Origin of the sequence: Luteimonas aestuarii (assembly GCF_004357985.1) — a bacterium.
GTDB classification, from domain to species: Bacteria; Pseudomonadota; Gammaproteobacteria; order Xanthomonadales; family Xanthomonadaceae; genus Luteimonas; species Luteimonas aestuarii.
Genome location: NZ_SMTF01000012.1, coordinates 54646 through 111488 on the forward strand (window position 1 = coordinate 54646; position 56843 = coordinate 111488).

Below are 56843 nucleotides of genomic sequence, written 5' to 3' on the forward strand. Positions count from 1 at the left end.
GTTCGCGGGCATAGCGGTCCAGTTCCGGCATTTCCTCAATGCAGGGCCCGCACCAGCTGGCCCACAGGTTGATCAGCACCGGTTGGCCGGCATAGGCCTCGGGCAGGCGCAGGGTGTCGCCGTCCAGCGTGGCGACTTCGACGGCGGGGATGGCCTCGCCACGACGGGCGACCGGCACGCCTTCGGGCGTGTCGGCGGTGGCGCGCATCGCGTCGTTGAGCATGCGTTGCCCGAACTCGGTGCCCAGCAGCGGGCCGGGGCCGTTGATCCACAGCCCGGCGACCAGGCCGAGCAGTCCGGCGACCACCGCGAAGGCCACCACGCGCAGCGGCGTGACCTTCATCGCGCTGCCCGCTGCAGTGCCGACACCACGATGTCGTCGGTGAGGATGGCCGGCAGTACCTCGCCATCGCTGCCACTGGCGGGATACACCACGTACAGCGGCACGCCGACTGCATTGTGCCGGGCGAGATAGGCGCCGATGTGGTCGTCGACATCGGTCCAGTCGCCGACCATGTAGGTCGCATCGGCCGCCTGCAGGGCCTCGCGGAACGGCGCGCGCGCCAGCACCCGGCGCTCGTTGGCCTTGCAGGTCACGCACCAGTCGGCGGTCATGTTGACGAACACCACGCGGCCCTCGTCGCGCAGGGCCTGCAGGCGCTCGGCGGAGTAGGCGACCGTGCCTTCTTCAGCGACGGCACGCGCCGGCGGCGGCAGCGTGCCGACGCGCGCGATCGGCCAGAGCGAAGCGACCAGCAGCACCAGCGCCAGCACGCGACCGGCCCCGCTGGCGCTGCCGAAGCGCTGCCTTTCGCGCCACCACAGTGCCAGCGCGAACAGCGCCAGCCCTACGGCAACCAGCGCCATCGCATCCACGCCGCGCTGCTTGCCCAGCACCCACGCCAGCCACACCGCGGTCAGGTACATCGGGAAGGCGAGCGCGCGCTTGAAGGTGTCCATCCACGGGCCGGGTTTCGGCAGGCGGTTGGCGAGTGCAGGGACGAATCCGATCAGCAGGAACGGCAGCGCCAGCCCGAGGCCGAGCATCAGGAACACCGCCAGCGCCAGCCATGCCGACGACGCGAACGCGAACGCAAGTGCGCCGCCCATGAACGGTGCGATGCAGGGGCTGGCGACCACGCAGGCCAGCACGCCGGTGAAGAAGTCGCCGACCGGTCCGCTGCGCGTCGCCAGCGCGCTGCCAAGGGTGCCGACGCCGCCCCCCAGCGAGAACACGCCCGACAGGCTCAGGCCCACGGCGAACATCAGGTACACCAGCGCCGCCACGAACCACGGCTGCTGCAACTGGAAACCCCAGCCCAGCGCCTGCCCGGTGGCACGCAGCGCCAGCGCCAGCAGCCCGATCGCCGCGAAGGCGACCAGCACGCCGGCCGTGTACCAGAGCGCATGGCCGCGCGCGCGCTTGCGGCTCTCGCCCGACTGCGCGAGGCCCAGCGCCTTGAGCGAGAGGATCGGCAGCACGCACGGCATCAGGTTCAGCAGCAGGCCGCCAAGCAGGGCGAGCAGCAGCGCGCCGAACAGGCCGCCGGCGGGGAAGGTTGCGGCGAGCGATGGCGCGGCGGTGCGGACGGCGTTGTCTGCGGAGGCGTCGGGATCGGACTCGACGCCGGGACTCGCGGCGATCGTTGTCCCGTCCGGCCTTGCGGCAGCGGTGTCGCCGGCCGCGGACGCGTCAGCGGATGCCGTTGTCGGCACCTCAGCCAGCGGCAACATCGGTTCCACCGCCGTCGAGGCGGCTTCGGCCGCGCGCGCCGCGGCGACATCGTCGGGCGTCTCCACGCGGCCCGGCGGCAGCGACAGCCGCACGCTGCGCGTCATCGGCGGGTAGCAGATGCCTTCGGCCTGGCAGCCCTGGAAGGTCGCGGTGAGCGTGACGTCGGCAGCCTCGGCCACGCTGCGGCGGACGGGCAGCGGCACGTCGACCGCATCGAAGTACACGGTGACATCGCCGAAGTGGTCGTCATGGTGGGCGACGCCCCGCGGCCAGCGCGGCGTGCCGGCGCTGATGCCTGCCATGCCTTCGAGGCGGAAGCTGTTGCGGTCGCGATAGAGGTAATAGCCCTTGGCCGGCGTGAACCGCATCAGCACGGTGTTGCCGTCGCCGGGGATCGCCTCGAACACGAAAGCGCGTTCCGGTGGCAGCGGCAGCGCGTCGGCCGTGCCGTCGGCGCGCACGCCCAGCAGGGACGAGGCCGCGCTGCCACCCGACAGCGTGCGTCCCAGCGCCGCGAACCCGGTATCGCCGGACGCGGCAGCCGCGGCGGGCAGGCGCACCTGCAGCGTGCGCGTCTGCGGCGGATAGCACACGCCAAGATCGGCGCAGCCCTGGTAACGCACCTGCAGGCGCACGGTGCTGGCCGCTGCTTCGGCCGTGCCCGGCAGCGTGGCCGTCAGCCGCGCACGATACGTCTCGACATCGCCGAAGAACTCATCGGTGTAGGGCGTGCCCGGCGGCAACTGCAGCGGCTGTGCATCGAAGCCACCGCCCTGCACCTGCACGGCGGTGCGATGGCGATAGAGGTAGTAGCCCTCGGCGATCCGCCAGTCGACCTCGATGCGATCGCGCGCCAATGCGCGCGCCGACAGCACGAACGCCTCGTCCACCGGCAGCAGGTCGCCCTCGTCGATGGCCAGTGCCGGGGCTGCCGGTAATACCAGCGCCAGCAGGCATGCCAGCCACCAGCGATGCGCGCGCAGGGAGCGACTCATCCGGCGCGCTCCGGCGTGGTTTCGGCCGTGACCCAGTCGAGGTAGGCGGGCAAGCCGTCGGCAATGTCCAGCGCGACCACCTCGGGCACGTCATGCGGATGCAGGGCGACGATCTGCGCGCGCAAGTCATCGAACCGCGCCTGCGTGGTCTTCGCCAGCAGCAGCACCTCGCGCGCCCGCTCCACCCGCCCCTGCCAGCGATAGACCGAGGTCATCCCCGGCAGCACCTGCACGCAGGCGGCCAGGCGCCCGGCCACCAGCGCATCGGCGATGCGGTCGGCGGTGTCGTCGTCGGGGCAGCTGCAGAGGCAGAGCAGGGCGGTCACGGGGTGTCAGGCGTGATTGAAGGGCCGGATAGGGTAGCTCACGTCATGCGAACCGACCCCGGCACCGCGCACCGGAACGCTGCGTGCTGTCCATGCCACTGCGGGTGTGAATCCGTCTTCCCCGGCAGGGCTTATTCTTTGCGCCCCCCCACACATCCCCGCCTCCATGGAAGAGTGCAAGCGTCTCGTGCCCGGGATGCGACACCTGCTGCGCACCGCGTGCCTGCTGTCCGTCGGCCTCGCCGCCCCCGCCTTCGCCCAGGTGGAGGCGGCTGCAGGCGTTTCGCTGACCCGCAGCAATGAAACCACGCCCATCGCCACCCTGGCCTGGCTGCCGGAATGGCGCCCGTTCGGCGAACGTGGCGAGTTGCGCTGGGAAGTCGGCGCCACCCATGTGCGACCGCGCGACAACACCTCCTACGACCTCAACCACCTGGTCACGGTGGTCCACGGTGGCTACCGCTACGAGCGCACCGACAACGGCTTCACCACCGGCTTCGGCATTGGCCTGCAGGTGGGCGAGACCGACGCGCTGTCCGGCAACCCCCAGTTCATCACCACGGTGGGTTGGCGTTGGGGCCGGTTCTCGCTGCTGGCACGGCACATCTCCAATGCCAGCATCCGCCAGCCGAACGATGGCGAGACCATGCTGCAGGGGGCGTGGCGGTTCTAGAGGCCCGACGCGCGGATCGGCCCCGCGAAAAATAATCCTGCCGCCCCCTTGAAAGCCGGGCGGGCAGTCCCACATCCCGGACACGCCCGGCTGGCCGGGATTGTCGCGCCCGCGGTGCTGGCAGTCGTCATGTGCGAGTGCTAACATCGCCACCCGTTTTCATTAACAATCAATCACTTGCGAGGGTTGAACATGAGCAATATCAAGCCGCTGTACGACCGCGTGGTCATCAAGCGCATGGAAGAAGAGAAGCTGTCCGCCGGCGGCATCGTGATTCCGGACTCCGCGACCGAGAAGCCGATCAAGGGCGAAGTCGTGGCCGTGGGCGCCGGCAAGGTGCTTGACAACGGCAACGTGCGCGCGCCGGTGGTCAAGGTCGGCGACAAGGTGCTGTTCGGCAAGTACAGCGGCACCGAGGTGAAGCTCGACGGCACCGACCTGCTGGTGGTGAAGGAAGACGACATCTTCGCGATCCTCGGCTGATCGCGGCGTCTTCTGATTTGCCCGTAGGGCGGGCCCTGGCCCGCCATCACCACACTTCAATTCCTTGTGGCGGGCTCGAGCCCGCCCTACACATTCGAGGATACTTCCATGGCCGCTAAAGAAATCCGTTTCGGCGAAGACGCGCGCTCCAAGATGGTGCGCGGCGTCAACACGCTCGCCAATGCCGTCAAGGCAACCCTGGGCCCGAAGGGCCGCAACGTCGTGCTCGAGAAGAGCTTCGGTGCCCCCACCATCACCAAGGACGGCGTGTCCGTCGCCAAGGAAATCGAGCTTGCCGACAAGTTCGAGAACATGGGCGCGCAGATGGTGAAGGAAGTCGCGTCCAAGACCTCCGACAACGCCGGTGACGGCACCACCACCGCCACCGTGCTGGCGCAGGCGTTCATCCGCGAGGGTTCGAAGGCGGTTGCCGCCGGCATGAACCCGATGGACCTCAAGCGCGGCATCGACCAGGCCGTGAAGGCCGCCGTCGCCGAGCTCAAGAACCTGTCCAAGCCCACCGCCGACGACAAGGCGATCGCCCAGGTCGGCACCATCTCGGCCAACAGCGACGAGTCGATCGGCACCATCATCGCCGACGCGATGAAGAAGGTCGGCAAGGAAGGCGTGATCACGGTCGAGGAAGGCTCGGGCCTTGAGAACGAGCTGGACGTGGTCGAGGGCATGCAGTTCGACCGCGGCTACCTCTCGCCGTACTTCATCAACAACCAGCAGTCGATGTCGGCGGACCTGGACGATCCCTTCATCCTGCTGCACGACAAGAAGATCTCGAACGTCCGCGACCTGTTGCCCGTGCTGGAAGGCGTGGCCAAGGCGGGCAAGCCGCTGCTGATCGTCGCCGAGGAAGTCGAAGGCGAAGCGCTGGCGACCCTGGTGGTCAACACCATCCGCGGCATCGTCAAGGTCTGCGCCGTCAAGGCCCCGGGCTTCGGCGACCGTCGCAAGGCGATGCTGGAAGACATGGCCGTGCTGACCGGCGGCACCGTGATCTCCGAGGAAGTCGGCCTGTCGCTCGAGAAGGCGACCATCGCCGACCTCGGCCGCGCCAAGAAGATCCAGGTCTCCAAGGAGAACACCACGATCATCGACGGCGCCGGCGAGACCACTGGCATCGAAGCCCGCATCAAGCAGATCAAGGCGCAGATCGAAGAGACTTCCTCGGACTACGACCGCGAGAAGCTGCAGGAGCGCGTGGCCAAGCTGGCCGGCGGCGTGGCGGTGATCAAGGTCGGTGCCTCGACCGAGATCGAGATGAAGGAAAAGAAGGCGCGCGTCGAAGACGCCCTGCACGCCACGCGTGCGGCGGTGGAAGAGGGCGTGGTGCCCGGCGGTGGCGTGGCCCTGGTGCGCGCACTGCAGGCCATCAACGGCCTGAAGGGCGCCAACGAGGACCAGAACCACGGCATCCAGATCGCCCTGCGCGCGATGGAAGCCCCGCTGCGCGAGATCGTGACCAACTGCGGCGAAGAGCCGAGCGTGGTGCTCAACGCCGTCAAGGACGGTTCGGGCAACTACGGCTACAACGCCGCGACCGGCGAGTACGGCGACATGATCGCGTTCGGCATCCTGGACCCGACCAAGGTCACCCGTTCTGCGCTGCAGAACGCGGCCTCGATCGCCGGCCTGATGATCACCACCGAAGCGATGGTGGCCGAGCTGCCGAAGAAGGAAGAACCGGCGATGCCGGGCGGCGGTGGCATGGGCGGCATGGGCGGCATGGATTTCTGATCCGCCCCCCGACCGTCCGCACCGCTCCCTCCCCCGCGTGCGGGGGGAGGGTTGGGGTGGGACAACCGACGCTTCGCAACACCGAAACCCCGCCGCAAGGCGGGGTTTTCGTTTGCATGGAGTGCGCGTGGCGCCAACGTGGGTAGCCGGATCGCAACCCTCGACGTTGCACTGTGTCGCAATACAACATGTACCCTGCTCGATGACGTCGCCGGACAACGAAGGTTTCCATGCCGCTTCCCCGCATGCCAAGGCGTATGCCGACAATGTTCCTGACGGCACCCACACTGTTGCGCGCAGGGTTGCTGGCACTGCTGCTCGCCGGCCTGCCTGTGGCGACGTTCGCGCAAACCGCTACGCCGCCGGAACTGGAGGGCATCGAAGCCTCCGTCGAACGCGGCATGCGCGACTGGCAGATCCCGGGGCTGACGGTCAGCGTGGTCAAGGACGATGCGGTGGTCTGGGCGCGCGGATTCGGCGTGCGGCGGTTGGGCCAGCCGGCGCCGGTGGACGAGCACACGCTGTTCAACGTGGCCTCGGTGTCGAAGGCGATCAACGCGGCGGCGCTGGGGATACTGGTGGACGAGGGCAAGCTGGATTGGGACGATCCGGTGATCGACCACATCCCGGGTTTCCGCCTGCACGACCCGGTGGCGACCACGCAGGCCACCGTGCGCGACCTGTTGGCGCATCGCGTCGGCCTGGGTCGGCTCAGCGGCAACCGCATCCGCTGGATTTCCGCGCGCCCCCGCGCCGAACAGATCGAACGCCTGCAGTATCTGCCGCTGGAACAGCCGTTCCGGTCCGGCTGGGTGTACTCGAACGAACTGTACATGGTGGCCGGTGAGCTGGTGCCCGCCACCACCGGCATGCAGTGGGAGGACTTCGTGCGCCAGCGGCTGTTCGCGCCGCTCGGCATGTCGCGCAGCCTGGCCGCATTCGCCCAGCTGCAACCCGGCGAGAACGTCGCCATGCCGCACCAGGAGATCGACGGCGAGGTGGTCGCCATCGCGCAGCGCGACTTCGATGGCGTGGCGGCTGCGGCCTCGGTGCATGGCAGCGCGGTGGAGATGGCGCGCTGGATGCGGCTCAACCTCGGCGACACGCCGGGTACGGTGGATGGCGTGCGCATCCTCGCGCCGGAGACCGTCCGCGAACTCCACCGCGCGCAGAGCCTGGTCGCGCATCGCGCGCACGAACCGCTGGCGGCCTACGGACTGGGCTGGCGGCTGGAGAACCATCGCGGGCGCACGGTGTCGCAGCATTCCGGTTCGGTCGACGGCATCAACAGCCTGGTGTACCTGCTGCCGGGCGAGAACCTGGGCGTGTTCGTCAGCGCCAACGTGCATACCGGGTTCACCACGGCATTGGCGCGCACCATCGTCGATGCCTACCTCGGCGTGGACGGCGAGGACTGGCACGCCGCGTCGTTCGCCGCGTACACCGACCGCAAGGCGAAGGTGCGGGCCGAACGCGACGCGATCCACGCCGCACGCATCCCCGGCACGCGACCCGGCGGCCCGCTGTCGACCTTCGCCGGCCGCTACGCCGATCCGCTGTACGCCGATGCGGAGGTGCGCGTCGAGCGTGGCCGGCTGGTGCTGCAGCTGTGGGGCGATGACCTGCAGGTCGCGGACCTGGAACATTGGCACCACGACACCTTCCGTGCGGTCTGGCGTAACCGCGCCATGCGCGAGGAGTTCGTCTGGTTCACCCGTGGCCGCGACGGTGGCTTCGAGCAACTGCACATCGAATGGAACCTGCGCCCCGATCTGCTGCAGGTGGGTGCATATCCGTCGTCGTATCGCCGCGTTGCGACCTTCCTGCGCGAACCATCGGTCGACTGACCGCTACCGGCGCAGGCGGCCTTCGGGCATCCTGCGCGCATGGACACGACCCGCCGGAAAAGGACCCACCAGCCCTCGCCGCGATGGCAACGACGGTTGCGCCGGGGTGCCATCGCCGCGCTGCTGGCATACGCCGCCTACCTGCTGCTTGGCAACCTGTTCCTGCATGCGTCGCTGGCGCAGTCGCTGGTCAACGGCAAGCCGGAGAAATTCCAGATGGCGTGGGCTGGGGGACACACGCTTTGGCCGGGGCGCGTGGTGCTGCGCGAGGTGCGCATGCAGGGCCATGTGCGGCGCACGCAGTGGTCGGTTGAATCCGACCGCGTCCGTGGCCGCATCGCGCTCTGGCCGCTGCTGCGCAAGCAGGTCCACGTGCCGTGGGTGCAGGCCGATGCGGTACACGGCAGCGTCGGGCGTGCCGAGGCCGACATCCCGCCACCGCCGCATCAGCCCGGCGGCTGGACGTTGCGCATCGACCGCATCCACAGCGACTCCATCCGTGGTGGCGATGTGTTCGACTGGATGCTCAGCGGCAATGGTCGTGCCGAGGTCGGTTTCAGCAAGGAGTTCCGCGGCGGTGCGGCTGAGCTGTTTCCCTCCACCGCGTCCTTCGAGTCCCTCAGCGCCACGCGCGACGGCGAGACCTGGTTGCACGATGCGCGCATCGATGCCGCGTTCTCGATGGCCTCGCACCTGTCGTCCGATTACCCGGGCATGGCGAAGCTGGACCTGTTCGCCGCCACGCTGGCACTGGATGCGACCGCCGTTGGATGGCGCTCGGAGCTGGACGAAGCAGGCAATTATCACTTCGATGCCGTTCCGGGCGAAGGCCGCGTCGAAGCACGACTGGCGCTGGACAAGGGCCGCCTGTCGCCGGGCGACCGGCTGCGCGTGCACGCGCCGCTGCACGCGCGGGAACCGGGCGGCGTGTCGCTGGAGAACACGCTCGACATCGCGCTCGATGTCGACGATGCCTTGCACCTGCAAGCAACGGTGCCGGAACGCGAAGGCCATCCGGTCGCGCTGCAGGCCAGCCTGCGCCTGCCCGACACCACGCTGCCCACCGGCGACTGGCGCACGCGACTGGCCACGGCCGCCGGCGAAGTGCGCGGGCGCTGGCACGTGCCGTCGATCGGCGGGATGCTGGCCTTGTTCGCGCATGCCGACTGGCTGGGGCTGGAAGGCAGCGGTCGCGTCGATGCCGACCTGCGTTTGGCGCAGGGACGCCTGGCCGAAGGCAGCCGGCTGCGCGTGGAAGACGTGGTGGCGAAAGCGGAGGTGCTGGGCAACGTGTTCCATGGCAACGCGCGCGCCGATGCGGTGATCGAGGCCGCCTCCGACGGCTCCTCGCGCTCGCGCGTCGAGGTGGCGATGACGCGGTTCGATGCCGCGCCGCTGGCGACGCCGGGGCGCAAGTTCGTCAGCGGCAACGACCTGCGCGTGGAACTGGTGTCCGATGCCCGGCTCGACCACATGCGCGAGACGCTGCAGGCGCGCATGCGCTTCCGCCAGGCGCGCATTCCCGACCTCACCGTGTTCAACCCGTACCTGCCCAACGACCGCCTGCGCTTCCGCGGCGGCAGCGGGCTGCTGACCGGCGACCTGCAGGTGGACGCCGATGGCGACGTGGGCGCCGGCACCCTGCGCGTGGACGGCCGTGGCGCGCGACTGGCGGTCGCCGACCTCGACTTGCGTGGCGACCTGGTGCTGGATGCGCGCCTGCGCCGCGGCAACCTGCAGCGCGGCGAGTTCGCGCTGGGCGGCAGCCGCGTGGAGCTGCGCAACGTGGCGTTCACCGAACGCAGCGGCACCATGCGCAGCGGCTGGTGGGCGGTGGTGGACCTCGACGACGGCCGCGTGGCGTGGAAACAGCCGTCGTCGGCCGGCGGCCGCGTGCGCATGCGCATGCAGGACGTGGGCTTCCTGCTGTCGCTGTTCGCTGACCGCGGTGACTATCCTGCATGGATCGGCCGCGTGGTCGATGCTGGTGAGGCGCGCGCCGAAGGCCGCTGGCAGTGGCGCGGCGATGCACTGGTACTGGATCGCGCGCGCGCCGCGAACGACCGTTTTACCGTGGATGCCCGCCTGCACCTGCAGGGCGCGCGGCCGCGTGGCGATCTGCTCGTCGGCTGGGGGCGCTTGGGCGTGGGCGTGGAACTCGATGGCGGGCGCCGCCAGTTCCATGTACGCAATGCCCGCCAGTGGTATGACGGCCGGCCGAACCTGCTGCGATGATGGCATCGGCACCCGCGGACGCGCCGGTCGATGGCGCAGGCACATGGTGCGTGTACCTGCTCGAATGCGGCGATGGCACCTGGTATGCCGGCATCACCAACGATCTCGATGCCAGGCTGCAGGCGCATCGCGAAGGCCGCGGTGCGCGCTACACCCGCGGCCGCGGTCCGCTGCGGTTGCTGGCCATGCGCGGCTATCCGGACCGTGCCGCCGCCTCGCGGGCGGAATGGCAACTCAAGCGCCTGCCGAAGCCGCGCAAGCTGGGGTTCTTTGCGGTGGATGCCTGACCACCGCGGATGCCAGCCTGCGCGGGCATGGCCGAAGCGTATCGTCGCCACGCGCTGCACCCGCACGCCATCGTCCATAATCGCCGCTACTTCTCGCACAGGCGCTCGGTTTGAAGCACGTCATCGCCCTCGCCGCCGGCGGCACCGGCGGCCACCTGTTCCCTGCCGAAGCCCTTGCGCGCGAGCTGATGGCGCGCGGCCATGACGTGGTGATCCATACCGAACGCCGTGGCGCGCAGTACACGCAGGCGCTTGCCGGCATCGCCCACGTGGTGTTGCCTGCCAGCTCGCTGGAAGGCGGCGTGGCGGCGAAGGTGCGGGCCGTGTTGACCATCCTGCGCGGCCTGCTGGCCTCGCGTTCGGACATGAAGCGGCGCAAGGTCACGGCGGTAGTGGGCTTCGGCGGCTATCCCAGCTTCGCGCCGGCGCTGGCGGCGAAATCGCTGGGCCTGCCGCTGCTGCTGCACGAGCAGGCGACGCACCTGAGCAAGGCGAACCGGCAGTTGCTGCGCTTCGCCGATGGCCTGGCGACGTCGTTCCCGCAGGTGGCCGGCGCGGATGGCTTCGATACGGGCCGGATCGTCGAGACCGGCAATCCCGTGCGCCAGTCCATCCTGGCCGCACGCGGCGACTACCCCGCCTTCGGCGACGACCTGCCGCTGCGACTGCTGGTGGTGGGCGGCAGCCAGAGTGCGGCGGTGTTCGGCCGCGTCGTGCCGCCTGCGCTGCTCGCCCTGCCGGCCGGAATCCGCCAGCGCCTGCAGGTGTCGTTGCAGTACAAGGGAGACGATGCCGACGCCATCGCGCGGCAGCTGCACGACGCGGGTGTGGATGCGCGGGTGCAACCGTTCTTCGACGACATGGGCCAGCGCCTGCGCGATGCGCACCTGGTGGTGACCCGTGCGGGCGCCACCACCGCCGCCGACCTGCTGACCATCGGTCGGCCCGCGATCTTCGTGCCGCTGCCGCACGGCGGCGCACGCGAGGAACAGAAGCGCAATGCCGAGACCCTGGCGCAGGCGGGCGTGGGCTGGCATGTCCCCGAAGCGGACCTCACGCCGGACGCGCTGGCCGCGCTGCTGCGGCAGGCCTTCACCTCGCCGACGCGGTTGCCGGACGCAGCGCGGGCTGCGGCGGCACTGGGACGACCGGATGCGGCATCGCGGCTGGCCGATGCGGTCGAACGCCTGCTGTAACCAGGCGCGGCACCGACGCGTTCATTGGCATCGCGCACTCCTACAATGACCCCATGCCGCGCCGACGCCAGGGAACGATGCACCGATGATGCGCAACGACGCTGACGTCCTCGTCATCGGCGGCGGCCACAACGGCCTGGTCTGCGCGGCTTACCTCGCCGGCGCTGGCCTGAAGGTGACGGTGCTGGAACGTCGCGCGCTGGTGGGCGGCGCCGCGGTGACGGAGGAATTCCACCCGGGCTTCCGCAACTCGGTCGCCAGCTACACCGTCAGCCTGCTCAATCCGCGCGTGATCCGGGAATTGCGGCTGGCCGAACATGGCCTGCGCGTGGTCGAGCGGCCGTACTCGAATTTCCTGCCGCTGCCCGATGGCGATGCGTTCCGGCTCGGTGGCACGCACGGCCAGGCCGAAGTCGCGCGCTGGTCGACGCGCGATGCCGAACGCCTGCCGCAGTACTACGGGATGCTCGACCGCGTGGTGCAGGTGCTGCGCGTGCTGATGGACCGTACGCCGCCGAACATCAGCGACCGCTTCGTATTCGCCGATTGGCTCGCCTCGTACGCCGTCGCGAAACAGCTCAGGCACCTCGACATGCGTGGCCGCCGCGACCTGCTGGACCTGTTCACCAGGTCCGCGGGCGAACTGCTCGACCACTGGTTCGAAGGCGAGCCGTTGAAGGCGGCGCTGGGATGGGATTCGGTGGTCGGCAATTTCGCAAGCCCGTACACGGCGGGCAGTGCCTACGTGCTGCTGCACCACGTGTTCGGCGAGACCAACGGCAAGCCCGGCGTCTGGGGCCATGCCATCGGCGGCATGGGCGCGATCACGCAGGCGATGCGTGCCGAGTGCGAGTCGCGCGGCGTGCGCATCGAAACCGATGCCGCGGTGGCGCAGGTGCTGGTGGCCGACGGCAAGGCGGTGGGCGTGGCGCTGGAAGACGGCCGCGAATTCCGCGCGCCCGTGGTGACGTCCAACCTCAATCCGAAACTGCTGTACACGAAGCTGGTCGCACCCACGCACCTCGATGACGACACCCGCGAACGCATCGCACGCCATCGCAACGGCTCGGGTACGTTCCGCATGAACGTGGCGCTGTCGGAACTGCCGGATTTCAGTGCCGCGCCGGGCACGCAGCTGCAGCCGCACCACCAGAGCGGCATCCTGGTCGGGCACTCGCTGCACTATTTCGAGAACGCCTACTTCGACGCCAAGTCGAAGGCGCACAACGCCGGCTGGTCACGCAGGCCCATCGTCGAGCTCGTGATCTCGTCGACGCTCGACGACACCCTCGCGCCACCCGGCCAGCACGTCGCGAGCCTGTTCTGCCAGCACGTGCATCCCGAGGTCGATGGCGGCTGGGATGCGCATCGCGACACGGTCGCGAAGCTGATGATCGACACCGTCGATGCGGTCGCACCGAATTTCGCGCGCAGCGTGCTGGGCCATGAGGCCCTGTCGCCGCTGGACCTGGAGCGCCGGTTCGGGCTGGTGGGTGGCGACATCTTCCATGGGGCGCTCGGCCTCGACCAGATGTTCTCGGCACGCCCGCTGCTGGGGCAGGGCAGCTATCGCGGCGCACTGCGCGGGCTGTACCTCTGTGGGTCGGGCAGCCACCCCGGCGGCGGCGTGACCGGGTTGCCCGGGCGCAATGCCGCACGTGAAATCCTGAAGGACCTGGGCCGACGACTGCCGGGTTGAGCATCGCCCCGGCTGCCCGCCGGGGTGGAAACGGTTTCCCAAATTTCCCGCTTATTGAACCCGCGGGTATCGTTTTGCAGTGCAGCGTGCAAGGGGAGTAACGGTTCCTTCACGATGCGCCTGCACCCGACGTGGGGGAGGGAGCAAAGCCCGCTGGCAGGCAACTGCAAGCGGGCTTTTTTACGCCCGCGGATTTTTCTTCCGGTCGGGAAGGGCGCCGATCAGGAGCGGCGCGGGTCCGACGCCAGCGCAAGTCGCGGCCCGCATCGTGTCCAGAAGCGGGCTTGGTTGCGGTGGCATCGGACCTGCGCGGACACCATCGCGAGTTCGGCAAGAAGGCGAACGGCGCTGTTTGTGCCTTGTTTTCCGTCCAGCCCGCAGGAAAGGTGTGGGTGCCTGCCGGGGCCATGCCGACCAAGCGGATATCGGGCCGCGACTTGGCATGGCCCCGGCAGGCACCCTGGCGCCACCGGGATTGACGCGCTGTTTCTACGCCTGCGTTCCGGTATGGCGAGCGGTCGTTGCCGGCAGCGATGCCACAATCCCCGCATGGAACACGCCGACATCGCCCGCGAACTCGACGCCCTGGCCGCCCGCGCGCTGGCGCGATTCCCGGATGCGATCCGCAACGACGACGTGCTGCGCGGAAAGCTGCGCCGCATCGCCATCGCCAGCGACTTCGCCACCGATGTGCTGGTCGCGCGGCCTGATCTGCTGGAGGCGTTGGCCCGGGACGATGGCGCCGTACCCTTCGCTCCCCCGGACCTGGCCGCCGATGCGCGCGACGACTGGCCCGCGTTGCTGCGTCGCCATCGTCGCGCGGAATCGGCGCGCCTGGTCTGGCGTGACGTGCTGGGGCTCGACGACGTGGACGACACGTTGGCCGGTACGACGCGCCTGGCCGAGGACTGCCTGCGCATCGCGCTCGAGGCGCTGGAGGATGTGTTCGCCCGCAATCACGGCGTGGTCCGCGACAACGCCGGCCAACCGGTGCGGCTGGTGGTGTTCGGCATGGGCAAGCTGGGCGGCGGCGAACTGAACTTCAGCTCCGACATCGACCTGGTCTATGCCTTCGAGCACGCGGGCGACAGCGATGGCCCGCGGTCGCCGGCGGCCGAGGACTACTTCTCCCGGCTGGGACAGCAGCTGGCGAAGCTGCTGGACGAAACCACCGCCGACGGCTTTTGCCACCGCGTCGACCTGCGCCTGCGCCCGTTCGGCAACGCCGGGCGGGTGGCGCTCGGCTTCGCGGCGATGGAACAGTACTTCCAGCACGAGGGCCGCGACTGGGAGCGCTATGCCTGGCAAAAGGCGCGCCCGGTGGCGGGCGACCTCGATGCGGGCGAGCGGCTGCTGGCGATGCTGCGTCCGTTCGTCTATCGCCGTTACCTCGACTACGGCGCGCTCGACGGCCTGCGTGCGATGAAGGCGATGATCGCCGCCGAAGTCGCGCGCAAGGAGCTGGCCGACGACATCAAGCGCGGGCCGGGCGGCATTCGCGAAGTGGAGTTCCTCGCGCAATCGCTGCAGCTGATCCGCGGCGGGCGCGAACCGGCGCTGCGCGAACGCCGACTGTTGCCGGCGTTGCGCGCGCTGCGCGATGCCGGCCACGTGCCGGACGAGACCGAAGCCGCGTTGGCGGAGGCCTACCGTTGCCTGCGTCGCGTCGAGAACCGGCTGCAGATGCTGCGCGATGCGCAGACCCATGCGCTGCCGACGGCGCCACTGGACCGCGCACGCCTGGCGCAAGGCCTGGGCCAGGCAACCTGGGCAGATCTGGAGGCGGCGCTGCAGCCGCAGCGCGGGCGGGTCTCGCGCGAGTTCAATGCCCTGCTGTCGCAGCGCGGGCACGCGGCCGAAGCCGGTGGCGGCAACGACCTGTCGGCCTACTGGCGCGCCTTGCCGAAGGGCGGCGAAGCGGCGACGCTGGCGAGCGCAGGCTTCGGCGAGGCGGAGGCCGTCGATGCCGCGCTGCGTGACTTCGCGCGTTCTCCCAGCGTGCGCGAGCTGTCCGATGCCTCGCGTGCACGGCTCGATCGCGTGATGCCGGTGCTGCTGCTGGCCAGCGCCCCGGCCCTGCAACCCTTGCTCGCGATCCGCCGTTTGCTGGCGCTGTTGCACAACATCCTGCGCCGCGCCAGTTATCTCGCCCTGCTCGACGAGGAGCCGGCCGCGCTGTCGCGCCTGGTCGACGTGGTCACGCGCAGCGCCTTCCTTGCCGAGCGGCTGGCGGCGCATCCGCTGTTGCTGGACGAATTGCTGGACGCGCGCATCGAGGGCCCGTTGCCCGATCGCGCGCTGTTCGCACGTGCGTGCGCGGCCGTGGTCCGCGCCGACGATACCGAGGCCTCGCTGTACGCCCTGAACGAGATCCGCCAGCAGCTCAGCTTCCGCATCGCGCTGGCCACGCTGGACGGGCGACAGCCGGCGCAAACGGCGACGCGGCAACTGGCGTGGCTGGCCGATGCCGTCGTGGGACAAGTGCTGGTGCTGGCCGAACGGGAGATGCAGGGCGCACATGGCCGCGTGCCGGATGCCAGCTTCGTAGCGGTCGGCTATGGCAGCCTGGGTGGCGAGGAACTTGGCTTCGGTTCGGATCTCGACCTGGTGTTCCTGTATGACGCGCCCACCGAGGCGCAATCCGACGGTGCGCGCCCGCTGGACGCACAGCGCTGGTTCGCACGGCTGGCGCAGAAGGTGGTGTCGCTGCTGGGCACGGTGACCGGCGGTGGCCGCCTCTACGACGTGGACGTGCGCCTGCGACCGGATGGCGGCAAGGGCCTGCTGGTGTCGTCGATGGCCAGTTATGCCGAATACCAGCGCGAGCGTGCCTGGACCTGGGAACACCAGGCGCTGGTACGCGCGCGTGCGGTGGCGGGCGACGCAACGCTGCGCGAAGACTTCGAGCGCGTGCGCCGCGACACGCTGGGTCGTGCGCGTGGGGCCGTCGCGCTGCGCACCGACGTCACCGGCATGCGCACGAAGATGCGTGCGGAACTCGACCGCGGCGATGCGGCGAATTTCGACCTGAAGCAGGGCGAAGGCGGCTTGGTCGACCTGGAGTTCCTGCTGCAGTTCCTGGTGCTGCGCCACGCACACGACCATCCGCCTCTGCTGGTGCCGCGTGCAACGCCATTGCTGGTCGAGGCGGTGGTGGAGGCACGGCTGCTCGAAGCTGCCGAGGGCGCTGCCTTGCTCGAGGCGCACGCCGCGTTGCTGTCGCTGGGGTTGTCGTGCACGCTGGACCGCCGCCGGCGCCGGGTCGCGCGCGACGCCGCCGTGGATGCGGCGCGCGCGGTGATCGCCGCGCAATGGCAGCGATGGCTGGCTTCGGCATGAGCGTGGCGACGCCGTGGCCACGTGCGCGTGCCGGAGAGACTGGAAAATGACGATGGGTTTGCCGACACTGCCCACGATCCTGCGAAAACACCGTCGTGCCGGACCCGCACTGGACGTCGTCGCCCAACACCCCATCGCGCGTAGCGCGCAGAACGAAGGACCTGCATGACCGACCTGCTTGAAGCCATCGAACACGAGACCGGCGCCGCCCCCCGATGGAGCGTGCTGTGGTTGCATGGCCTGGGCGCGGACGGCAACGACTTCGCGCCGATCGTGCCCGAACTGGTGCGCCGCGACTGGCCCGCGATCCGCTTCGTGTTCCCGCATGCGCCGGTGCGCGCGGTGACGATCAACAACGGCATGCGCATGCGCGCGTGGTACGACATCCGCGACTTCGACCTGGCCAACCGCGCCGACGAACAGGGCGTGATGGAATCGGTGGCGCAGGTCGAGGCCCTCATCGCTCGCGAACAGGCGCGAGGCGTTCCCGCATCGCGCATCGTGCTGGCCGGCTTCTCGCAGGGCGGCGCGATCGCACTCGCCGCCGGCCTGCGCCGCACGGAACCGCTGGCCGGCCTGGTCGGCCTGTCCACCTACCTGCCTGCCGCGCAGTCGGCCGCGGCTGCACTGGCGGACGGTGCCACCGCGCAGCCGGTGTTCATGGCGCATGGCAGCCAGGACCCGGTGGTGCCGCTTGCGGCGGGGGAACAGAGCGCGGCGCTGCTGCAGCGGCTGGGGTTCGAGGTCGCGTTCCATCGCTACCCGATGCCGCATTCGGTCTGCGCCGAAGAGGTCGCCGCGCTGGGCGATTGGTTGTCGCAACGGTTCACGGCGGGCTGAGACGGCGTGTGGCCGGCGTGACGCGCGGGCGCTACCATCCGGGCCAGCCCGACGCTTCGCTGGAGTCGCCCCGCGCATGAAGATCGTTATCGCCGACGACGAGCCGCTGGCGCGCGAGCGACTGCGGTCGCTACTGGCCGACGAAGCCGGGGCCGAGGTGGTGGCGGAGGCGGGCGATGGCCATGCCGCGCTGCGCGCTTGCGCCGAGCACGACCCGGACCTGGTATTGCTGGACATCGCGATGCCGGGCATCGACGGCATGGAGACTGCGCGGCACCTGTCGGCGTTCGATCCGCAGCCGGCGGTGGTGTTCTGCACCGCCTACGACCAGCATGCGCTGTCGGCGTTCGAGGCCGCGGCGGTGGACTATCTAGTCAAGCCGGTGCGCCCGGAGCGCCTGGCCGCCGCGCTCGAGCGCGTGCGCACCTTCGCCGCCGGGCGCGAACGCACCCAGCCGCCCGGGGGCGGGCGCAAGCGCACCCACCTGTGTGCCCGCCTGCGCGGCAACCTGCGCCTGATCCCGATCGACGACGTGCGTTACCTGCAGGCCGAGGAAAAGTACGTGGTGGTGCACCACGCCCGCGGCGAGGACCTGATCGAGGAATCGCTGAAGTCGCTGGAGGACGAGTTCGGCGACCGCTTCGTGCGCATCCATCGCAATTGCCTGGTCGCGCGCCACGAACTGGTGGAACTCAAGCGCGATCCCGACGGCCACGTGCATGCCATCCTGCGCCACGGCGACAAGCCGCTGGAAGTGAGCCGGCGCAGCGTGGCGCAGCTGCGGGATACGATCCGCCGGCTGTAGGTGCCGCGCCGGGCATGGCGTCCGGCGAGAGGCGATAATGCGCGCATGGAACGCCTGCGCATCGCCACCCGCAAGAGCCCGCTCGCCCTCTGGCAGACCGAGCACGTCGCAGCGCGGCTGCGCGCGGCGTACCCCGGTCTGCGGGTCGAACTGGTGCCGTTGTCCACCCGAGGCGACGAGGTGCTGGATCGCTCGCTGGCCGCGATCGGCGGCAAGGGCCTGTTCCTCAAGGAACTGGAAGTGGCGATGCAGCGAGGCGAGGCCGACTGCGCGGTGCATTCGCTCAAGGACGTGCCGATGGAGCTGGAGCCGGGCTTCGCGCTGGCCGCGATCCTCGCACGCGCCGACCATGCCGATGCCTTCATCAGCCATCGTTTCGACGGCATCGACGGCCTGCCCGAAGGCGCGTGCGTGGGCACTTCGTCGCTGCGCCGCCAGGCGCAGTTGCGCGCGCGGCGGCCGGACCTGGTGCTGCGCGACCTGCGCGGCAACGTCAACACGCGCCTGGCCAAGCTCGATGCCGGCGATTACGACGCCATCGTGCTGGCGTGCGCGGGACTGGAACGGCTGGGCCTGCAGTCGCGCATCCGTGCGCGGCTGGATGCGCCGCAGTGGCTGCCCGCGCCGGCGCAGGGTGCGATCGCCATCGAATGCCGCGATGGCGACGTCGAAGCGCAGGGCCTGCTGTCGGTCCTCGATGATGCGCCCACGCGCACCTGCGTCGAGGCCGAGCGTGCGATGAACCGCGCATTGCATGGCAGCTGTCACGTGCCGGTGGCGGCGCTGGCGCGACTCGAAGGCATGCGCCTGCACCTGCAGGGGTTGGTCGGATCGGCAGGCGATGGCCGCCTGGTGCGCGCAGAAGCCGAAGGCGATGCACTTTCTGCGGTGGCATTGGGTGAGTCTGTCGCGCACGCGCTGCTGCAGTCGGGCGCAGGGGAACTGCTGGGATCGGTGGCGGAATGACCGCGGCATGGTGACGGGAATGGATGCCGCATGGCGATGGGACTGGTGAGGAATCTGCCGTCGTCCCGGCGCTTGCTTGCGGCCCTTCGCGGGCTCAGCGGAAGGTGTAGACCAGGTCGAGCGTGGTCAGCGTGTCGGTGCGACGGATGCCGGCAGTCGTGTCGGCATCGCTGTTGTAGCGCGCTTGCAGACCCGCCTTGAGTGCGAAGGCCTCGTTCATCGCCACGGCCATGCCAAGGTCGTTCTGCGCGAAGGTGTTGTCGCTGCCTGACTCCGCCAGCAGCGTGTCGACCAGTGCCGTGTTCGCGGTGAGCTGGTGGCCGAGCACGGCCCTGGCGCGGACGATCACGCCGCTTTCGGTCTCGCCGGTGTCGGCTTCACGGGCGCGGCGGAAGCCGGGCCCGATTTCGGCCGGGAGCGTGGTGCGCTCGCGATCCACCAGTCTGCGGCCGTAGCCGATCGCCAGCGCGGCCTGGTAGTCGTAGGGCGAGAAGTCGTCGCCCTCGTAGCGCGTGCTGCTGACCACGAAGCTGCGGGCATCGAACTTGTACGCACTCGATGCGCCCGGTTCGCAACGGTTGGCATTGAGGGCGTAGCGCGTCTCCGGCACGCCGTCGCCATCGAAGTCGCCGGGCACTTCGCCCTTCGCGCGCAGTGCAGCGGCGTGCCACTCGTGCGTGCGTTGAGGTTTTCCGAGCGTGCGTCGCCACGCGACAGGGCGAACCCGAGCTCGCCGGTGCCGGCCCAGCCCTCGGGCCAGGCGCGGCATCCTGCGCGTATGCCAGTGGTGAGGCGACGGCAGCGAGGATGGCGGTAGACAGGATCGTGGTCGCGGGATGACGCATGGAAACTGCTGTCTGGTGGCAGCAAGCAACGGCTCGGCAAAAAAGGCCGAGCGTGCGGCCGTGGCAGCCGGGATGGTCCCGGCTCAGAACACGTAGCGCAGGCTCATCGAGCCTTCGGTGTTGGTGATGCCGTTGCCGCCGTTGCCGGCGGTGTTGTGGCGCAGTTCGAAATCGCTGCGCAGCGACCACTGCGGCACCAGGTGCAGGTCGAAGCCGATGGTCTGGCGGACGAATGTGTTGGCGCGGCCGGTTTCGACGTGGGTGCGTTGCTGCAGGAAGGCACGGTTGCCGAAGCGCTGGGTGTACAGCACGCTGCCGCGCGCGATCGGGCCTTCGGCCGCAGTGCCGTAATCCACGTAGGGCTGGATGCGGTAACCGGTACCCACCTCGATCTGCACGCGCGCATCGGGACTGCGCACGGCTTCGTAGCCGTAGGTGGTGGCGATCCGGTCGTTGCGGCCGGTGTTGTAGAACCAGTCGCGGCGCGTGGCTGGCGAACGCAGGCCGATCACCCGGCGCGAAGACAGCTGCGGCAGGCTGGCGGGGGCGATGCGCTGGTAGCTGCCCGGCGCCGAGGTCGGTTGGATCGGGCCGCGTGCGGTGGGTCGCATCCACTCGGCATCCGCGCAGACCAGGCGGTAGCAGGGCAGCCGCAGCGACACCTGCCCAGCCGCCAGCGCGACCGCGGCGGGGCGGTCGGGCGCTTCGGGCAATGGGTGCAGGAAGACCGGCAATCCCGCGACTGCCAGCCACCAGGACGCGAACATGGATTTCCCCGATGGAACCGGTTGCCGACCCATTATGCCGCACTGCAGCGAAGCCGGCAGCCATCGCCTGAATGGGGCTTTAGCCGGCGGTCAGTAGTACAGGGTCACCAGGTGCCGGGCCTGCGCGAAGAACAACCAGCGCTCGACCACGCTGCCGGCCAGCACCGCGAATGCCGTGAACCATAGCCACGCTGTCGCCGGACCGATGCCCAGCGACGCCAGCAGCAGCGCCAGTGCCGGACCGGCGACCAGCAGCGCGGTCGCCAGCCAGCGCAGGCGGTCGGCGTGCCGTCGTGCCACGACGAAGGCCATCTCGCGGGTGATGTAGTTCTGCTCGGTATGCGGGCGCTCGAACACGGATACTTCCCGTCCCGGCAGGCCGACGGCGGCACCGCGGGTGGCCGGCACGGGTTCGCCATCGATGCCGCGCCAGTACAGCCACTTCGCCACGGCCACCAGCAGGCCCAGTACGGCGATGGTGCCCAGCATCATCCGGGCGTCGCCGGCCACCGGCAGCAGCACGGCCATCAGCGCGAACAGCAGGGCAAGCCCAGAGAGCATGGCGAACAGCAGGTACACCGGCAACACCAGCGGATGGCGCCAGGCGGGGATCGGCGGCAGCGACGCGTAGATCATCGCGGTGCAGGCCACGGTGGCCAGCGACAGCAGGGCGAGCAGCAGGCCCGAAACGCCCAGCAGCATCGCGCGGTCGGCGCCGGGTTCGACCCACAGCAAGAGCACGCCGATCGCCACCGCCGGCAGCATCGTCGCCAGCGCCAGCACGCCTTCGCGCGACAGCCACGAGGTGCGCCACTGCGACAGCGCCCGCCATGCACGGCCCGGCTTGCCGAGGTGGCCGAGCGAACTCAACAGCCCCGCCACCGCGAGCACCCACCCGAGCAGCAGTGCCCAGGCCTGCAATGCGTGCAGTGATTGCATGGCGCCGGCGTTGGCATGCAGCAGGGCGATCGACAGGCCCAGCCACAGCAACAGGCCGAAACCGGCGCCGGACAGGGTGGTGAAGAAGATGACGGAAAGTGCCGGGTTCACGACGGTCTCGACTGCAGCGCCCGCAGGCAGGGCGTGGGCGCGCGCGTGGAAGGTCGGCGGAAGTCGTGGTGCATGTCAGCGACTCAACACGCGCTGCAGCCACCGCGACACCAGGCCCGGCGCATCCGCCGGCGCCGATTGTGCGGCGCTGTCCGGAATGGCATCCCCGCCCGTGCGTCGCGGGCGCGGCGGCAGGTAGCGATTGACCGGCTGGTACCCCAGCTCCGGCATCAGCGCCACGCCTTCGCGCGCGGCCACCAGCTTGGACACGTCCGAATCGGGGTCGCCGAGGTCGCCGAAGTGCCGCGCCTTGGTCGGGCACGCCTGCACGCAGGCGGGCACGCGGTCGACGGGATCGAGGCGCTCGTTGTGGATGCGATCCACGCACAGCGTGCATTTCTTCATCACGCCTTCCACTTCGGAGTACTCGCGCGCGCCGTACGGACAGGCCCACGAACACAGCTTGCAGCCGATGCACTTGTCCTCGTCCACCAGCACGATGCCGTCCTCGGCACGCTTGTAGCTGGCGCCGGTGGGACAGACGGTGACGCAGGCGGGGGTTTCGCAGTGCAGGCAACTGCGCGGGAAGTGCAGTGTCATCGCCGGTTGCAGCTGTGGCGCTTCCCCTGCGCCTGCCGTAGGCGGTTGGGGGCGCTCCGCCGCCACCTCGTAGCTGTGCACGCGGTTGAACCACACGCCCGACGGCTGCTTGCCGTAAGGCTGTTCGTCGGTCAGCGGACCGGCGATGCCGCCGGCGTTCCATTCCTTGCAACTGGTGGCGCAGGCATGGCAGCCGACGCAGGTGTCGAGGTCGATCACCAGGCCCAGCTTCTTCTTCGACGGCGGCGGCAGCGCGGTCATGGCAGCTCGCGATGCCGCAGCAGGCCCGCGCCCCAGGCCGCCATGGCGCACGACAGCAGGAACACGAACGCGGCGCGCCAGCGCGGCGAGGGCGGTGCCGTCAGCATGCCGCGCGCTTCGCCCAGCGCCGGGAACGCAGAGGGATCGATGAACGCCCAGGCCGATACCGCCATGCCGGCCAGGCCGCCGCCCAGCATCAGGATGCGCAGCACGGTCATCAGCGTATTCATGCCGACGGGCCCATGCCGATGGCGACTGGTGGATGCAAGGCGTTGCGATACAGAGGCACGGTCATCGGCTCAGAACGGGAAGTAACGCGGGATCAGCACCACCGCCATCACGAAGAAGATCAGGTTCAACGGCACGCCGATCCTGAAGAAGTCCGAGAACCGGTAGCCGCCGGCGGTGTACACCATGGTGTTGGTCTGGTAGCCGACCGGCGTGGCGAAGCTGGTCGAGGCCGCGAACGCGACCGCCACCAGGAACGGTTTCGGATCGACCCCCATCACCCCCGCGGTGGCGATGGCGATGGGCGCGATCAGCACCGCCGAGGCGTTGTTGCTCATCATCTCGGTCATCACCGCGGTCAGCAGGTAGATGATCGCCAGCGTCAGCAGCGGATTGCCGTTGCCGATCAGGTCCAGCGCGCCCTGCGCGATCCAGTCTGCGCCGCCGGAGTTCTGCAGCGCGATGCCCAGCGGCAGCACGCCGGCCAGCAGCATGATCACGCGCCAGTCGATGCCGCCATAGGCGTCTTCCGGCGTCAGCACGTTCACCGCGACGAGCGCCACGCAGCCCAGCAGCGCCGAGGCGACGATCGGCATGATTTCGAAGGCCGACAGCGCGATCACCGCGACCATGATGCCGACCGAAAGGATCGCGCGGCGCGAATCCACCTCGCGCTTGGCGCGCCTGGTCAACAGCATCAGCCCCGGCTCCTGGCGCAGCGCATCCAGTGCGGCGGGCGTGCCGTCGACCAGCAGGATGTCGCCGACTTCCAGCGGGATGCGGTGCAGCGGGCGGCGCAGGCGCTCGTTCGGCCGCTGCAGCCCGTGCACGCGCAGCCGATAGGTATGCCCGAAGCGTAGCGACGCCATGGTGTGGCCGGCCAGGTGGGAGCCGGGCACCACCATCAGCTCGGCGTGCACGCGGTCCGCGGCGGGATCGGCCACCAGATCCTTGGCCACCGGGTCGTAGTCGAGTTTCAGCTCCTTGCGCACCTTGTCGATCGCGTTCCAGGCACCGCGCAGCAACAGGCGGTCGCCGGCCTGCACCTCGGTGGTCGACGGACTGTGCAGGGTCACGCTTTCGCGGACGATCTCGATGATGTACACGTCGCCGCTGTCGAGCGGCAGCAGCTCATTGCCACGCTTGCCGATCAGCGACGACTTTTCCGGCACGTGAAGTTCGGTCAGGTAGCGGCCGCGGTGGCTGTCGTCGTCGGCATTGGGAATGCCATAGTCGGGCAGCAGGTAACGACGCGAGAACATCAGATACACCGTGCCCACCACCACGAACCAGATGCCCAGTGCGGTGAACTCGAACAGCGTGAACCCGGACAGGCCGTGCTGCACCGCCACCGAATGCACCAGCAGGTTGGTGGACGTGCCCACCAGCGTGCAGACGCCGCCGAACTGTGCCGCATAGGACAGCGGGATCAGCATCTTCGAAGGGGACTGCCCGGTGGCGGCCGCCGCCGCGATCACCAGCGGCAGGAACACCGCCACGATCGCGGTGTTGTTGATGAAGGCCGAAGTGCCCGCCGCCAGCAGCATCATGGCCAGCGCGAACATCCATGGCCAACGGATGCGCGACAGCAGGTCGCCAAGGCCATTGAGGATGCCGCTGCGCGCAATGCCCGCACTGAGCACGAACATCGCCGCGACCGTCACCGTGGCCTCGCTGGCGAACCCGGACAACGCCTGCGCAGGCGTGACCAGCCCCAGGATCAGCACGCTGGCCAGCACCAGCATCGCCACCAGGTCGACCGGCAGCTTTTCGCTGATGAACAGGAACAAGGCCCCGGCCAGCACCAGGAACGTCAGCAGTAGTTGGATTTCCATGTCGTTGGGTCTAGCGGTCGCGATCCGTGGACGACGCGCCATAGCGTAGCGGTTGCGTGCCGGCATTGCCCAGAGGCAACGCGGGGAACTGCGGTCGCGTGCCATCGGCTGCGGCGCCGGCCGGACGAATCGCCACGCGCAGGTCGAACCACGCGGCCTGCCCGGTGACCGGGTCGGCATTGGCGTAATCGCCCTTGGGCGTGACGTCCGAGATCAGGTGGTTGAGCAGGAAGCCCTTCTCGCCTTCCGGTGCGTCCTTCGCCAACCGCCACGCGCCGCGGCGCTTGCCGATGGCGTTCCATGTCCACACCGTATCGGGCTGCACGTTGGCGGCGAACTTCGCCTGTGCGGTGATCTCGCCGTGGTGCGAGGCAACCGTCACCCAGCCCTCGTCGGCAAGTCCGTACTGCGTGCCGGTATCCGGGTGCAGGTACAGGAAGTTGCGCGCCGCGATCTGCCGCAGCCACGCGTTCTGCGAGCCCCAGGCGTGGTACATGAACATCGGTCGCTGGGTCACCGCATTGAGCGGATAGGCGTCGCGTGAGGTCTGGTCGTGTTCGAACGGTTCGTACCAGATCGGCAGCGGATCGAAGTACGTCGCCACGCGTTCGCGATGGCGTTCGGGCGGCTGCCGTTCGCCGTGGCCCTGCGCGGCGAGGCGGAACTTCTGCAGCGGCTCGGCGTAGAGCTGCAGCACGATCGGGTCGGTACTGCCCACGAAGCCGAAACGCTGCGCCCACTCGAGGTAGCCGCGGTTGGCCATCTTGAAATAGCGCGCGTTTCGCGGGATTTCCTCGCGCCAGAAGCCGCCGTTGTCGATGTAGCGCTGCAACTGGTCGGGATTGGGCGCGCCCTTGCCGTGCTGCGTGCCGTCGCCGCGCCAGCCGGCGAGCAGGCCGATGCCCGGTGCGCGCTCGTGGCGCAGGATGTAGTCGGCGTAGTCGCGGTACTTCGGGGTGCCGTTGTCGTCGCACAGGCCCGGCAGTCCGATGCGCGCGCCGAGGTCGATCAACACCGACTGGAAGCCGCGCACGTCGCGCGGGCGTCCGTCCTTGTCGGCTTGCGTGGCCGGATCGAACACCGGGTGGCGGATCGCATCGCTGGCGCCGTCGGCGTCGGAGATCGGACGGTCGAGCAGGCTGATCGCGTCGAAGCGCTCGAGGTAGGTGGTATCGGGCAGCACCAGGTCGGCGTAGGCCACCATCTCGCTGGCGTAGGCGTCGGAGTAGATGATGCGCGGGATGCGGTAGTCGCCGGCCGCGTCCCTGTCGGTCAGCCACTGCATCGTCCCGGTGGTGTTCATCGCCGAGTTCCAGCTCATGTTGGCCATGAACATCATCAGTGTGTCGATGCGGTACGGATCGCCCGCCCAGGCGTTGCGGATGACGGTGTGCATCATCCCGTGCGCCGACAGCGGATAGGCCCATGAGAACGCGTGGTCGATGCGGCGCGGTTCACCGTCGGCATCCACGACCAGGTCTTCCGGCCCATGCACGAAGCCCAGCGGCGGCGCGTCGAGGATGCCGGCGTCGTTGCGGGTCTTGCCCGGACGGTTCGGCAGCGGAATGGGCTTGGGGTAGGGCGGCTGGTAGCGGAACGAACCGGGGGCATCCACCGCGCCCAGCAGCAGTTGCAGCAGGTGCAACGCGCGGCAGGTGTGGAAGCCGTTGCTGTGCGCGCTGATGCCGCGCATCGCATGCATGGCGACGGGACGGCCCACCATCTCGCTGTGCTCGCGGCCCCAGGCGTCGGTCCAGGCGATCGGCAGCGTCAGCTTGCTTTCGAACGCGGCTTCGGCCAGTTCGCGTGCGATGCGGCGAATGGTGTCGGCGGTGATGCCGCAGCGCTCGGCAACGGCATCGGGTGCGTACTGCGGATCGAGGTAGCGATCGACGACCAACTGGAACACGGGTACGGCGGTGCGGCCGTCGGGCAGGGTGTATTCGCCGACGACGGCGGGCGAGATGTCGATGGCACTGGCGGATATCGTCGCGCCGTTGCCCCCACCCCAACCCTCCCCCGCAAGCGGAGGAGGGGGAAAAGCACCGCTTCGCTCCGCTCCTTCCCCTGCGTGCGGGGGAGGGCCGGGGTGGCGGCAACGCGCAGCGGTGTCCCAGCACAGCACGTTGCCCTCCGCATCGCGCGCGAACAATCCGTCGTCCGCGCCACCGGGATTGCGCACCACCAGCCAGTGCGCATTGGCGTAGCGCACCAGGTAATCGAGGTCGATGCGATCCATCCGCAGCAGTTCATGGATCAGCGCGAACGCCAACAACCCGTCGGTACCGGGGCGGATGCCGATCCATTCGTCGGCGATGGCGCCATAGCCGCTGCGCACCGGGTTGACCGCGACGATCTTCGCGCCGTTGGCCTTCAGCTTGCCCAGGCCCAGCTTGATCGGATTTGAGTCGTGGTCCTCGGCCACGCCCCACAGCATCAGGTAGCGGGCGTGGTCCCAGTCGGGTTCGCCGAATTCCCAGAAGCTGCCGCCCAGCGTGTACAGGCCGCCGGTGGCCATGTTGACCGAGCAGAAGCCGCCATGCGCGGCGTAGTTGACCGTGCCGAACTGCTGCGCCCACCAGCCGGTCAGCGCCTGCGACTGGTCGCGGCCGGTGAAGAACGCCAGCTCGTCCGGGTTGCGCTCGCGGATCGGCTTGAGCCAGGACGCGGCGAGCTCCAGCGCTTCCTCCCATTCGATCTCGCGGAACTCGCCGCTGCCGCGCTCGCCGGTGCGCAACAGGGGCTTGGTGAGCCGCGCCGGCGAGTAGTGCTGCATGATCCCGCTGGCGCCCTTCGCGCACAGCACGCCCCTGTTGACCGGATGCGCGGCGTTGCCCTGGATGTAGCGGATGCTGCCGTCCTTCAGCCACACCTTGATGCCGCAGCGGCAGGCGCACATGTAGCAGGTCGTGGTCTTCACCTCGTCGCCGGGCGAGGGCGACAGGTCGAGGATGGGCTCGGCTGGAGCGGGCTGCGTCATGTGGCTATTGTGCCGCGCCATGGCAAGGGCTGCCTGCCGGGGAATCGGGAGGATGGCTTCGGGTCGACGGATGTCACGCGCGCTGCGCCGTCGACCCGGCATAATCCGGCCATGGACCGATACGAACGCATCCTTTCCCTGCACCGCATCCTCAAGACCGCGCGCTACCCGGTGACGGTGGCGCGGCTGCAGGATGAACTCGAATGTTCGCGCGCGACGGTCTACCGCGACCTCGCCTTCCTGCGCGATGCGCTGATGGCACCGGTGGTGGGCGATGGCGAGGCCGGGTTCCGCTACGACACCGAGGATGCCGAGCGCTTCGAACTGCCCGGCTTGTGGCTGACCTCCGACGAACTGCATGCGCTGCTGGCCGCGCAACAGCTGCTGTCGCGCAGCACCGGTGGCGTGCTGTCGGGCGCGCTGGCGCCGCTGCAGTCGCGCATCGACAAGCTGCTGGCCGAGCACGCCACCGGCGACCGCTGGCCTGTCGAGCGCGTGCGCGTCATCCCGCACCGCGGCCGGCGCATGGACGAGCACGCCTTCCGCAACGTCTGCTCGGCGGTGCTGCAGCGCAAGCAGCTGTCGTTCGACTACCGCGCGCGCTCCACCGACGAGAAGACGCGGCGCACGGTGTCGCCACAGCGCATCACCCACTATCGCGACAACTGGTACCTCGATGCCTGGGACCACGAGCGCGACGCGCTGCGCAGCTTCTCCGTCGACCGCATCGGCGGCGCGCGCCTGCTCGATGCCGCCGCGCGCGACCTCCCCGAGGCCGAACTGGACCAGCACCTGTCCGGCAGCTACGGCATCTTCTCCGGCCCGCCGAAGGGCATCGCCACCATCGTGTTCAGCGAGACGTCCGCGCGCTGGGTGGCGGACGAGCACTGGCATTCGCAGCAGCAGGGCCGTTGGCTGCCCGACGGCCGCTACGAACTGAAAGTGCCCTACAGCGCCGCGCGCGAACTGCTGATGGACGTGTTGCATTACGGCGCCGATGCCGAAGTGGTGGAACCGCCGGCGCTGCGCCAGCAGGTGAAGTCGCTGCTGCAGCTGGCGCTGTCGAACTACGACGCCTGAACGGGAACGGGCGATGACGCCGGACCGCGCGCCGAAGATCGCCGGGGCTGAGCCGGTCGCACTGGTGCTCGGTGCCGGTGGTGCGCGCGGATTGGCGCAGATCGGCGTGATCGAGGTGCTGGAGGAACGCGGCCTGCGCATCGTGGCCGTGTCCGGGTCGTCCAGCGGCGCGCTGGTCGGCGGCATCTTCGCCGCCGGCAGGCTGCGTGAGTTCGATGCGCGCATCCGCCAGATGTCGCGACGGGATTTCCTGCGCCTGCTCGACCCTGGCTGGCGCCGCTCCGGCGTGCTGCGCGGCGCGCGGCTGGTCGATGCGATGCGCGAGGTGGTCGGCGATCCGGTCATCGAACAGTTGCCGATTGAATTCACCGCGGTCGCCGTGGACCTGCAGCGCCAACGCGAGGTGTGGCTGCGCGAAGGCTCGCTGTGGGACGCGCTGCGCGCATCGTTCGCGATCCCCGGGCTGTTCACGCCGCATCGGGTGAATGGCCGCGCGCTGGTCGACGGCGGCCTGCTGGCGCCGCTGCCGATCGCCGCGACGCGCTTGTCCGATGCGCACCGGCTGGTCGCGGTGGACATGCACGGCTGGCCACGGCGTCCGCCCGGCATGCCGGCCGGCGCCGGGCAGCCTGCGCAGCAGGATCCGGACACCTTGCGCAGTCGCCTTGGCGATTGGCTGCAGCGCCGGACCCGCGACGAGGATGGCGAGGAAGCGGATCCGCTGGCCATGGGCGTGCCCGAGATCATGGCGCGCTCGCTGGATACGATGCAGGCGCAGATCGCGCGCGTGCAGCTGGCGCTGGACCCGCCGGAGCTGGTCATCCGCATCCCGCGCGACGTGTGTTCGTTCTACGAGTTCTGGCGTGCGGCGGAACTGATCGACGTCGGCCGCGCCGAGGCAACCAAGGCGCTGGACGCGGCCGGGTATTGATCGCTGGCATCGCGCCTGCCCGCATGCATCGATCGGCGGGAGCGGCGACAATGTCGTCCCCCCGAGACAGGAAACCGGTATGACGAAGGCATCGATCTGGACGGTCCTTGCAATGACCTTGGCCTTGGCCGCATGCGGACAGTCGGACCATGCAGGGCATGGCGATGTCGTTGCCGGCGAGGCCCCAGGCGATGACGGCATGCACGTCACTGCACCCTGGTCCCGCGAGATTCCGCCGAACGCACCGGTCGCGGCGGGATTCCTGTCGATCCACAACGGTGGCGGGGCCGACGACCGCCTGGTGGAGGTGCGCAGCGATGCATCCGTGCGCGTCGAGATCCACGAAGTGCGCCACGAGGACGGCATGGCGCGCATGCGTGAACTCGGCGATGGCCTGCCGCTGCCGGCCGGGGCGACGGTCGAGCTCAAGCCCGGCGGCTACCACCTGATGTTCATCACCCCGGTCGAGGGGCGGTTCGCCGCCGGCAACCGCGTTGCGGCGACGTTGGTGTTCGAGCAGGCGGGTGCGCACGAGGTCGCGTTCGAAGTGCGCCCGGTCGATGCCGACGCGCCGGCACCGGCGGATGCCCACTCGCATCATTGACGGCCAGCTCGGACAGCCGCACCGCGTCGCCCGTCATGGATCGTCATCCCGCGAAGGCGGGGACACATGGATGTCGATCCATCCGCGAGCATCGACGCGCAACGACCTCGTCGCCCCGGCGAAGGCCGGGGCCCCAGGGTCCATCGCAAGGCACTGGGTCTTCGACCCCCGGCGCGCGCGCGCTCGGCCGGGCGCGCGCCTGGTGGCTCGCGAGCGAGCAGCCCGCCCTCACCCCGGCTTGCGCGCCGGGATGACGGAGTTCGTTGCGAATGGGCGGTCCCGGTAGTCCACGGAGGCGGCCCGGTGGATGGCGGTCTTCATGGCGACTGCCAACGTCGCAGCCCGTGAGAAGGCGGCGCGGCAGCCTGTCGGCCCGACAGGAGAACGCCGCCATGCCGCAGTCCACGTCCACGACCCGTCCCGTGATGCCGATGGTCGAGCAGCTCCTGCTCGGCGTCATCGGCCTCGCGCTGGTGTTGATGCTGTCCTTCCCCACCGCGCGTGGTACCAGCGCCCTGTTCGGCTGGATGGCGCTGTGGTTGCCCGGCCTGCCGCTGGCCGCGTTGCTGGCCTGCCGGCTGGCGCGCCGCTGGACCGGGGAGGCGCCGTTGCCGCGGCCGGTGCAGGTGCGCCGTCGTCGTACCGCGCCCGCCGCCGTGCGCCTACCCCGAACCTTGCCGGCCGCGGCTGCGCGCCGGGCGCGACGCCCGCAGGCGGCCTGAGTCCGGCCCCGACTTCCGGCCCTCGGACCGACCCGCGGCGTGTGATAGCTTCCGCGGCCTGCTTTCCAAGGGAGTCGTGGCATGTCGAAGTTGTCGCAGGCCTGCGTGGCCGCCGGAGTGGCCGTGTGCCTCGCTGCAGGCGCCGCGGGCGCGCAGGAGGGTGCCGTGGGCGATCCGCACCAATGGCTGGAAGGGGTCGAGGACCCGAAGGCGCTGGAATGGGTGAAGGCCCAGAACGCCGTGGCCGAGGCCGAACTGGCCGCCACGCCCGAGTTCCGCCGGCTTGAAGCCGACCTGCTGGCGATCTACGACTCTGACGCACGCATCCCCGCCGTCAACAAGCAGGGCGAGTGGTACTACAACTTCTGGCGTGACCAGCAGAACCCGCGCGGCCTGTGGCGGCGCACCACGCTCGAGGAATACCGCAAGCCCAACCCGCAATGGGACGTGCTGCTCGACCTCGACGCGCTGAACAAGGCCGAAGGCACCAACTGGGTCTGGGGCGGCGCCAACTGCCTGCGTCCGGACTATGCACGCTGCCTGATCGCACTGTCGCGCGGCGGCGCCGATGCCACCGTGACGCGCGAGTTCGACATTCCGTCGAAGTCCTTCGTCGAAGGCGGCTTCTTCCGCCCGGAGGCCAAGGGCGCGCTGACCTGGGTCGACCGCGACACCGTCTATGCCTTCACCGATTTCGGCGACGGCACGCTCACCGAGTCGGGCTACCCGCGCATCGTCAAGCGCTGGACGCGCGGCACGCCGTTCGAGTCCGCGGCCGTGGTGTACGAAGGCACCGCCGACGACATGTACATCTCCGCCGGCCGCGACCACACGCCCTTCTACGAGCGCGATTTCGTCAGCCGCACCATCGCCTTCTACAACGACGAGGTGTACCTGGTCGGCGCCGATGGCGCGCTGACCAAGGTGGACGCGCCCAATTCGGCCAACAAGTCCGCCAATCGCGAATGGCTCACGCTGGAGCTGCGCGAGCCGTGGACGGTGGGCGGCAGGACGTATCCGGCCGGCTCGCTGCTGGCGGCCAACTTCGACGCCTTCATGGCCGGCGAGCGCAGCTTCGACGTGCTGTTCGAACCCAGCGACACCACCTCGCTGGCAGGCTTTTCGTGGACGAAAAACCACCTGGTCCTCAACGTGCTCGAGGACGTCAAGAACAAGCTGACCGTGCTCACCCCCGGCGCCGACGGCTGGGCGCGCCGCCCGCTGGCGGGGGTGCCCGAGTTCGGCACCGTGTCCGCGCGCGCGGTCGACAGCGACGAGTCCGATGCGCTGTGGCTCACCGTCACCGACTTCCTCACCCCCAGCACGCTGATGCTCGGCGATGCGGGGGAGGGCGCGGCCGCGCCGGAAACGCTGAAGACCATGCCGGCGTTCTTCGACGCGTCGAACCACGTGGTGGAGCAGCACTTCGCCACCTCGAAGGACGGCACCCGCGTGCCGTACTTCCTGGTGCGGCCGAAGGACCTCGCGTTCGACGGCACCGCGCCGACCCTGCTCTACGGCTACGGCGGCTTCGAGATCTCGCTCACGCCGGGCTATTCCGGTGGCACCGGCAAGGGCTGGCTGGAGAAGGGCGGCACCTATGCGGTCGCCAACATCCGCGGCGGTGGCGAGTACGGCCCGCGCTGGCACCAGGCGGCGCTGAAGCAGAACCGGCACAAGGCCTATGAGGACTTCGCCGCGGTCGCGCAGGACATGATCGACCGCAACATCACCTCGCCCGCGCACCTGGGCATTCGTGGCGGCAGCAACGGCGGCCTGCTCACCGGCAACATGCTGGTGCAGTACCCGGAGCTGTTCGGCGCAGTGGTGATCCAGGTGCCGCTGCTGGACATGCAGCGCTACAACAAGCTGCTGGCCGGTGCTTCGTGGATGGCCGAGTACGGCAATCCGGACATCCCGGAGGAGTGGGAGTACATCCAGACCTTCTCGCCCTACCACCTGTTCGATCCCGCGAAGCAGTACCCGCCGACCATCCTGCTCACCTCCACCCGCGACGACCGCGTGCACCCGGGCCATGCCCGCAAGATGCACGCGAAGATGCTCGAGTCCGGCCAGGACGTGCGCTACTACGAGAACATCGAGGGCGGCCACGGCGGCGCGGCGGACAACCGGCAGGCCGCGCACATGGATGCGCTGTACCTGACCTTCCTGTGGCAACAGCTGTCGAAATAGCCGCAACCCGGCGCCGGGGCGCCCTTCCGCGTGAAGGGCGCCTTGCCTCCCACCGCATGGACTCCATATGAAGACCATCCCCCTCCTGATCGCGACCTCACTGCTGATGACCACGCTGTCCGCCTGCCAGCCCGGCAACGATGCCGCGGCACCCGATGCCACCGCCTCCGCCAATCCGGCGCAGGCCGAACGCGCCGCGCCGCGCGCGCTGGCCAATGCCGCCACCCCGCCCGATGCCGGGAAGCGTGATTTCGCGGTGAAGGCGCCGCACGGGGCCGAGCGCAACGATGAGTACTACTGGCTGCGAGACGACAAGCGCGAAAACCCGGAGGTGCTGGCGTACCTCAACGCCGAGAACGCCTATGCCGATGCGGTGCTGGCGCCGCTCAAGGGCGTGGAGAACGCGCTGTACGACGAGATCGTCGCGCGGATCAAGCAGGACGACAGCTCGGTGCCGTACCGCGAGCGCGGGTACTGGTACTACACCCGTTTCGAAACCGGCAAGGACTACCCGGTCTATGCACGCCGCGCCGACGCCGAGGGCGTGGACGCGCTGTCGATCCAGAGGGCCAACGACGCCGCCGACTTCAACGGCGAGCAGGTGCTGCTGGACGTCAACGTGCTGGCCGCCGGCAAGGATTTCTACCAGGTGGGCAACTGGGAAGTCAGCCAGGACAACCGCCTGCTGGCCTACGCAGAGGACCTCAACGGCCGTCGCCAGTACACCATCCGCTTCATCGACCTGGAGACCGGCGAAACGCTGCCCGACCAGATCGTCGGCATGTCCGCCAGCCTGGTCTGGGGCGACGACAACCGCACCCTGTTCTACATCGAGAACGACCCGGAGACGCTGCTCAGCAAGCGCGTGAAGAAGCACGTGCTGGGCACGCCGGTCGGCCAGGACGTACTGGTGTACGAGGAGCCGGACGACAGCTTCTACATGGGCATCGGCCGCACGCGCGACGACAGGTTCATCATCATCCACTCCAGCAGCACAGTGGCCGACGAATTGCGCTATGCGCCGGCCGCCGACCCGGCCCGCTTCACCGTGCTCGCGCCGCGCGCGCGAGACGTGGAGTACGACGCCGACCACCTCGGCGATCGCTGGGTGATCCGCACCAACGCCGGCGGGGCCACCAACTTCAAGATCGCCGAGGCACCGAGCAATGCGACCTCGCGCGAGCAGTGGACCGATGTCGTTGCGCACGACGCCAACGTGTTCATCGAAGGCGTGGAACTGTTCGACGGCTTCATGGCCATTGCCGAACGGTCCGACGCCCTCGAACGCATCCGCCTGCGCAAGGCCGATGGCAGCGAGGAACACGTCAAGGCCGACGAGTCGGCGTACTCGATGGGCCTGTCGGCCAACCCCGAGCCCGACAGCGAATGGCTGCGCTATACCTACACTTCGATGACCACGCCGGCCACCACGTACGAGCTGAACGTGGACACCGGCGAGCGCCGCGAGCTGAAGCAGCAACCGGTGCCGGGTTACGACCCCTCGCAGTACGTCACCGAACGCGTCTGGGCGCCGGCACGCGACGGCAGCACCCGCATCCCGGTGACCCTGGTGTATCGCAAGGGCTTTGCGAAGGACGGCACCGCGCCGTTGCTGCAGTACGGCTACGGCAGCTACGGCGCGTCGATGGACCCGGGCTTCAGCGCGACCAACGTCAGCCTGCTCGACCGCGGCGTGGTGTATGCGCTGGCGCACATCCGCGGCGGCCAGGAGATGGGTCGCAAGTGGTACGACGACGGCAAGCTGCTCAACAAGATCAACACCTTCACCGACTTCATCGACGTCACCGACTTCCTGGTCAAGGAGGGCTATGGCGCGCCGGACCGTGTGGCGGCCTATGGCGGCAGCGCAGGCGGCCTGCTGGTGGGCGCGATCGCGAACATGGCGCCGGAAAAGTACAACGTGATCCTGTCGCAGGTGCCGTTCGTCGACGTGGTCACCACCATGCTCGATCCCAGCATCCCGCTGACCACCAACGAGTACGACGAGTGGGGCAACCCGGAGCAGAAGGAGTTCTACGACTACATCGTCCAGTACTCGCCGTACGACAACCTCGAGGCCAAGGCCTATCCGGCGATGTTCGTCGGCACCGGGCTGTGGGATTCGCAGGTGCAGTACTGGGAGCCGGCGAAGTACGTCGCCCGCCTGCGCGACCTCAACACCAGCGATCGCCCGGTGGTGTTCCGCACCAACATGGAGGCCGGCCACGGCGGCAAGTCGGGCCGTTTCCGCCGCTTCCGCGAAGTGTCCGAGATGTACGCCTTCATGCTCGACCAACTCGGCGTGCCCGAACGCTGAGCGTCGGTGCGGTCGCATGACACCACGACAAACCCCGCACGCGCGGGGTTTGTCGCGTTCGGGCATTGCAGAGGCGGGCCGTGCCCCCACCCCAGCCCGCCCGGCGCAGCACGCCGGTCGTTCGGATGATTCGCGCAGCGGTGCTGCGCAAGCGAATCAACCTCACGCCCGTAAACGGGGGAGGGGGGCAGATCACATTCTTTCCCCATAGCCGCAAGCCGTCAGGAAGCAGGTCAGCCCCTCTTTCCCCCTCCACCGTTTACGGGGGAGGGTCGGGGGTGGGGGCCAGTGACGCCGCGTGATCCCCACTCCCGCACCACTCAATAGAATCCCCCCATGACGCTACGTTCGCGCTTCCGCTGGGCCTGGTGGCTGCTGGCCTACCTCAGCCTGGGCATCGGCATCGTCGGCATCGTGGTGCCCGGACTGCCGACGACCGTGTTCGTGCTGATCGCCACCTACGCCGCCGCGCGGGGGTCCGACAGGCTGCATGCCTGGCTGCTTGCGCACCCGCGTTTCGGCCCCGTGATCGTGGACTGGCAGGCGCACGGCGCGGTGTCGCGACGCGCGAAGTGGGCCGCGACCTGGACCATGCTGGCCTGTGCCGGCGTGCTGCTGCTGGTGATGCCGCTGTTCGCCGCGCATCGCGGGTGGATGACCGCGCTGCCGCTGGCGTGCATGGCGGTCGTGGCGGGCTGGCTGTGGCGGCGTCCGGAACCGCCCGGCAGGTGAACGCACGCTGCGCAGCGCGGGCCGGCCGGGCTACACTGCGCGCATGAAGACCCGGCCTGCCATCGCCCCCGCCATCGTGCTGTTCGCCTTCGTGTTCGCACTGTCCGCCTGTGGCAACAAGGGCCCTCTGGTGCTGCCTGACGAAGCCGCGCAGGACACCTTCGAGGACGAGGCGCCGATGCCGATGCCCGCCGACGAGGTGCCCGCCGATGCCGACGCGCCCCCGGTCGATGCCGGCGACGTCCCGCAGGATGACGACGGTCGCTGACCTTCGGCGGCACCCCTCCGGTGACCGGTGATGCCGATGCGCGGAACGCTCCGCTTCAGCAAGATGCATGGCGCGGGCAACGACTTCGTCGTGCTCGACTTGCGTGACGGCGCGCCTGCGCCCGATGCCGGATTGTGCCGCGCGCTGGCCGACCGCCACCGGGGCGTCGGCTGCGACCAGATCCTGACCATCGAGCCGCCGCGCAGCGCCAGTGCGGTCGCGGCCTATGGCATCTGGAATGCCGATGGTTCGCCGTCGCAGCAGTGCGGCAATGGCGCACGCTGCGTGGCGGCCTGGCTGGTGCGCGATGGCGCCGCGCACGGCGATCGCTTCGTGCTCGACAGCCCGACGCGCACGCATTTGGCGGAGGTGCTCGGCGACGGCCGCTATCGCGTGGCGATGGGCGTGCCCGAATTCATGCCGGCGCGGATTCCGTTGGCGGGGCACGATGCGGCGCAGGATGCGTATGACGTGGCGTCGGACGGGGAGGCGCGTGTGCGGTTCGGCGCAGTGTCGATGGGCAATCCGCACGCCGTGATCGAGGTGCCTGCGGTTGACGATGCACCGCTGCAGCACATTGGCGGCACGTTGCAGCAGTCGCGCTGGTTTCCGGAATCGGTGAACGTGGGCTTCGCGCAGGTGCTGTCGCCGGACCGCATCCGCCTGCGCGTGTTCGAGCGCGGCGTGGGCGAAACGCTCGCCTGCGGCAGTGGCGCCTGCGCAGCGGTGGCGGTGCTGGCGCGGCAAGGTCGCGTCGGACGCGAGGTCGCCGTATCGTTGCCGGGTGGCGAACTGCACATCGCGTGGCCGGGCGACGACGCGCCGGTCACGATGGCCGGCCCGGCCGCATTTGTCTTCGAGGGAGAATGGATCGCATGAGCACACCCGAAAAACTCGGCGCGCACGAGGTGGCGGCCTGGCTGCGGCGGCAACCGAAGTTCCTGCAGCAGTTCCCCGACCTGGCACTGAGCCTGGTGGTCCCGCGCGAGGATGGCCCGGCGGCATCGCTGGCCAGCTACCAGCTGGAAGTGCTGCGCGACAAGAACCGCGAGTTGTCCCGTCGGCTGCACGACCTGTTCGCGATCTCGCAGGAGAACGAGCGGCTGGCGGTACGCACGCATCAGTTGACGCTGTCGTTGATGCGCCAAAGCAACCGCGCCGGCGTGGTCCGTGCGATGGCGGCATCGCTGGCCGAGGATTTCAATGGCGACCTGGTGCGGATCGTGTTGTTCAGCCCGGTCGCCGGCCTGGGCGGCGAGGACTGGCTGCAGGTCATCGCGCGCGACGACCGGCTGTTGGCCCCGTTCGGCGATGCATTGAAGGAAGGCGAGCCGCTGTGCGGGCGGTTGCACCCCGACAAGCAGGCGCTGCTGTACGGCGCGCGCGTGGAGGAGGTGCAGTCCAGTGCTCTGTTGGCGATCGAAGGCACGGGCTTGGTCGCGGTGGGCAGCCAGGACCCGAACCGGTTCTACCCGGGGATGGGCACGCTGTTCCTGCGGATGATGGGCGAGGCGTTCGACGTGGCGCTGCGGCGGTTCGATGGTTGATGCGGCGGTCGCCGCGATTCCGTCATCCCCGCGCAGGCGGGGACCCATGGACGTTGTCTTGGCCTTTGGCTCAAGAGCATTTCGTCCGTTGTCGCGGCCGGGTTCATTTCTTTTCTTGCTGGCCCACTGCATGCGCGCAACGCATGCGAACGGCGAAGCCGGCCGGGCAGGCGCCTCCACTTTTGCGGCGCAAGGGACGGAAACCAGAGCCGAGGACAGCGCCGCTTCGCGCTTTACCGAACTGGCGATGGTCTGTCCACGCAGGTCCGGTGCCGCCGCAACCAAGCGGATATCGGGCCGCGACTTGCGGCGGCATCGGACCTGCGCTGCCGCGGGTGTCTATCCCCCGATCAGGAGAAGAACCAGAAAAACGGGCCTTCCCCGATCAAAGCTCACCGGTCGCGTTGAGCTCGACGGGATTTTTCGACAGGACATCCCTGTCCTGTCGAAGAGCGGCGCGCGTCCCGTGCGCCGCCCTCCGGGTCTGCCTGCATCATCGATCCTCGCGGACGAGCCGAAAGGCGGGTGCCTGCAGTGATCGATGACTACCTCTCCCACCTGCAGGTCGAACGGCGCATGTCGCCGCATACGCTGGACGGCTATCGCCGCGACCTGGTGGCGCTTTCGACGTGGACACAGGGGCAGGGCATGCAGGACGTGTCCGCGCTCAAGGAGCCCGACGTCCGCGCCTTCGTCGCGGCCGAGCATCGCCGCGGCCTGTCGCCCAAGAGCCTGCAGCGGCGGCTGTCGGCGGTGCGCAGCTTCTACCAGTGGCTGCTCAAGCACGGGCGCATTGGCGCCAATCCCGCGGCGGGCGTGCGGGCGCCCAAGGCGCCGCGCAAGCTGCCGCAGGTGCTCGATGCCGATGAGGCCAAGGCGCTGGTGGAAGTGCCGACCGACGTGCCGTTGGGCCTGCGCGACCGGGCGATGCTGGAACTGTTCTATTCCTCGGGACTGCGCCTGAGCGAGTTGTGCGCGCTGCGCTGGCGCGACCTGCAGCTCGACGAGGGGTTGGTCAGCGTGCTGGGCAAGGGCAGCAAGCAGCGGATCGTGCCGGTGGGGTCGCATGCGCGCAATGCGCTGCGCGAATGGCGTGCCGACAGTGGCGGCGCCGACGATGCGCCGGTATTCCCGGGCCGTGGCGGCGGCCCGATCAGCGCCCGCGCGGTGCAGATCCGCATGCGCCAGCTGGCGCAGCGGCAGGGACTGTTCAAGCGCGTGCACCCGCACCTGCTGCGCCATTCCTTCGCCAGCCACGTGCTGGAATCGTCCGGTGACCTGCGCGGCGTGCAGGAACTGCTGGGCCACGCCGACATTTCCACCACCCAGATCTACACGCACCTGGATTTCGGGCACCTGGCCAAGGTGTACGACGCCGCGCACCCGCGGGCCAAGCGCAGGAAGGATCCCGGTTGAGCCTTTGGTGCCTGCGCGGAGCGATGTCCGATTCCGGCGAGTATCCGGCGATGGCCGGTCGCATGCTGCAGCTCCCACTGCGCCAGGAGGCCTGCCATGGCGTTCCAGCTGTCCGGAATCGATCCGGCCCCGTTCGAAGCGTTGTTCGCCCTGGATGACGCACGATTGCGCGAGCTCGGAGCGAAGCGCTGCATTGCCGACAGCGACAGGGGCTATCCCTGCCGCGTCAGTCTGGAGGATGCGAAGACGGGCGACGAACTCCTGCTGCTGCCCTACGAGCACCAGCCTGCGACATCGCCGTATCGTGCCTCGGGTCCGATCTTCGTCCGCCGCGGCGCGATGCGGCGGGTATTGCCGGCCAGCGTCGTGCCGCCATACGTGTCCGCGCGGCTGATGTCGTTGCGTGCCTACGACGCCGGGCACATGATGATCGATGCCGAGGTCTGCGAAGGGGTGGATGTCGCCCGCGAGCTCGCGCGCATGTTCCGCGCCAGCGCCATCGCCTACGTCCACCTGCACAATGCCCGGCGCGGCTGCTTCTCCTGCGTTGCGCATCCGGCCTGGGACGAATCCTTCGGTTGCACCGGGGGTTGATCGCGGCAGGAGCGCCCCTATCTCCGGAACATCCGCCCTCCGGAGGCCGCATGGACCCCAGCCAGAATCCCCACGTGTTCCACGCCACCACCATCCTGTCGGTGCGCCGCGACGGCAAGGTGGCCGTGGCCGGCGACGGCCAGGTGACGCTGGGCCATACCGTGATGAAGGGCAATGCGCGCAAGGTGCGCCGACTGGGCAAGGACGGCCAGGTGCTGGCCGGCTTCGCCGGCGCGGCGGCCGACGCGTTCACGCTGTTCGAACTGTTCGAGTCGAAGCTGGAGAAGCACGGCCAGCTGCAGCGCGCCGCGGTGGAGATGGCCAAGGATTGGCGCACCGAGCGCCGCTTCGGCAAGCTCGAGGCGCTGTTGGCGGTGGCCGACAAGGACACTTCGCTGGTCATCAGCGGCACCGGCGACGTGATTGAACCCGAGGACGGCATCATTGCCATCGGCTCCGGTGGTTCCTACGCGCTGTCCGCTGCGCGCGCGCTGCTGGCGCACACGCAGCTCGAGGCCCGCGCCATCGCCACCGAGGCCCTGGGCATCGCCGGCGACATCTGCATCTACACCAACCGCAACGTGGTGGTGGAAGAACTCTGACGCTCCAGCCCCTCTGCCGCTTGCGGGAGAGGGGCCGGGTGGGGGCCGTTCGCCGAGTGGCCCACGCACCCTGATCCGGCGCTTCGCGCCACCTTCTCCCGCATGCGGGGGAGGCGAACATGATTCCCGAGGCTCCTTTCCCGATGTCCAGCAAAACCGGCAACACCTCCTCTACCATGACCCCGCGCGAGATCGTGCAGGAACTCGACCGCCACATCGTCGGCCAGCATTCGGCCAAGCGCGCGGTCGCGATCGCGCTGCGCAACCGCTGGCGCCGGGCGCAGCTGGCCGACGACCTGCGCAACGAAGTGATGCCCAAGAACATCCTGATGATCGGCCCCACCGGCGTCGGCAAGACCGAGATCGCGCGCCGCCTGGCCACGCTGGCGAACGCCCCGTTCGTGAAGGTCGAGGCGACGCGTTTCACCGAAGTGGGCTACGTCGGCAAGGACGTGGAGCAGATCATCCGCGACCTGGCCGACACCGCGGTCAAGCTGCATCGCGAGCAGGCCAAGAAGAAGGTGCGCACGCAGGCCGAGGAGCGCGCCGAAGACCGCATCCTCGACGCCCTGCTCCCGCGCCGGGAAGCGCCGCAACCCGCGTTCGGCTTCGGCAATGCCACCACCACGGTCGACATCGGTGCCGAGCCATCGGCCAAGGAATCCGGGACGCGGCAGAAGCTGCGCCGCCAGCTGCGTGCCGGCGAGCTGGATGAGCGCGAGATCGAGATCGACGTGTCCGCCAACGCCGGCGTCGACATCATGACCCCGCCGGGCATGGAAGAAATGGGCCAGCAGTTGCGGCAGATGTTCGCCAACCTCGGCGGCGGCAAGACGCATTCGCGCAAGCTGGCGATCAAGGCGGCGCGTCCGCTGCTGGCGGAGGAAGAGGCGGGCAAGCTGGTCAACGAGGACGACGTGCGCGAAGCCGCCATCGAGGCCTGCGAGCAGCACGGCATCGTGTTCATCGACGAGATCGACAAGGTGGCCAAGCGCAGTGAGGGCGTCGGTGCCGACGTCAGCCGCGAGGGCGTGCAGCGCGACTTGCTGCCGCTGGTGGAAGGCTCGACCGTCAGCACCAAGTACGGATCGGTCAAGACCGACCACATCCTGTTCATCGCCTCGGGCGCGTTCCACCTGGCCAAGCCCAGCGACCTGATCCCGGAAATGCAGGGCCGTTTCCCGATCCGGGTGGAATTGAGCGCGCTGACCAAGGACGATTTCGTCCGCATCCTCACCGAGCCCAAGGCGTCGCTGACCCGGCAGTACGTCGAGCTGATGAAGACCGAGGGCATGGCGCTGTCGTTCACCGATGACGCCGTCGATCGCCTTGCCGAGATCGCCGCGCAGGTCAACGAGCGCCAGGAGAACATCGGCGCGCGCAGGCTGCACACCGTGCTCGAGCGCCTGCTCGACACCGTGAGCTACGACGCGCCGGACAAGGCGGGCAGCGTTGTCGTCGATCGCGCCTACGTGGATGCACACCTGGGCGAACTGGTACAGGACCCGGACCTGAGTCGCTACATCCTCTGAGCCCGCGTCGCCAGCCGCGGACGTCGCGGACTGCGGGGCGGGTCACGGTTGCCGCTGGCGCTGCCATTTATCGTCTCCCTTGTTTGGGAGGCATGCCATGGCGAGGATCGGGCTGGTGCTGTTCGCGTGCGTGGCGTTGCTTGCGTCTGCGTCAGCGCATGCGCAGACGCTGCTCGGCCACCTCGAGTTGCAGTGGGGTGATCCGTCGCCGGAACTGCACGCCCGCTACAAGGCTGGCCATGACGCCAACGGTGCGCCTCGCTTCAACGTGAGCCTGCTGACCGACCGTGGCGTGCGCGTCGCGCTTGATCCCGCGCAGGCGCGGCGCGCGGCGGGCGACCTGCATGCCCTGTCCGGCAGGCGCGTGGCCATTGCGCTGTCGCAGGCGAAGTCGCAGTCCGGTCTGCAGGGCGTGGAGGTCATCGTGCCTGCCGACGACATCGGGCAGCAGCCCGAGCACCTGGTCGCCGGCAAGGCCGATGCCGTCCACAAGTCGGTGACCGGTTCGCGGCGCTGGATGACAGTGGCCTGCAAGTTCAGCGATGTGCAAACCGAGCAGAAGACGATTGCGTTCTTCCAGGGGCAGTACGGCGAAGCGCCGGGCCAGCTGGGACATTACTGGCGCGAGGTGTCGCACCAGAAGACCAACCTGCAGGGCAGTGATGCGGTCGGCTGGTTCACGCTGCCGCACCCGCGCAGCCACTATGTCGACGAGTCGGGCGACAAGCCCAAGGCCGACCTGACGAAGCTGTTCAACGACTGTACCGGTGCGGCCAACCCAACCGTGGATTTCTCCACGGTGCTTGGCATCAATCTCATGTTCAACGGCGATCTGGATGGATTTGCCTGGGGCGGAAGCCGCTCGGCGATGCTGGACGGCCCGAGGCGGAATTTCCCGACCACGTGGAACCCGCCCTGGTCGTTCAACAACCTCGCCGTGCTCGCGCACGAGATGGGCCACGGCTACGGGCTGCCGCATTCGGACAACTCCGACGGCGACGACGATCCCTACGACAACCCCTGGGACGTGATGAGCGACAGCTGGCGCAATGCGGTCAGCGACCCCACCTACGGTACGCGACCCAAGCACATCAACATCGTGCAACGTGACCGGCTGGGCTGGGTGGACGCGCCGCGCAAGCGCACGGTCATGCCCACCGATGAAGCTGTGACGGTAGCGCTCGACTTCGCCCACCTGCCGGCGTCCGGAAATACGCAGATGCTGGTGCTGGCGATGCCGCAAGCCCCCGATCCGTACCGGACGACGCTCTATACGCTGGAAGCGCGACAGCGCGCCGGTACCTACGAGGGGGCGCTGGCCGGTACTGCGGTGATCATCCATCGCCTGCGGCAGGACTACAGCGGCCTCGCCTACAGCCAGGATGCCGATGTGCCGCCGGCGGACAGGTCCAACAACGAAGGCTCGATGTTCAAGCCCGGCGAAAGCTGGGTGACCCCGGAAGGCATGTTCCTGGTGCGGGTGGTGTCGCAGACGGCGACCGGCTTCATGGTCCAGATCGACAAGCCACGCCTGACCGGCGGCAACAACCCGGCAAGGCAGCGCTAGCGCGCGAACCTCGGGTCAGTCCTCGCCGATGTCCTCATGCCACACCTCGGGGTGCGCGGCGATGTAGTCGCCCAGCATGCGGATGCAGGCCTCGTCCTGCAGGTCGACCACGGCCACGCCATGTTCGCGCAGCCAGTCGTGGCCGCCCTGGAAGTTCACCGACTCGCCCATCACCACGGTGCCGATGCCGAACTGCCGCACCAGCCCGCTGCAGTACCAGCACGGCGACAGCGTGGTGACCATGATGGTGTCGCGGTACGAGCGCTGGCGCCCCGCCTTGCGGAACGCGTCGGTCTCGCCATGCACCGACGGGTCGCCCTCCTGCACGCGTCGGTTGCGGCCGCGGCCGAGCAGGGTGCCGTCGCGGTGGAACAGGGCGGCGCCGATCGGGATGCCGCCCTCGGCCAGGCCGAGGCGGGCCTCCTCGACGGCGATGGCAAGCATGGCGCGGTAGTCGGGTGTCGTTGGCATGGCGGGTTCAGCGGATGTGGCGATGCCACCAGTCTGCCCGCGGCGATGCGTGACGGGAAGCGCATGGCAACGATGCGATAATCGCGCCATGGACAATCCGAAAGACCAGGGCACCACCCATTTCGGCTTCCGCGACGTGCCGCTCGGCGACAAGCAGAAGCTGGTCGGCGAAGTCTTCTCGTCGGTGGCCGGCAACTACGACCTGATGAACGACCTGATGAGCCTGGGCATCCATCGGGTCTGGAAGCGCTACTTCGTCGCCACCGCGCAGGCCCGCCCGGGAGACCGGGTGCTCGACCTGGCCGGGGGCACCGGCGACATCGCCGCCCTTCTGAAGGAGCGCGTGGCACCGCGGACGGCGCGCAGCGACCGCGAGGTGGGCAGCGTGGTGCTGGGCGACATCAATGGCGAGATGTTGCGCGTCGGCCGCGACCGCATGACCGACCGCGGTCGCGTGCGCGGCTTCCAGTACGTGCAGTGCAATGCCGAGACGCTCCCGTTCCCCGACGCCAGCTTCGACCTGGTCACCATCGCATTCGGCCTGCGCAACGTCACCGACAAGGATGCTGCGTTGCGCGAGATGCGGCGCGTGCTGAAGGTCGGCGGGCAGGCGCGGGTGCTGGAGTTCTCGGAAGTGAAGGTGGACTGGTTCAAGCCGGTGTACGACTTCCACTCGTTCAACGTGCTGCCCAGGCTGGGCAAGCTGTTCGCCGGCGATGCCGACAGCTACCAATACCTCGCCGAATCGATCCGCAAGCATCCACCGCAGGACGAATTGAGGGCGATGATGGACGATGCGGGCTTCGCGCGTGCCCGCTATCGCAACCTGTCCGGCGGCATCGTCGCCATCCACGACGGCTGGAAGGACTGAACCCGGCGGGCTTACTGCCCGCTTCCCGAACGCGGGGGCCGGGCGTCAGCGCTGTTGCAGGCCCTCGTCGCGATCGCGCCGGGCGTCGTCCAACCGGTCGTCGCGTGCGCGCCGTTCTTCGCTGAGCGTGCGATCACGCTGCGTGCGTGCCGCGTCAAGCACCGCGTCGCGCTCGGTACGCGCAGGGTCGAGGATATCGTCCCGCTTGCGTCGTGCCTGCGCGAGTGCGTAGTCGCGCTGCTCGCGGGTGGCCCGGCCTGCGTTGAAGTCGTTGTGCACTTCGCGGCTGACGTTGTTGAACTCCCCATGCGCCCGCCGGGACAGGCAATTGAAACGGTCGTGCTGCGCGCGAGAGGTGGTATTGAACGCAGTGTGCTGTTCGCGCGACACGCAATTGAATCGCGCGTAGGCCTGCTGCGAACGGGCATTGAAGATGCGATACAGGTCCGCGCGGTTCGTGGCGCTGAGGTACTCGCCACCGCCGGCCTCGGCGATCGCGCGCAACTGGCGTGCCTCGTCGCTGCCGACGCCGAAGCCGATCACGTTGACCACGACATTCACGTCCGCCGCCTGCAGCCGGCGTGCCGCGGCGACGGGATCGCCGCCGCAGGTCTCGATGCCGTCGGACACCATGTAAATGACGTTGCCCGCGGCATCTCCAGCACCGGCGGCGGCGAAATCCGCGGCGGCGGCATCCAGCGACGCCGCGATGGGCGTCCAGCCCACCGGCTCGAACGACCGCACCGCCTGCTCGAAGCGGGTTTCGTCGAAGGGTGCGAAGGCGTACCGCAACTCGGTGCCGGCGCAGGATTCGGCCTTGCCGGATTCGCGGTTGTTGCCGCTGTGCCCATACACCCGGAAGCCGACGTTGGCCTGTTCCGGCAACCGGCGGCCGAAGTCGAGCAGGGCGTCCTGCGCGATCGTGAGCATGCGCTCGCCACCGATCCGGGCCGCCATCGAGCCCGACGCGTCGAGCATGAGCAATACGCGGCCCGGCGCTGTCTGGCCCGCGCCCGCCACGTCGCCCACGGCGTCGCACGCCTGCGGCGCCTGCTGCACGCTCTCGCCGCACGCGGCATAGCCGCCGTCGTGGCGTTCCGCCAGCGCCTCATAGTAGGCCACGCTGTCCTGGTCGACCTGCGTGGAGTCGTCCGCGCCCACCGGTGTGGACGTCGCGCCAGCGCTCTCGGCGTCCGTCGATGCGTCGCGCTGGCACGCCGTGCCGAACAGCAGGATGGCGGCGGCCATTAACGTCATCCGCGCCCGGACGGGCGCGGTCTTGCGGGTGGGCCCGGTGTTGGACGCAGGCAAGGGGGGCAGGGGCATCCGTTTCATGCTGCTGGCTCCATGGCAACCTGGCGGGGCCGCTGGGCGTGCGTGCCTGCACAAGGTGACGGGCGGCAACAGCAATGGCCTGCGCGGCGTTCAGGCGGGAGTGTCATCGGCGGGCTGTTCATTCCGCGTCGAAGCAGGATGAATGCGCCGCGGGCTGCGGTCCGGCGGGCTGCGCGCGTTGCCTTAGAATTCGTCATCCCCCGCAACTGCCCAGGCAATCCCGGCCATGTCCGTTTCCCTCCTGCGTCCCCTGCTTGCCGCCAGCCTCCTGTCGCTGGCCTTCCTGGCAGGCTGCGCCAACGACGATGCCGCCACGACGTCCGACGCGCCCACGCCCGATCGCACGGAGGCGCCCGTCGATCGCGACGAGCATTCCCACGCCGAGCCGCAGAAGGTGGTGATCGACGACCTGGCGCTGGACCTGGCGCTCGATTTCGATGCCAGGACGCTTGCCGGCACCGCCACCTATACGCTCGAGTGGAACGACGAAACCGCGACCCAACTGCTGCTCGACACGCGCGACCTGGCGATCGAACGTGTCGAAGGCGAGGTGGACGGGCAGTGGGGCCCGCTGCAGCATGCGCTGGGCGAACGGCACGACACGCTGGGCAGCCGGCTGGCCATCGAAACCCCGCAGCGCCCCGGCAAGGTGCGCGTGACCTACCGCACCTCGCCGGACGCCTCCGGCCTGCAGTGGCTCACGCCGGAAATGACCGAAGGCAAGCAGTTGCCCTTCATGTTCAGCCAGTCGCAGCAGATCCACGCGCGCAGCTGGGTGCCGCTGCAGGACACGCCGCAGGTGCGCTACACCTACAGCGCGCGCATCACTACGCGCCCGGACGTGATGGTGCTGATGAGCGCCGACAACGACCCGGCCGCCGCACGCGACGGCGAATACACCTTCACCATGCCCCAGCGCATCCCCTCGTACCTGATGGCGATCGCCGCCGGCGACCTGGTGTTCAAGCCGATTTCCGCGCGCAGCGGCGTGTGGGCCGAGCCGGCGATGGTGGACAAGGCGGTGGATGAATTCGCCGACACCGAGAAAATGATCGTCGCCACCGAGCAACTGTACGGACCGTACCGCTGGGAGCGCTACGACCTGCTGGTGCTGCCGCCGTCGTTCCCCTACGGCGGCATGGAGAACCCGCGGCTGTCGTTCATCACCCCCACCGTGATCGTCGGCGACCGCTCGCTGGTGTCGCTGATCGCGCACGAGCTGGCGCACAGCTGGTCGGGCAACCTGGTCACCTTCTCCAGCGCCAGGCATGGCTGGTTGAACGAAGGCTTCACCAGCTACGTCGAGGCCCGCATCGTCGAGGCGCTGTACGGGCAGGACGTGTCGGACATGGAATACGTGATCTCGCGCAACGCCCTCAAGCGCGGGATGTCGACCATGCCCGAGGCGACCCAGGCGCTGGCGGTCAAGCCCGGCACCGAACTCGATGCCGACGATGCGTTGAGCGCGGTCGCCTACGACAAGGGCGCCTGGTTCCTGCAGTTCCTGGAGCAGCGTTACGGCCGCGACGTGTTCGATGCCTTCCTTCGCGGCTATTTCGACCACTTCGCCTTCCAGAGCATCACCACCGAACAATTCCTTGCCTACGCGAAGCAGCATCTGTTCGACGCGCATCCCAACGTGGTGTCCGACGCCGAGATCCAGGAATGGGTGTACGGCCCTGGCATCCCGCCGTCCGCGCCGCAGGTCCTGTCGCAGCGCTTCGGCATCGTCGATTCGGCGCGGCTGGGCTGGCGCGGCAGCAAGCAGTTGCCGCCCACCTCGATCACCCAGCCATGGACCACGCAGGAATGGGTGCACTTCCTCGAGGGCATGCCGGAGATGCTGCCGGTCGCCGAACTCGCGCAGCTCGACGAGGCCTATGGTTTCACCGGGACCGCAAATGGCGAGATCGCGATGCGCTGGTATCCGCTGGCGATTCGTAGCGGCTATGCGCAGGCCAACGATGCGGCGGTGGCCTTCGTCGAGCGCATCGGTCGGCGCAAGTTGATCGTGCCGGTCTACGAGGCGCTGGTGCAGACCGAGCCCGGTCTGGCGCTGGCGCGCGAGGCGTTCGCACGCGCACGTCCGGGCTACCATCCGATCACCACCGGATCGGTGGAGCGGATCATCGCCGAGGCCAGGCCCCGTCCCGTGCCGGCGGCGGCACCGGCCGCGCCGGAGCCGTACCCGGCCGCGGAAGACCCGAACGCCGGCGTGAACACCGGCGGCGCGTCGATGCGCTGAGCCGACGCCGATGTCGTGGCTGGTGCTCCTGTGCGCGATCGCGCTGCTGGTGGCGCTGGCCTTCGCGCTGGTCGTGCTTGCGATCTGGCGCGACCCGGCGCGGTTGATCCGCGCAGAGTACGCGCGACAGCGCATTGCCTGCGGTTTCGTCCGCCGGCAGGTGGCGGTCGATGGGCTGCGTTGGTGCTATGCGGAGCGCGACAGCGATCACGCAGGCACTCCGACACTGGTGATGCTGCATGGCTATACCGGCAGCAAGGAGAACTGGTACCGGCTGTGCACGGCCTTGCCCCGACGCTACCGGCTGTTGGCGCCCGACCTGCCCGGCTGGGGCGAAAGCGAGCGCGTGGCCGATGCGGACCACGGCTTCGCCGCGCAGGCCGTGCGTGTCGCCGGCTTCCTGCGCCACGTCGCTCGCGGGCCGGTGGTGCTGCTGGGGCATTCGATGGGTGGCGGCATTGCCACGCTGGTGGCCGCGCGGCATCCCGACCTCGTCGACAAGCTGGTGCTGCTGGATGCGGCCGGCGTTGAGTTCGCGGAGAACGCCTTCGGCCGCGCGGTGCTCGAGGGCGGCAATCCATTCGGGGTTGCGGATTCGGCCGCACTCGACCAGTACTTTTCCATCCTGTTCCACGAACGCCACGCGCGCCCGCGGTTGCCGTGGCCGGGGTCCTGGGCCTACATGGCGCACCGTCGCCGCGAGGCCGCGTTCGAACAATCGGTACTCGACCGCATCGGTCGCAGTGACGAGCGCTTCCTGCCCGGGCAGGAAGCCACGCGGATCAGGCAGCCGACGCTACTGCTGTGGGGCGCGCACGACGCCGTGATCGATCCGAGCGCGATGGCGCTGTATGCCGAGCGGATCCCGCACGCGCACACGGGCTTGCTCGAACGCAGCGGGCACATGACACTGATGGAAGAGCCCCGTGCCGTCGCGGAGGCGGTGGTCGCATTGATCGAGGAGGAGTCCGCATGAAGACCCGCATGTGCATGTTGTCCGCGGCGCTTTCGCTGGTGGTGTTGGCGGGTTGCAGCGACAGGGAAGCTGCCCAGGCCGCGCGCGCGCAGGCGCAGGCCGATGCGAACGCGGCCGCCGCCGGGCAGGCGGAAGCAGCGTTCAACGCGGCGGTCGAGGAGGAGAACTGGGCGCTGGCCAAGGCGCAGGCCGACGTGCTGCTGGCGCGCTGGCCCGGCACCGACGCGGCCGACCGCGTGCAGGCGAGCTACGACGAGGTGAAGTCGAAGGGCGACGCCGCCAACGAGGCGCGCCGCACCGAAGCGCTGTGGGCCTACAACACCGAGGCGGTGAAGGGTGGAAACCAGCTGTCGGCTGCGATTTATGCGAAGGACCCGCTGGACGTTGACGGCACGGGCCGCAAGCCGGTGCGGCTGATCTTCCGTGACCATCCCGACTGGGGACGAAGCAGCTATCTGGTGCTGCAGGCTGGCGATTTCGCGCAGGCCTGTTACCGCAACTGCCGGGTTACGGTGACTGTCGACGACGGCACGCCGCGACGCATGGCCGCGCACCGCCCGAAAACCGAAGAAGCCATCGCCATGTTCATCGACGACGAGAAGGCGATGTGGGCATTGACCCGCGACGCGAAGGTGGTGCAGGTCACGTTCGCCACCCGTGCAGCCGGCGACCAGACCGCGGTGTTCGAGGTTGCAGGGCTTGACCGGACGAAGCTGCCCGGCTGGGATTGACCCGATCACCCTCCCGGCCTGAGCTCCGCGCCTGCCACGACCTGTTCCAAGTCACTGGACTCGACACCGTTCGCGTGTCGCCACCACGCGGTTCCGGCGCAGGATGGCGCAGTCCGGCACCGGTTGCATCGCGACTGCGGGTCATCCGGGCTGAAGTAATGCGAGTCGGACACGCACCGAGGGCGGGGCTTCCTGCAGTCCGAACGCCCGTCCAGCCGGGTCTCAGTGCGTGTGTGTGCCGGCCTGCGCGTATCCCACCAGCACGATGCCGGGCGCGTCCGGCGCGGCGGGAGGCGCAGGAGGCGCGGGCTGCGTCGGAGGGCTCGCCGGTGCCGGCGGTGCAGCGGGCGCCTTCGACGTCGGCGCACGGGGCGGGGCGGGTGGAGCCGGGGGCGCGGGTGGTGCCGACGGCCATGTCATGAGCTTCGGGATCGCGATGCGCGTCTGTGCGTTGCGACGGTCGCGCAGGTAGTCCACTGCCACGCTGTCGCCTTCGCGCTTGTGGCGCAGCCGGTCCATGACCTCGCGCGGGGTGGTGACCGGCTGTCCGTCGACGCGACGGATCACGTCACCCGCCTGCAGGCCGTCGAGGTCCCCGGTCGACAGCACCAGTACGCCGCTGTCGGTGCCGAAATAGCGGCCCAGCTGCGGATCGATCGAGGCGAGGTTGAGGCCGTTCCAGCGGAACGCCGACAGCAGGCGTGGCGTTTCGCCGCCGACGATGCGGGTCACTTCGCGATGGATGTCCGGCGAGACCCCGGCGATCCGCTCGAGCTCGATCGAATCCGCATTGATCTCGAAACCGCCATCGGGCCGGGTGCGGATGAAGATCGCGCCATCGGGCCGCACCAGGCTGCCATCGCCTGCATTGAAGATCGCCACCCGGCTGTCGCGCTGGGGCGTGACCCGCGCGGTGGCGCGCCGTCCGTTACGCAGGTACGTGATCGCCGTGGGCGCTTCGGTCCCCAGCGCGCCCAGCAATTTGCGGGCGTTCTCGACGCGCAGCGCACCGTTGCTGCCAAGGATGTCGGTGCCGTCCACCGACACCAGCCGGTCGCCGCTGCGCAGCCCGGCCTTCGCGGCCGGGCCGTCGGGCGTGACGCCGGTGATGCGCACGCCGGGCTCGTCATCCGGTGCCAGCACGACGCCGATCACCGGCCGGTTCCGCGCTTCCACGATGCGTGCCTGCAAGTCGCGTGCGGACGCCGCATGCGTCGCGGCATCCGCGGCGTGCGTGCGGGCCAGTTCGGCATAGCGGCGTGACGCGCGCTCCATGTCGGCGCGGGCGTCGGCCAGCGCCCGGGCGCGGTCTGCCTGCGCCGTCGGCGTGTCGTTCGCGAGCGCAGCGCCGCTGGACACGCAGCCCACGGCCAGCGCGAGCAACAGGGATCGGGTGAGGGGGCGGAGGGTCGTGGTCATGGATGGGTTCCTGGGTGGATCCGAATGGTGCGCGCCAAGGCGCGTGTCGAGGGGGGTCAATCCAGCTGCACCAGCGCCGCATCGAAGCTGCCGCCCTGTGCGGCCAGCCAGCGGCGCGTGCCTTCGAAGCCGGCCAGTACGCGCAGGTCCTCGACGCGCTGCTGCCAGAGCGACGCGCGCTGCTCCTGGGTCAGGCCAGGCTGCATCAGCGCGGCGTCCACCGTGGCCAGCCGTGTTTCCAGTTCGTCGGCGAGCGCAATCGCGGTGCCGCTGGCCATGCGGTCGTCACGGGCCACGGCCAGCAGGGTTTCAAGCTGTGCCGATTCGGCGTACAGCGCTTCCAGCGGATCGGTCGTGGACGCGGTGGCCGCAGGCCAGTCACGTACCGGCGTATCGGTGCCGGTGTCGAGCCATTGCAGTCGCCAGGGCAGTGCGACCGCCAGCAGCACCGCGGCGGCCGTGGCCAGCCACACGGGCGCGCGCGCGCGCGGACGGCGCGCATCCAGTCGAGCCGCCAGGGCGTTCCAGTCCGGTGCAGGCGGTGTCTCCCGCGGCAGGGCCGCGAAGGCGTCGTGCCAGGTCGTGGGTTGCGAGGGTGCGCGGTCGGTGGCGTCAGGCATGGGCCGCCTCCGTCTGTGGGGATGTCTCGGGGTCCAGCAGGGCACGCAGGCGACGGGTGCCGCGTGCGAGCTGCGATTTCGAAAAACTGGCGGTGCGTTGCATCAGTGCCGCGATCTCTTCATGGGTATAGCCTTCGGCGTGGTACAGCCACAGCACGCTGCGGGTGTTCGCGGGCAGCGCCGCAAGTGCACGCTGGAGCAGCACGGCGTCGGCCGCAGCCGGGGGCGGTGGCGCGAGGTCATCGGCCGGCTCGAAGCCATCGTCCAGCGGCAGCTCGTCGGCATGGCGGCGGCCGCGGCGCAGCTTCATGAGTGCTTCGTTGACCGCGATCTGCCGCAGCCAGCCCCAGAACGGACTCTCGCCGCGGAAATCGCCGATCCGGTCGATCACTTTCAACATCGTCTCCTGCAGCACGTCGGCGGCCTCGTCGCGGTCGCCGCAGATGCGCAGCGCCAGGGTGAACACCGGGCGCTCGAACCAGCGGTAGACCTGTTCGAATGCCGCCCGGTCGCCGGCCCGCACCCTGGCCAGCAGGGCGGTGGGCAGCTCGATCGCGAAGCTCGACGCGGGCCGGGGTTCGGGTGGCATTCCCCATTGTGGATGCGCCCCGGCGGGAAAGGGTCGCAACGTGGGCACGTTCCGGTCACAAACCCGGCCCGGCGGCGGTCTGGCACCTATACTCGCCGCCAGGACACCCAAGGAGAACGCCATGCCCGGCTCGCTGCTCGCCATCGTCCTGCTGGTCGCAGGCATCATCATCCTGTTCAAGACCGTGCGCATGGTGCCGCAGGGCTATGAATGGACCGTCGAGCGCTTCGGCAAGTACACCCACACCATGACCCCGGGCCTGCACTTCCTGGTGCCGGTGGTCTACGGCGTCGGCCGCAAGGTCAACATGATGGAACAGGTGCTGGACGTGCCCAGCCAGGATGTCATCACCAAGGACAATGCCGTGGTGAAAGTGGACGGCGTGGTGTTCTTCCAGGTGCTGGATGCGGCCAAGGCCGCCTATGAAGTCTCCAACCTCGAGATCGCCACGATCGCGCTGGTGCAGACCAACATCCGTACCGTGATCGGCTCGATGGACCTCGACGAATCGTTGAGCAACCGCGAGACCATCAACGCGCAGCTGCTCAACGTGGTCGACCAGGCCACCAATCCGTGGGGCATCAAGGTCACCCGCATCGAGATCCGCGACATCGCGCCGCCGCGCGACCTGGTGGACGCGATGGCGAGGCAGATGAAGGCCGAGCGCGAGCGCCGTGCCGTGATCCTGGAGGCGGAGGGGCATCGTTCGTCGGAAATCCTCCGGGCAGAGGGCGACAAGCAGGCGGCGATCCTGCAGGCCGAAGGCCAGAAGGAGGCCGCGTTCCGCGAAGCCGAGGCGCGCGAGCGTCTTGCAGAGGCGGAGGCGAGGGCGACGCAGATGGTGTCCGACGCGATCGCCAAGGGCGACGTACAGGCCATCAACTATTTCGTGGCGCAGAAGTACGTGGAGGCGTTCAAGGAACTGGCGACCGCGCCGAACCAGAAGTTCGTGCTGATGCCGATGGAGTCGAGCGGCATCATCGGGTCGATCGCAGGCATCGCGGAACTGGCGAAGGAAGCGCTGGGCAAGCAGCAGGGCGAGACGCGCACGCGCCTCGACAACACGCCGCCGCGCGCCAACTTCCCGAGCGGAGGCTGAGTCATGTCGATGCGCTGGGACGTGGTGATCTGGGCGGCGGTGGCGCTGCTGTTGTTCGCTGCCGAAGCGCTGGCGCCGGGTGCCTTCATGTTGTGGATGGGCTTCGCGGCGGCGGTGGTGTTCGTCGGCGTGCTGTTCGTACCGGGGGTTCCACTGCTGGCGCAGATCGCCGCGTTCGTGGTGCTGAGCTTCGTGTCGATCCAGGTCTACCGGAAATGGATCCGCAAGCCGGGCCGCGAGCGGCAGAGCGACCAGCCCAACCTCAACCGCCGTGCCGCGCAGCACGTGGGCCGCGTATTCCCCCTGGAGCAGCCGATCGTCGCCGGACGCGGGCGGGTCAAGATCGGCGATGCGTTCTGGGTGGTCGAAGGGCCGGACCTCGACGTCGGCACCCCGGTGCGCGTGGTCGGGACCGACGGTGTTTCGTTGCGCGTGGAGGCAGCGGCGCAGGGGTGATCGCCCCGGCGAGGGATGAGCCCGCGATTGTGTAACAGTGCGCCGCGCCGCTAGCGTGCGCGCCATGGGCCACGATCACGACCACGCCAGCGCCACCAGCATCCGCCACGAGAAGCCGCTGTGGTGGGCGCTGGCGCTGATCGCCAGCTTCATGCTGGTCGAAGTGGCGGCGGCGCTGGCCACCAACAGCCTGGCCCTGCTGTCCGACGCCGCGCACATGGCCACCGATGCGCTGGCGCTCGGCATCGCGCTGGTCGCCGTGCGCCTGGCACGCCGCCCGCCCGATGCCCGCCGCAGTTTCGGCTACGTGCGCACCGAGGCGATGGGGGCGCTGGCCAATGGCGCGCTGTTGTTCGCGCTGGCCGGCTACATCCTCTACGAATCCGTGCACCGTTTCCTGCAACCGGCACCCGTCGGATCGCTCGGCATGCTGGTCGTCGGCCTGCTGGGGCTGGGGGTGAACCTGGTCGCGATGCGCCTGCTCAAGGCCGGCAGCGGCGAGAGCCTGAACATGAAGGGCGCCTACCTGGAAGTGTGGGCGGACATGCTGGGGTCGGTGGGGGTGGTCGTCGGTGCGCTGGTCATCCACTTCCTTGGATGGACGGTGGTCGATCCTCTCATCGCCATCGCCATCGGCCTGTGGGTGTTGCCGCGGGCGTGGACGCTGGTGCGCCAGGCGGGCCACGTGCTGATGATGGGCGTCCCCGACGGCATCGGCCTCGACGAGGTGCGCGTCGCGCTCTCCGAAGTGCCGGGCGTGGTGGACGTGCACGACCTGCATGTCTGGTCGCTGGCCTCCAGCCAGGCATCGATGACGGCGCACCTCGTGGTCGGTGACGGCGTGGATGCCGGAACGGCGCGCCGCCGGGCGCTGGGCATGCTGCACCAGCGATTCGGCATCGACCATGCCACCCTGCAGGTGGAGGACGGCGAATGCGACGGGCCGGACTGTGGATCGGGGCGCGCGCACGGCCACGCGGATGGGTGCGGACACGGGCATTGACCCGTCGCGCGGGCGCGGGTGGCGGCAACGGCGATCTGGGATAATCGCGGTCTTTCGCAGACACGGGCCGCGCAATGACCAGCAAGACCATCCTCAACGACAGCCACCGCGCGCTTGGCGCCCGCATGGTCGACTTCGGTGGCTGGGACATGCCGCTCAACTACGGCTCGCAGATCGACGAGCACCACCAGGTCCGCCGCGATGCCGGCATGTTCGACGTCAGCCACATGACCGTGGTCGACCTGCGCGGCGCGCGTACGCGCGAGTTCCTGCGCCGCCTGGTCGCCAACTCGGTCGACAAGCTGCAGAAGCCGGGCAAGGCCCTCTACACCTGCATGCTGAATGCACAGGGCGGCGTGATCGACGACCTGATCGTCTATTTCATGGCCGAGGACTGGTTCCGGCTGGTGGTCAACGCGGCCACGCGCGAGAAGGACGTCGCGTGGATCTCGGCCGGGGCACAGGCCTTCGAGGTGACGGTCGCCGAACGCCCGGAACTGGCGATGGTCGCGGTGCAGGGCCCCAACGCGCGCGAGCGCGTGACCGGCCTGCTGGCCGATGCCGACGCCGCCCGTGTCGGCAAGCTGTCGCGCTTCGCCGCGGCCACCGTGGACGATGCGCGCTTCGGTGAACTGTTCGTCGCGCGCACCGGATACACCGGCGAGGACGGGTTCGAAGTCGTGGTGCCGGAAGAACGCGCGATCGCGCTTTGGGATGCGCTGCTGGCCGCGGGCGTCAAGCCCGCAGGCCTGGGGGCGCGCGACACGCTGCGGCTGGAGGCGGGCATGAACCTCTACGGGCAGGACATGGACGAAGGCGTCACGCCGCTGGAAGCCGCGCTGGCCTGGACGGTCGCGTTCGACGAGGGACGTGCGTTCACCGGTCGCGACGCGCTGGAAGCGCAGAAGGCCGCCGGCGTGCCGCGTCAGATGGTGGGCCTGGTGATGGACGACAAGGGCGTGCTGCGCCACGGACAGCGCGTGCTGACCGGCGCGGGCGATGGCGAGATCCTGTCGGGCACGTTCTCGCCCACCCTGGGCAAGGCCATCGCATTCGCGCGGGTGCCGGCGGGCGATGCCGCGGCGCTGGGCGAGGTGCGGGTCGACATCCGCGGCAAGGAAGTCCCGGTGCGCGTGGTCAGGTTTCCCTTCGTGCGGGACGGCAAGCCGATCGACGGCATCT

General features: G+C 69.2%; 50 protein-coding genes (2 of these 50 only partly in view). 35 read left to right on the forward strand and 15 right to left on the reverse strand.

All coding sequences use genetic code 11. From position 1 onward, the window contains the following. The 3 genes in view from E2F46_RS13210 to cutA are tightly spaced (each overlapping or abutting the next) and all read right to left on the reverse strand, a layout consistent with a single transcriptional unit that may run on beyond the window. Positions 1-343, reverse strand: the 5' portion of a protein-coding gene (locus E2F46_RS13210) for a TlpA disulfide reductase family protein (RefSeq protein WP_133322813.1). Its footprint begins 254 nt before the window's first position; the window shows 343 of its 597 coding nt (coding positions 1-343); it begins with the start codon at positions 341-343; its stop codon lies beyond the left edge, outside the window. Further along, the gene (locus tag E2F46_RS13215; RefSeq protein WP_133322815.1) at positions 340-2730 is read right to left on the reverse strand and encodes a protein-disulfide reductase DsbD domain-containing protein; all 2391 of its coding nucleotides are present in this window, start codon (positions 2728-2730) and stop codon (positions 340-342) included. Before E2F46_RS13215 ends, E2F46_RS13210 begins: the two co-directional genes overlap by 4 nt. Beyond that, complete coding sequence (gene cutA / locus E2F46_RS13220) at positions 2727-3056, reverse strand: divalent-cation tolerance protein CutA (protein ID WP_133322817.1); 330 nt, start codon at positions 3054-3056, stop codon at positions 2727-2729. The genes E2F46_RS13215 and cutA overlap by 4 nt, the downstream gene beginning before the upstream one ends. Positions 3057-3222: 166 nt before the next feature. Between cutA and E2F46_RS13225 the strand changes: the two genes are divergently transcribed. The 12 genes from E2F46_RS13225 (at position 3223) to hemC (ending at position 19175) form a co-directional block, all read left to right on the forward strand. Further along, entirely contained in the window at positions 3223-3729 is a 507-nt protein-coding gene (locus tag E2F46_RS13225) for an acyloxyacyl hydrolase (protein ID WP_133322820.1), read from the forward strand. 192 nt (positions 3730-3921) lie between these two features. Further along, positions 3922-4212 carry a co-chaperone GroES gene (gene groES, locus E2F46_RS13230; RefSeq protein WP_133322822.1) on the forward strand — a complete coding sequence of 97 codons (291 nt, stop codon included), beginning with the start codon at positions 3922-3924 and terminating at the stop codon, positions 4210-4212. A 108-nt stretch (positions 4213-4320) separates the two neighbouring features. Beyond that, positions 4321-5961 (forward strand): chaperonin GroEL, encoded by a 1641-nt coding sequence (gene groL / locus E2F46_RS13235; protein WP_133322824.1) that lies wholly within the window; start codon positions 4321-4323, stop codon positions 5959-5961. 266 nt (positions 5962-6227) lie between these two features. Beyond that, a complete protein-coding gene (locus E2F46_RS13240) occupies positions 6228-7808 on the forward strand; it encodes a serine hydrolase (RefSeq protein ID WP_165967470.1) in 1581 nt (526 codons plus the stop codon). A 39-nt stretch (positions 7809-7847) separates the two neighbouring features. Beyond that, on the forward strand, positions 7848-10043 hold the full coding sequence (locus E2F46_RS13245; protein WP_133322828.1) for a hypothetical protein: 2196 nt from the start codon (positions 7848-7850) through the stop codon (positions 10041-10043). Then, a complete protein-coding gene (locus E2F46_RS13250; RefSeq protein WP_133322830.1) occupies positions 10043-10330 on the forward strand; it encodes a GIY-YIG nuclease family protein in 288 nt (95 codons plus the stop codon). The genes E2F46_RS13245 and E2F46_RS13250 overlap by 1 nt, the downstream gene beginning before the upstream one ends. A 110-nt stretch (positions 10331-10440) precedes the next feature. Next, positions 10441-11526: a UDP-N-acetylglucosamine--N-acetylmuramyl-(pentapeptide) pyrophosphoryl-undecaprenol N-acetylglucosamine transferase gene (locus tag E2F46_RS13255; RefSeq protein ID WP_133322832.1), complete on the forward strand. Its 1086-nt coding sequence runs from the start codon at positions 10441-10443 to the stop codon at positions 11524-11526. Positions 11527-11611: 85 nt separating this feature from the next. Continuing rightward, positions 11612-13225 carry a phytoene desaturase family protein gene (locus tag E2F46_RS13260; RefSeq protein ID WP_207949584.1) on the forward strand — a complete coding sequence of 538 codons (1614 nt, stop codon included), beginning with the start codon at positions 11612-11614 and terminating at the stop codon, positions 13223-13225. Between the two features lie 549 nt (positions 13226-13774). Further along, complete coding sequence (glnE, locus tag E2F46_RS13265) at positions 13775-16564, forward strand: bifunctional [glutamate--ammonia ligase]-adenylyl-L-tyrosine phosphorylase/[glutamate--ammonia-ligase] adenylyltransferase (RefSeq protein ID WP_133322834.1); 2790 nt, start codon at positions 13775-13777, stop codon at positions 16562-16564. Positions 16565-16729: 165 nt separating this feature from the next. Further along, a complete protein-coding gene (locus tag E2F46_RS13270; protein ID WP_133322836.1) occupies positions 16730-17404 on the forward strand; it encodes an alpha/beta hydrolase in 675 nt (224 codons plus the stop codon). A 76-nt stretch (positions 17405-17480) separates the two neighbouring features. Then, positions 17481-18209 carry a LytR/AlgR family response regulator transcription factor gene (locus E2F46_RS13275; protein WP_133322838.1) on the forward strand — a complete coding sequence of 243 codons (729 nt, stop codon included), beginning with the start codon at positions 17481-17483 and terminating at the stop codon, positions 18207-18209. Between the two features lie 45 nt (positions 18210-18254). Continuing rightward, positions 18255-19175, forward strand: coding sequence for a hydroxymethylbilane synthase (hemC, locus tag E2F46_RS13280; RefSeq protein WP_133322840.1), 921 nt, complete (start codon positions 18255-18257; stop codon positions 19173-19175). Between the two features lie 94 nt (positions 19176-19269). On the opposite strand, the gene E2F46_RS13285 is transcribed toward hemC, so the two are convergent. The 7 genes from E2F46_RS13285 to E2F46_RS13315 all read right to left on the reverse strand — a co-directional run bounded on the left by E2F46_RS13285 (position 19270) and on the right by E2F46_RS13315 (position 27741). Then, positions 19270-19812: a DUF481 domain-containing protein gene (locus E2F46_RS13285; protein ID WP_243720434.1), complete on the reverse strand. Its 543-nt coding sequence runs from the start codon at positions 19810-19812 to the stop codon at positions 19270-19272. Positions 19813-20103: 291 nt separating this feature from the next. Beyond that, a complete protein-coding gene (locus E2F46_RS13290; RefSeq protein WP_165967471.1) occupies positions 20104-20787 on the reverse strand; it encodes a DUF481 domain-containing protein in 684 nt (227 codons plus the stop codon). A gap of 90 nt (positions 20788-20877) precedes the next feature. Continuing rightward, positions 20878-21837, reverse strand: a complete 960-nt coding sequence (locus E2F46_RS13295; RefSeq protein ID WP_133322844.1) for a dimethyl sulfoxide reductase anchor subunit family protein — start codon at positions 21835-21837, stop codon at positions 20878-20880. A 75-nt stretch (positions 21838-21912) separates the two neighbouring features. Then, a complete protein-coding gene (locus tag E2F46_RS13300; RefSeq protein ID WP_133322846.1) occupies positions 21913-22698 on the reverse strand; it encodes a 4Fe-4S dicluster domain-containing protein in 786 nt (261 codons plus the stop codon). Further along, positions 22695-22928 (reverse strand): hypothetical protein, encoded by a 234-nt coding sequence (locus tag E2F46_RS13305; RefSeq protein ID WP_133322848.1) that lies wholly within the window; start codon positions 22926-22928, stop codon positions 22695-22697. The genes E2F46_RS13300 and E2F46_RS13305 overlap by 4 nt, the downstream gene beginning before the upstream one ends. Positions 22929-22997: 69 nt before the next feature. Further along, positions 22998-24761, reverse strand: coding sequence for an SLC13 family permease (locus E2F46_RS13310; protein ID WP_165967472.1), 1764 nt, complete (start codon positions 24759-24761; stop codon positions 22998-23000). A 10-nt stretch (positions 24762-24771) separates the two neighbouring features. Beyond that, complete coding sequence (locus tag E2F46_RS13315; RefSeq protein WP_165967473.1) at positions 24772-27741, reverse strand: molybdopterin oxidoreductase family protein; 2970 nt, start codon at positions 27739-27741, stop codon at positions 24772-24774. Positions 27742-27852: 111 nt separating this feature from the next. Here E2F46_RS13315 and E2F46_RS13320 point away from each other — a divergent pair, with 111 nt between their 5' ends. From E2F46_RS13320 to E2F46_RS13390, 15 genes are all read left to right on the forward strand, one after another. After that, the gene (locus E2F46_RS13320) at positions 27853-28821 is read left to right on the forward strand and encodes a helix-turn-helix transcriptional regulator (RefSeq protein ID WP_133322854.1); all 969 of its coding nucleotides are present in this window, start codon (positions 27853-27855) and stop codon (positions 28819-28821) included. Positions 28822-28834: 13 nt separating this feature from the next. After that, on the forward strand, positions 28835-29752 hold the full coding sequence (locus E2F46_RS13325; RefSeq protein ID WP_133322856.1) for a patatin-like phospholipase family protein: 918 nt from the start codon (positions 28835-28837) through the stop codon (positions 29750-29752). A gap of 79 nt (positions 29753-29831) precedes the next feature. Then, entirely contained in the window at positions 29832-30356 is a 525-nt protein-coding gene (locus E2F46_RS13330) for a copper chaperone PCu(A)C (RefSeq protein ID WP_133322858.1), read from the forward strand. Positions 30357-30748: 392 nt separating this feature from the next. Continuing rightward, on the forward strand, positions 30749-31078 hold the full coding sequence (locus E2F46_RS13335; protein ID WP_207949585.1) for a hypothetical protein: 330 nt from the start codon (positions 30749-30751) through the stop codon (positions 31076-31078). Between the two features lie 81 nt (positions 31079-31159). Then, complete coding sequence (locus tag E2F46_RS13340; protein WP_133322860.1) at positions 31160-33271, forward strand: prolyl oligopeptidase family serine peptidase; 2112 nt, start codon at positions 31160-31162, stop codon at positions 33269-33271. 67 nt (positions 33272-33338) lie between these two features. Then, complete coding sequence (locus E2F46_RS13345) at positions 33339-35588, forward strand: S9 family peptidase (protein WP_243720435.1); 2250 nt, start codon at positions 33339-33341, stop codon at positions 35586-35588. Positions 35589-35924: 336 nt separating this feature from the next. After that, a complete protein-coding gene (locus E2F46_RS13350) occupies positions 35925-36320 on the forward strand; it encodes a YbaN family protein (RefSeq protein WP_133322862.1) in 396 nt (131 codons plus the stop codon). A gap of 43 nt (positions 36321-36363) precedes the next feature. Continuing rightward, entirely contained in the window at positions 36364-36588 is a 225-nt protein-coding gene (lptM, locus tag E2F46_RS13355; protein ID WP_133322864.1) for an LPS translocon maturation chaperone LptM, read from the forward strand. Between the two features lie 30 nt (positions 36589-36618). Beyond that, the gene (gene dapF / locus E2F46_RS13360; RefSeq protein ID WP_133322866.1) at positions 36619-37467 is read left to right on the forward strand and encodes a diaminopimelate epimerase; all 849 of its coding nucleotides are present in this window, start codon (positions 36619-36621) and stop codon (positions 37465-37467) included. Then, the gene (locus tag E2F46_RS13365) at positions 37455-38135 is read left to right on the forward strand and encodes a DUF484 family protein (RefSeq protein WP_133322868.1); all 681 of its coding nucleotides are present in this window, start codon (positions 37455-37457) and stop codon (positions 38133-38135) included. The genes dapF and E2F46_RS13365 overlap by 13 nt, the downstream gene beginning before the upstream one ends. 534 nt (positions 38136-38669) lie before the next feature. Further along, a complete protein-coding gene (xerC, locus tag E2F46_RS13370) occupies positions 38670-39551 on the forward strand; it encodes a tyrosine recombinase XerC (protein ID WP_165967474.1) in 882 nt (293 codons plus the stop codon). A 96-nt stretch (positions 39552-39647) separates the two neighbouring features. Then, on the forward strand, positions 39648-40145 hold the full coding sequence (locus E2F46_RS13375) for a DUF1203 domain-containing protein (RefSeq protein WP_133322871.1): 498 nt from the start codon (positions 39648-39650) through the stop codon (positions 40143-40145). 50 nt (positions 40146-40195) lie between these two features. Further along, a complete protein-coding gene (gene hslV, locus E2F46_RS13380) occupies positions 40196-40747 on the forward strand; it encodes an ATP-dependent protease subunit HslV (protein ID WP_133322873.1) in 552 nt (183 codons plus the stop codon). A 143-nt stretch (positions 40748-40890) separates the two neighbouring features. Beyond that, a complete protein-coding gene (gene hslU / locus E2F46_RS13385; RefSeq protein WP_133322875.1) occupies positions 40891-42279 on the forward strand; it encodes an ATP-dependent protease ATPase subunit HslU in 1389 nt (462 codons plus the stop codon). A 97-nt stretch (positions 42280-42376) separates the two neighbouring features. Continuing rightward, positions 42377-43846: a metallopeptidase domain-containing protein gene (locus E2F46_RS13390; protein WP_133322878.1), complete on the forward strand. Its 1470-nt coding sequence runs from the start codon at positions 42377-42379 to the stop codon at positions 43844-43846. A 15-nt stretch (positions 43847-43861) separates the two neighbouring features. On the opposite strand, the gene E2F46_RS13395 is transcribed toward E2F46_RS13390, so the two are convergent. Next, the gene (locus tag E2F46_RS13395) at positions 43862-44317 is read right to left on the reverse strand and encodes a nucleoside deaminase (protein ID WP_133322880.1); all 456 of its coding nucleotides are present in this window, start codon (positions 44315-44317) and stop codon (positions 43862-43864) included. Positions 44318-44405: 88 nt separating this feature from the next. Here E2F46_RS13395 and ubiE point away from each other — a divergent pair, with 88 nt between their 5' ends. Next, the gene (gene ubiE, locus E2F46_RS13400) at positions 44406-45188 is read left to right on the forward strand and encodes a bifunctional demethylmenaquinone methyltransferase/2-methoxy-6-polyprenyl-1,4-benzoquinol methylase UbiE (protein ID WP_133322883.1); all 783 of its coding nucleotides are present in this window, start codon (positions 44406-44408) and stop codon (positions 45186-45188) included. A 45-nt stretch (positions 45189-45233) separates the two neighbouring features. On the opposite strand, the gene E2F46_RS13405 is transcribed toward ubiE, so the two are convergent. Then, a complete protein-coding gene (locus tag E2F46_RS13405; RefSeq protein ID WP_133322885.1) occupies positions 45234-46523 on the reverse strand; it encodes a VWA domain-containing protein in 1290 nt (429 codons plus the stop codon). Positions 46524-46749: 226 nt separating this feature from the next. Here E2F46_RS13405 and E2F46_RS13410 point away from each other — a divergent pair, with 226 nt between their 5' ends. Genes E2F46_RS13410 through E2F46_RS13420 form a run of 3 tightly spaced genes read left to right on the forward strand, consistent with a single transcriptional unit; the run spans position 46750 to position 50475 of the window. Next, positions 46750-48768 (forward strand): M1 family metallopeptidase, encoded by a 2019-nt coding sequence (locus E2F46_RS13410; RefSeq protein WP_133322887.1) that lies wholly within the window; start codon positions 46750-46752, stop codon positions 48766-48768. 10 nt (positions 48769-48778) lie between these two features. After that, positions 48779-49744 carry an alpha/beta fold hydrolase gene (locus tag E2F46_RS13415; protein WP_133322889.1) on the forward strand — a complete coding sequence of 322 codons (966 nt, stop codon included), beginning with the start codon at positions 48779-48781 and terminating at the stop codon, positions 49742-49744. Continuing rightward, the gene (locus E2F46_RS13420) at positions 49741-50475 is read left to right on the forward strand and encodes a hypothetical protein (protein ID WP_133322891.1); all 735 of its coding nucleotides are present in this window, start codon (positions 49741-49743) and stop codon (positions 50473-50475) included. Before E2F46_RS13415 ends, E2F46_RS13420 begins: the two co-directional genes overlap by 4 nt. Before the next feature lie 222 nt (positions 50476-50697). Here the strand turns inward: E2F46_RS13420 and E2F46_RS13425 are convergent, their stop codons facing one another. Genes E2F46_RS13425 through E2F46_RS13435 form a run of 3 tightly spaced genes read right to left on the reverse strand, consistent with a single transcriptional unit; the run spans position 50698 to position 53103 of the window. Beyond that, positions 50698-51894: a PDZ domain-containing protein gene (locus tag E2F46_RS13425; protein ID WP_133322893.1), complete on the reverse strand. Its 1197-nt coding sequence runs from the start codon at positions 51892-51894 to the stop codon at positions 50698-50700. A gap of 56 nt (positions 51895-51950) precedes the next feature. Then, entirely contained in the window at positions 51951-52514 is a 564-nt protein-coding gene (locus tag E2F46_RS13430) for a hypothetical protein (protein WP_133322895.1), read from the reverse strand. Next, positions 52507-53103, reverse strand: coding sequence for an RNA polymerase sigma factor (locus E2F46_RS13435; RefSeq protein ID WP_133322897.1), 597 nt, complete (start codon positions 53101-53103; stop codon positions 52507-52509). Before E2F46_RS13435 ends, E2F46_RS13430 begins: the two co-directional genes overlap by 8 nt. Before the next feature lie 121 nt (positions 53104-53224). On the opposite strand from E2F46_RS13435, the gene E2F46_RS13440 reads away from it, so the two are divergent. The 4 genes from E2F46_RS13440 to gcvT form a co-directional block, all read left to right on the forward strand. Next, positions 53225-54202, forward strand: coding sequence for an SPFH domain-containing protein (locus tag E2F46_RS13440; RefSeq protein ID WP_243720436.1), 978 nt, complete (start codon positions 53225-53227; stop codon positions 54200-54202). Positions 54203-54211: 9 nt separating this feature from the next. Next, positions 54212-54658, forward strand: coding sequence for an NfeD family protein (locus E2F46_RS13445; RefSeq protein ID WP_133322934.1), 447 nt, complete (start codon positions 54212-54214; stop codon positions 54656-54658). A 64-nt stretch (positions 54659-54722) separates the two neighbouring features. Beyond that, entirely contained in the window at positions 54723-55661 is a 939-nt protein-coding gene (locus E2F46_RS13450) for a cation diffusion facilitator family transporter (protein WP_133322899.1), read from the forward strand. Positions 55662-55735: 74 nt separating this feature from the next. Next, a protein-coding gene (gene gcvT, locus E2F46_RS13455) for a glycine cleavage system aminomethyltransferase GcvT (protein ID WP_133322901.1) crosses the window boundary here: on the forward strand, positions 55736-56843 show its 5' portion. The gene runs 2 nt beyond the window's last position; 1108 of the gene's 1110 nt are visible here — the first part of the coding sequence; its start codon is at positions 55736-55738; the stop codon is cut by the window's right edge — 1 of its three bases falls inside, at position 56843.

What these genes read in the sequence shown, in the direction of transcription:
- E2F46_RS13215 (WP_133322815.1), bottom strand. Translation starts at nt 2,730, where the DNA reads ATGAGTCGCTCCCTGCGCGCGCATCGCTGGTGGCTGGCATGCCTGCTG.
- E2F46_RS13225 (WP_133322820.1), top strand. Translation starts at nt 3,223, where the DNA reads ATGGAAGAGTGCAAGCGTCTCGTGCCCGGGATGCGACACCTGCTGCGC.
- groES (WP_133322822.1), top strand. Translation starts at nt 3,922, where the DNA reads ATGAGCAATATCAAGCCGCTGTACGACCGCGTGGTCATCAAGCGCATG.
- groL (WP_133322824.1), top strand. Translation starts at nt 4,321, where the DNA reads ATGGCCGCTAAAGAAATCCGTTTCGGCGAAGACGCGCGCTCCAAGATG.
- E2F46_RS13240 (WP_165967470.1), top strand. Translation starts at nt 6,228, where the DNA reads ATGTTCCTGACGGCACCCACACTGTTGCGCGCAGGGTTGCTGGCACTG.
- E2F46_RS13245 (WP_133322828.1), top strand. Translation starts at nt 7,848, where the DNA reads ATGGACACGACCCGCCGGAAAAGGACCCACCAGCCCTCGCCGCGATGG.
- E2F46_RS13250 (WP_133322830.1), top strand. Translation starts at nt 10,043, where the DNA reads ATGGCATCGGCACCCGCGGACGCGCCGGTCGATGGCGCAGGCACATGG.
- E2F46_RS13260 (WP_207949584.1), top strand. Translation starts at nt 11,612, where the DNA reads ATGATGCGCAACGACGCTGACGTCCTCGTCATCGGCGGCGGCCACAAC.
- glnE (WP_133322834.1), top strand. Translation starts at nt 13,775, where the DNA reads ATGGAACACGCCGACATCGCCCGCGAACTCGACGCCCTGGCCGCCCGC.
- E2F46_RS13270 (WP_133322836.1), top strand. Translation starts at nt 16,730, where the DNA reads ATGACCGACCTGCTTGAAGCCATCGAACACGAGACCGGCGCCGCCCCC.
- E2F46_RS13275 (WP_133322838.1), top strand. Translation starts at nt 17,481, where the DNA reads ATGAAGATCGTTATCGCCGACGACGAGCCGCTGGCGCGCGAGCGACTG.
- hemC (WP_133322840.1), top strand. Translation starts at nt 18,255, where the DNA reads ATGGAACGCCTGCGCATCGCCACCCGCAAGAGCCCGCTCGCCCTCTGG.
- E2F46_RS13290 (WP_165967471.1), bottom strand. Translation starts at nt 20,787, where the DNA reads ATGTTCGCGTCCTGGTGGCTGGCAGTCGCGGGATTGCCGGTCTTCCTG.
- E2F46_RS13300 (WP_133322846.1), bottom strand. Translation starts at nt 22,698, where the DNA reads ATGACCGCGCTGCCGCCGCCGTCGAAGAAGAAGCTGGGCCTGGTGATC.
- E2F46_RS13305 (WP_133322848.1), bottom strand. Translation starts at nt 22,928, where the DNA reads ATGAATACGCTGATGACCGTGCTGCGCATCCTGATGCTGGGCGGCGGC.
- E2F46_RS13310 (WP_165967472.1), bottom strand. Translation starts at nt 24,761, where the DNA reads ATGGAAATCCAACTACTGCTGACGTTCCTGGTGCTGGCCGGGGCCTTG.
- E2F46_RS13315 (WP_165967473.1), bottom strand. Translation starts at nt 27,741, where the DNA reads ATGACGCAGCCCGCTCCAGCCGAGCCCATCCTCGACCTGTCGCCCTCG.
- E2F46_RS13320 (WP_133322854.1), top strand. Translation starts at nt 27,853, where the DNA reads ATGGACCGATACGAACGCATCCTTTCCCTGCACCGCATCCTCAAGACC.
- E2F46_RS13325 (WP_133322856.1), top strand. Translation starts at nt 28,835, where the DNA reads ATGACGCCGGACCGCGCGCCGAAGATCGCCGGGGCTGAGCCGGTCGCA.
- E2F46_RS13330 (WP_133322858.1), top strand. Translation starts at nt 29,832, where the DNA reads ATGACGAAGGCATCGATCTGGACGGTCCTTGCAATGACCTTGGCCTTG.
- E2F46_RS13335 (WP_207949585.1), top strand. Translation starts at nt 30,749, where the DNA reads ATGCCGCAGTCCACGTCCACGACCCGTCCCGTGATGCCGATGGTCGAG.
- E2F46_RS13340 (WP_133322860.1), top strand. Translation starts at nt 31,160, where the DNA reads ATGTCGAAGTTGTCGCAGGCCTGCGTGGCCGCCGGAGTGGCCGTGTGC.
- E2F46_RS13345 (WP_243720435.1), top strand. Translation starts at nt 33,339, where the DNA reads ATGAAGACCATCCCCCTCCTGATCGCGACCTCACTGCTGATGACCACG.
- E2F46_RS13350 (WP_133322862.1), top strand. Translation starts at nt 35,925, where the DNA reads ATGACGCTACGTTCGCGCTTCCGCTGGGCCTGGTGGCTGCTGGCCTAC.
- lptM (WP_133322864.1), top strand. Translation starts at nt 36,364, where the DNA reads ATGAAGACCCGGCCTGCCATCGCCCCCGCCATCGTGCTGTTCGCCTTC.
- dapF (WP_133322866.1), top strand. Translation starts at nt 36,619, where the DNA reads ATGCCGATGCGCGGAACGCTCCGCTTCAGCAAGATGCATGGCGCGGGC.
- E2F46_RS13365 (WP_133322868.1), top strand. Translation starts at nt 37,455, where the DNA reads ATGGATCGCATGAGCACACCCGAAAAACTCGGCGCGCACGAGGTGGCG.
- E2F46_RS13375 (WP_133322871.1), top strand. Translation starts at nt 39,648, where the DNA reads ATGGCGTTCCAGCTGTCCGGAATCGATCCGGCCCCGTTCGAAGCGTTG.
- hslV (WP_133322873.1), top strand. Translation starts at nt 40,196, where the DNA reads ATGGACCCCAGCCAGAATCCCCACGTGTTCCACGCCACCACCATCCTG.
- hslU (WP_133322875.1), top strand. Translation starts at nt 40,891, where the DNA reads ATGTCCAGCAAAACCGGCAACACCTCCTCTACCATGACCCCGCGCGAG.
- E2F46_RS13390 (WP_133322878.1), top strand. Translation starts at nt 42,377, where the DNA reads ATGGCGAGGATCGGGCTGGTGCTGTTCGCGTGCGTGGCGTTGCTTGCG.
- E2F46_RS13395 (WP_133322880.1), bottom strand. Translation starts at nt 44,317, where the DNA reads ATGCCAACGACACCCGACTACCGCGCCATGCTTGCCATCGCCGTCGAG.
- ubiE (WP_133322883.1), top strand. Translation starts at nt 44,406, where the DNA reads ATGGACAATCCGAAAGACCAGGGCACCACCCATTTCGGCTTCCGCGAC.
- E2F46_RS13405 (WP_133322885.1), bottom strand. Translation starts at nt 46,523, where the DNA reads ATGAAACGGATGCCCCTGCCCCCCTTGCCTGCGTCCAACACCGGGCCC.
- E2F46_RS13410 (WP_133322887.1), top strand. Translation starts at nt 46,750, where the DNA reads ATGTCCGTTTCCCTCCTGCGTCCCCTGCTTGCCGCCAGCCTCCTGTCG.
- E2F46_RS13415 (WP_133322889.1), top strand. Translation starts at nt 48,779, where the DNA reads ATGTCGTGGCTGGTGCTCCTGTGCGCGATCGCGCTGCTGGTGGCGCTG.
- E2F46_RS13420 (WP_133322891.1), top strand. Translation starts at nt 49,741, where the DNA reads ATGAAGACCCGCATGTGCATGTTGTCCGCGGCGCTTTCGCTGGTGGTG.
- E2F46_RS13425 (WP_133322893.1), bottom strand. Translation starts at nt 51,894, where the DNA reads ATGACCACGACCCTCCGCCCCCTCACCCGATCCCTGTTGCTCGCGCTG.
- E2F46_RS13430 (WP_133322895.1), bottom strand. Translation starts at nt 52,514, where the DNA reads ATGCCTGACGCCACCGACCGCGCACCCTCGCAACCCACGACCTGGCAC.
- E2F46_RS13435 (WP_133322897.1), bottom strand. Translation starts at nt 53,103, where the DNA reads ATGCCACCCGAACCCCGGCCCGCGTCGAGCTTCGCGATCGAGCTGCCC.
- E2F46_RS13440 (WP_243720436.1), top strand. Translation starts at nt 53,225, where the DNA reads ATGCCCGGCTCGCTGCTCGCCATCGTCCTGCTGGTCGCAGGCATCATC.
- E2F46_RS13445 (WP_133322934.1), top strand. Translation starts at nt 54,212, where the DNA reads ATGCGCTGGGACGTGGTGATCTGGGCGGCGGTGGCGCTGCTGTTGTTC.
- E2F46_RS13450 (WP_133322899.1), top strand. Translation starts at nt 54,723, where the DNA reads ATGGGCCACGATCACGACCACGCCAGCGCCACCAGCATCCGCCACGAG.